Source organism: Nonomuraea marmarensis, from assembly GCF_043197025.1.
In the GTDB taxonomy this organism is placed as follows: domain Bacteria; phylum Actinomycetota; class Actinomycetes; order Streptosporangiales; family Streptosporangiaceae; genus Nonomuraea; species Nonomuraea marmarensis.
On sequence record NZ_JBICRM010000020.1, the window covers coordinates 1 to 55,691 of the forward strand.

At 70.9% G+C, this 55,691-nt stretch carries 54 protein-coding genes (1 of these 54 running past the window's edge); 25 read left to right on the forward strand and 29 right to left on the reverse strand.

Going from position 1 to position 55,691, the window contains the following annotated elements; genetic code table 11:
- Positions 1-123 precede the first annotated feature (123 nt).
- Both ACFLIM_RS29055 and ACFLIM_RS29060 read right to left on the reverse strand, forming a co-directional pair.
- The gene (locus ACFLIM_RS29055) at positions 124-546 is read right to left on the reverse strand and encodes an ATP-binding protein (RefSeq protein ID WP_393171099.1); all 423 of its coding nucleotides are present in this window, start codon (positions 544-546) and stop codon (positions 124-126) included.
- A gap of 95 nt (positions 547-641) precedes the next feature.
- A complete protein-coding gene (locus tag ACFLIM_RS29060; RefSeq protein WP_393170797.1) occupies positions 642-1,187 on the reverse strand; it encodes a TetR/AcrR family transcriptional regulator in 546 nt (181 codons plus the stop codon).
- 100 nt (positions 1,188-1,287) lie between these two features.
- On the opposite strand from ACFLIM_RS29060, the gene ACFLIM_RS29065 reads away from it, so the two are divergent.
- Positions 1,288-2,862 (forward strand): MDR family MFS transporter, encoded by a 1,575-nt coding sequence (locus tag ACFLIM_RS29065; protein ID WP_393170799.1) that lies wholly within the window; start codon positions 1,288-1,290, stop codon positions 2,860-2,862.
- Here the strand turns inward: ACFLIM_RS29065 and ACFLIM_RS29070 are convergent.
- A complete protein-coding gene (locus tag ACFLIM_RS29070) occupies positions 2,843-3,163 on the reverse strand; it encodes an STAS domain-containing protein (RefSeq protein WP_393170800.1) in 321 nt (106 codons plus the stop codon). The genes ACFLIM_RS29065 and ACFLIM_RS29070 overlap by 20 nt on opposite strands.
- Before the next feature lie 79 nt (positions 3,164-3,242).
- On the opposite strand from ACFLIM_RS29070, the gene ACFLIM_RS29075 reads away from it, so the two are divergent.
- Positions 3,243-4,172, forward strand: coding sequence for a GNAT family N-acetyltransferase (locus ACFLIM_RS29075; RefSeq protein ID WP_393170802.1), 930 nt, complete (start codon positions 3,243-3,245; stop codon positions 4,170-4,172).
- Between the two features lie 17 nt (positions 4,173-4,189).
- On the opposite strand, the gene ACFLIM_RS29080 is transcribed toward ACFLIM_RS29075, so the two are convergent.
- From ACFLIM_RS29080 to ACFLIM_RS29100, 5 genes are all read right to left on the reverse strand, one after another.
- Entirely contained in the window at positions 4,190-5,461 is a 1,272-nt protein-coding gene (locus ACFLIM_RS29080) for an AAA family ATPase (RefSeq protein WP_393170804.1), read from the reverse strand.
- Positions 5,458-6,885 (reverse strand): hypothetical protein, encoded by a 1,428-nt coding sequence (locus ACFLIM_RS29085; RefSeq protein WP_393170806.1) that lies wholly within the window; start codon positions 6,883-6,885, stop codon positions 5,458-5,460. The genes ACFLIM_RS29080 and ACFLIM_RS29085 overlap by 4 nt, the downstream gene beginning before the upstream one ends.
- A gap of 30 nt (positions 6,886-6,915) precedes the next feature.
- The gene (locus ACFLIM_RS29090) at positions 6,916-8,040 is read right to left on the reverse strand and encodes a hypothetical protein (RefSeq protein WP_393170808.1); all 1,125 of its coding nucleotides are present in this window, start codon (positions 8,038-8,040) and stop codon (positions 6,916-6,918) included.
- Positions 8,041-8,104: 64 nt separating this feature from the next.
- The gene (locus ACFLIM_RS29095) at positions 8,105-8,875 is read right to left on the reverse strand and encodes a hypothetical protein (protein WP_393170810.1); all 771 of its coding nucleotides are present in this window, start codon (positions 8,873-8,875) and stop codon (positions 8,105-8,107) included.
- A 66-nt stretch (positions 8,876-8,941) separates the two neighbouring features.
- Positions 8,942-9,649, reverse strand: a complete 708-nt coding sequence (locus ACFLIM_RS29100; RefSeq protein WP_393170811.1) for a class I SAM-dependent methyltransferase — start codon at positions 9,647-9,649, stop codon at positions 8,942-8,944.
- 157 nt (positions 9,650-9,806) lie between these two features.
- Between ACFLIM_RS29100 and ACFLIM_RS29105 the strand changes: the two genes are divergently transcribed.
- Both ACFLIM_RS29105 and ACFLIM_RS29110 read left to right on the forward strand, forming a co-directional pair.
- Positions 9,807-10,262 carry a hypothetical protein gene (locus ACFLIM_RS29105; protein WP_393171114.1) on the forward strand — a complete coding sequence of 152 codons (456 nt, stop codon included), beginning with the start codon at positions 9,807-9,809 and terminating at the stop codon, positions 10,260-10,262.
- Positions 10,259-10,855: a TetR/AcrR family transcriptional regulator gene (locus ACFLIM_RS29110; protein ID WP_393170813.1), complete on the forward strand. Its 597-nt coding sequence runs from the start codon at positions 10,259-10,261 to the stop codon at positions 10,853-10,855. Before ACFLIM_RS29105 ends, ACFLIM_RS29110 begins: the two co-directional genes overlap by 4 nt.
- Here the strand turns inward: ACFLIM_RS29110 and ACFLIM_RS29115 are convergent.
- The 3 genes from ACFLIM_RS29115 to ACFLIM_RS29125 are packed head-to-tail and all read right to left on the reverse strand — an operon-like array spanning position 10,821 to position 13,791.
- On the reverse strand, positions 10,821-11,771 hold the full coding sequence (locus ACFLIM_RS29115; protein ID WP_393170815.1) for a phosphotransferase family protein: 951 nt from the start codon (positions 11,769-11,771) through the stop codon (positions 10,821-10,823). The two genes, ACFLIM_RS29110 and ACFLIM_RS29115, sit on opposite strands and share 35 nt — an antisense overlap.
- Positions 11,768-12,967 carry an acyl-CoA dehydrogenase family protein gene (locus ACFLIM_RS29120; RefSeq protein ID WP_393170817.1) on the reverse strand — a complete coding sequence of 400 codons (1,200 nt, stop codon included), beginning with the start codon at positions 12,965-12,967 and terminating at the stop codon, positions 11,768-11,770. Before ACFLIM_RS29120 ends, ACFLIM_RS29115 begins: the two co-directional genes overlap by 4 nt.
- Positions 12,968-13,008: 41 nt before the next feature.
- Positions 13,009-13,791, reverse strand: a complete 783-nt coding sequence (locus ACFLIM_RS29125) for a CPBP family intramembrane glutamic endopeptidase (protein WP_393170819.1) — start codon at positions 13,789-13,791, stop codon at positions 13,009-13,011.
- 61 nt (positions 13,792-13,852) lie between these two features.
- Between ACFLIM_RS29125 and ACFLIM_RS29130 the strand changes: the two genes are divergently transcribed.
- The gene (locus tag ACFLIM_RS29130) at positions 13,853-14,233 is read left to right on the forward strand and encodes a DUF6285 domain-containing protein (protein WP_393170821.1); all 381 of its coding nucleotides are present in this window, start codon (positions 13,853-13,855) and stop codon (positions 14,231-14,233) included.
- Here ACFLIM_RS29130 and mctP read toward each other — a convergent pair.
- The 3 genes from mctP to ACFLIM_RS29145 form a co-directional block, all read right to left on the reverse strand.
- Positions 14,202-15,812, reverse strand: coding sequence for a monocarboxylate uptake permease MctP (gene mctP / locus ACFLIM_RS29135; RefSeq protein ID WP_393170823.1), 1,611 nt, complete (start codon positions 15,810-15,812; stop codon positions 14,202-14,204). The two genes, ACFLIM_RS29130 and mctP, sit on opposite strands and share 32 nt — an antisense overlap.
- Positions 15,809-16,018, reverse strand: coding sequence for a DUF3311 domain-containing protein (locus ACFLIM_RS29140; RefSeq protein ID WP_393170825.1), 210 nt, complete (start codon positions 16,016-16,018; stop codon positions 15,809-15,811). Before ACFLIM_RS29140 ends, mctP begins: the two co-directional genes overlap by 4 nt.
- A gap of 244 nt (positions 16,019-16,262) precedes the next feature.
- On the reverse strand, positions 16,263-16,811 hold the full coding sequence (locus ACFLIM_RS29145; RefSeq protein WP_393170827.1) for a VOC family protein: 549 nt from the start codon (positions 16,809-16,811) through the stop codon (positions 16,263-16,265).
- A 78-nt stretch (positions 16,812-16,889) separates the two neighbouring features.
- Between ACFLIM_RS29145 and ACFLIM_RS29150 the strand changes: the two genes are divergently transcribed.
- On the forward strand, positions 16,890-17,780 hold the full coding sequence (locus tag ACFLIM_RS29150; protein WP_393170829.1) for an SDR family oxidoreductase: 891 nt from the start codon (positions 16,890-16,892) through the stop codon (positions 17,778-17,780).
- Here the strand turns inward: ACFLIM_RS29150 and ACFLIM_RS29155 are convergent, their stop codons facing one another.
- The 7 genes from ACFLIM_RS29155 to ACFLIM_RS29185 form a co-directional block, all read right to left on the reverse strand.
- Positions 17,781-18,722: a helix-turn-helix transcriptional regulator gene (locus ACFLIM_RS29155; RefSeq protein ID WP_393170831.1), complete on the reverse strand. Its 942-nt coding sequence runs from the start codon at positions 18,720-18,722 to the stop codon at positions 17,781-17,783. It lies immediately after the preceding gene.
- Positions 18,704-20,281, reverse strand: coding sequence for a CocE/NonD family hydrolase (locus ACFLIM_RS29160; protein WP_393170833.1), 1,578 nt, complete (start codon positions 20,279-20,281; stop codon positions 18,704-18,706). The genes ACFLIM_RS29155 and ACFLIM_RS29160 overlap by 19 nt, the downstream gene beginning before the upstream one ends.
- A gap of 57 nt (positions 20,282-20,338) precedes the next feature.
- The gene (locus tag ACFLIM_RS29165) at positions 20,339-21,214 is read right to left on the reverse strand and encodes a DUF4394 domain-containing protein (protein WP_393170835.1); all 876 of its coding nucleotides are present in this window, start codon (positions 21,212-21,214) and stop codon (positions 20,339-20,341) included.
- A 103-nt stretch (positions 21,215-21,317) separates the two neighbouring features.
- On the reverse strand, positions 21,318-24,836 hold the full coding sequence (locus ACFLIM_RS29170) for a S8 family serine peptidase (protein ID WP_393170837.1): 3,519 nt from the start codon (positions 24,834-24,836) through the stop codon (positions 21,318-21,320).
- 119 nt (positions 24,837-24,955) lie between these two features.
- Positions 24,956-26,389: a glycosyltransferase family 39 protein gene (locus tag ACFLIM_RS29175; RefSeq protein WP_393170839.1), complete on the reverse strand. Its 1,434-nt coding sequence runs from the start codon at positions 26,387-26,389 to the stop codon at positions 24,956-24,958.
- 11 nt (positions 26,390-26,400) lie between these two features.
- Positions 26,401-27,063: a TetR/AcrR family transcriptional regulator gene (locus ACFLIM_RS29180; protein WP_393170841.1), complete on the reverse strand. Its 663-nt coding sequence runs from the start codon at positions 27,061-27,063 to the stop codon at positions 26,401-26,403.
- Positions 27,064-28,257 carry a cytochrome P450 gene (locus ACFLIM_RS29185; RefSeq protein WP_393170845.1) on the reverse strand — a complete coding sequence of 398 codons (1,194 nt, stop codon included), beginning with the start codon at positions 28,255-28,257 and terminating at the stop codon, positions 27,064-27,066.
- Between the two features lie 268 nt (positions 28,258-28,525).
- Between ACFLIM_RS29185 and ACFLIM_RS29190 the strand changes: the two genes are divergently transcribed.
- The 3 genes from ACFLIM_RS29190 (at position 28,526) to thyX (ending at position 32,820) form a co-directional block, all read left to right on the forward strand.
- On the forward strand, positions 28,526-30,652 hold the full coding sequence (locus ACFLIM_RS29190) for an anthranilate synthase component I (RefSeq protein ID WP_393170847.1): 2,127 nt from the start codon (positions 28,526-28,528) through the stop codon (positions 30,650-30,652).
- Positions 30,653-30,697: 45 nt separating this feature from the next.
- Positions 30,698-31,819: an amidohydrolase family protein gene (locus tag ACFLIM_RS29195; RefSeq protein WP_393170849.1), complete on the forward strand. Its 1,122-nt coding sequence runs from the start codon at positions 30,698-30,700 to the stop codon at positions 31,817-31,819.
- Positions 31,820-32,037: 218 nt separating this feature from the next.
- Entirely contained in the window at positions 32,038-32,820 is a 783-nt protein-coding gene (gene thyX / locus ACFLIM_RS29200; protein WP_393170851.1) for an FAD-dependent thymidylate synthase, read from the forward strand.
- On the opposite strand, the gene ACFLIM_RS29205 is transcribed toward thyX, so the two are convergent.
- Positions 32,817-33,125: a hypothetical protein gene (locus ACFLIM_RS29205; RefSeq protein WP_393170853.1), complete on the reverse strand. Its 309-nt coding sequence runs from the start codon at positions 33,123-33,125 to the stop codon at positions 32,817-32,819. The genes thyX and ACFLIM_RS29205 overlap by 4 nt on opposite strands.
- 3 nt (positions 33,126-33,128) lie before the next feature.
- Positions 33,129-34,208, reverse strand: coding sequence for a WD40/YVTN/BNR-like repeat-containing protein (locus ACFLIM_RS29210; protein ID WP_393170855.1), 1,080 nt, complete (start codon positions 34,206-34,208; stop codon positions 33,129-33,131).
- A gap of 152 nt (positions 34,209-34,360) precedes the next feature.
- On the opposite strand from ACFLIM_RS29210, the gene ACFLIM_RS29215 reads away from it, so the two are divergent.
- Positions 34,361-35,158, forward strand: a complete 798-nt coding sequence (locus ACFLIM_RS29215; RefSeq protein ID WP_393170857.1) for a helix-turn-helix domain-containing protein — start codon at positions 34,361-34,363, stop codon at positions 35,156-35,158.
- On the opposite strand, the gene ACFLIM_RS29220 is transcribed toward ACFLIM_RS29215, so the two are convergent.
- The 4 genes from ACFLIM_RS29220 to ACFLIM_RS29235 all read right to left on the reverse strand — a co-directional run bounded on the left by ACFLIM_RS29220 (position 35,155) and on the right by ACFLIM_RS29235 (position 40,647).
- On the reverse strand, positions 35,155-36,564 hold the full coding sequence (locus tag ACFLIM_RS29220; RefSeq protein WP_393170859.1) for a sialidase family protein: 1,410 nt from the start codon (positions 36,562-36,564) through the stop codon (positions 35,155-35,157). The two genes, ACFLIM_RS29215 and ACFLIM_RS29220, sit on opposite strands and share 4 nt — an antisense overlap.
- A gap of 106 nt (positions 36,565-36,670) precedes the next feature.
- A complete protein-coding gene (locus ACFLIM_RS29225; RefSeq protein ID WP_393170860.1) occupies positions 36,671-38,551 on the reverse strand; it encodes a sialidase family protein in 1,881 nt (626 codons plus the stop codon).
- 153 nt (positions 38,552-38,704) lie between these two features.
- On the reverse strand, positions 38,705-39,823 hold the full coding sequence (locus tag ACFLIM_RS29230) for a globin domain-containing protein (RefSeq protein WP_393170862.1): 1,119 nt from the start codon (positions 39,821-39,823) through the stop codon (positions 38,705-38,707).
- Positions 39,824-40,287: 464 nt separating this feature from the next.
- Positions 40,288-40,647 (reverse strand): winged helix-turn-helix transcriptional regulator, encoded by a 360-nt coding sequence (locus ACFLIM_RS29235; RefSeq protein WP_393170864.1) that lies wholly within the window; start codon positions 40,645-40,647, stop codon positions 40,288-40,290.
- Positions 40,648-40,712: 65 nt separating this feature from the next.
- Here ACFLIM_RS29235 and ACFLIM_RS29240 point away from each other — a divergent pair, with 65 nt between their 5' ends.
- From ACFLIM_RS29240 to ACFLIM_RS29260, 5 genes are all read left to right on the forward strand, one after another.
- Positions 40,713-41,402, forward strand: a complete 690-nt coding sequence (locus ACFLIM_RS29240) for a DsbA family oxidoreductase (RefSeq protein ID WP_393170866.1) — start codon at positions 40,713-40,715, stop codon at positions 41,400-41,402.
- A gap of 61 nt (positions 41,403-41,463) precedes the next feature.
- Positions 41,464-41,754, forward strand: a complete 291-nt coding sequence (locus ACFLIM_RS29245; protein WP_393170868.1) for a hypothetical protein — start codon at positions 41,464-41,466, stop codon at positions 41,752-41,754.
- A 229-nt stretch (positions 41,755-41,983) separates the two neighbouring features.
- Positions 41,984-42,667, forward strand: coding sequence for a gamma-glutamyl-gamma-aminobutyrate hydrolase family protein (locus tag ACFLIM_RS29250; protein ID WP_393170870.1), 684 nt, complete (start codon positions 41,984-41,986; stop codon positions 42,665-42,667).
- Between the two features lie 9 nt (positions 42,668-42,676).
- Positions 42,677-43,594 carry an alpha/beta hydrolase gene (locus ACFLIM_RS29255; RefSeq protein WP_393170872.1) on the forward strand — a complete coding sequence of 306 codons (918 nt, stop codon included), beginning with the start codon at positions 42,677-42,679 and terminating at the stop codon, positions 43,592-43,594.
- Entirely contained in the window at positions 43,591-44,370 is a 780-nt protein-coding gene (locus ACFLIM_RS29260; RefSeq protein WP_393170874.1) for an enoyl-CoA hydratase/isomerase family protein, read from the forward strand. The genes ACFLIM_RS29255 and ACFLIM_RS29260 overlap by 4 nt, the downstream gene beginning before the upstream one ends.
- 200 nt (positions 44,371-44,570) lie before the next feature.
- Here ACFLIM_RS29260 and ACFLIM_RS29265 read toward each other — a convergent pair whose 3' ends face one another.
- Entirely contained in the window at positions 44,571-45,752 is a 1,182-nt protein-coding gene (locus ACFLIM_RS29265; protein ID WP_393170877.1) for an acyl-CoA dehydrogenase family protein, read from the reverse strand.
- A complete protein-coding gene (locus tag ACFLIM_RS29270) occupies positions 45,752-46,369 on the reverse strand; it encodes a class I SAM-dependent methyltransferase (protein WP_393170878.1) in 618 nt (205 codons plus the stop codon). The genes ACFLIM_RS29265 and ACFLIM_RS29270 overlap by 1 nt, the downstream gene beginning before the upstream one ends.
- Positions 46,370-46,497: 128 nt before the next feature.
- Between ACFLIM_RS29270 and ACFLIM_RS29275 the strand changes: the two genes are divergently transcribed.
- From ACFLIM_RS29275 to ACFLIM_RS29320, 10 genes are all read left to right on the forward strand, one after another.
- Positions 46,498-48,090, forward strand: a complete 1,593-nt coding sequence (locus ACFLIM_RS29275; RefSeq protein ID WP_393170880.1) for a sensor histidine kinase — start codon at positions 46,498-46,500, stop codon at positions 48,088-48,090.
- Positions 48,087-48,773 (forward strand): response regulator, encoded by a 687-nt coding sequence (locus tag ACFLIM_RS29280; RefSeq protein WP_393170881.1) that lies wholly within the window; start codon positions 48,087-48,089, stop codon positions 48,771-48,773. The genes ACFLIM_RS29275 and ACFLIM_RS29280 overlap by 4 nt, the downstream gene beginning before the upstream one ends.
- A 127-nt stretch (positions 48,774-48,900) precedes the next feature.
- Positions 48,901-49,311 carry a hypothetical protein gene (locus ACFLIM_RS29285; RefSeq protein WP_393170882.1) on the forward strand — a complete coding sequence of 137 codons (411 nt, stop codon included), beginning with the start codon at positions 48,901-48,903 and terminating at the stop codon, positions 49,309-49,311.
- Between the two features lie 10 nt (positions 49,312-49,321).
- The gene (locus tag ACFLIM_RS29290) at positions 49,322-49,915 is read left to right on the forward strand and encodes a phosphoribosylanthranilate isomerase (protein ID WP_393170883.1); all 594 of its coding nucleotides are present in this window, start codon (positions 49,322-49,324) and stop codon (positions 49,913-49,915) included.
- 109 nt (positions 49,916-50,024) lie between these two features.
- Positions 50,025-50,606, forward strand: coding sequence for a CDP-alcohol phosphatidyltransferase family protein (locus tag ACFLIM_RS29295; RefSeq protein ID WP_393170884.1), 582 nt, complete (start codon positions 50,025-50,027; stop codon positions 50,604-50,606).
- A 4-nt stretch (positions 50,607-50,610) separates the two neighbouring features.
- The gene (locus ACFLIM_RS29300; protein ID WP_393170886.1) at positions 50,611-53,115 is read left to right on the forward strand and encodes a sugar phosphate nucleotidyltransferase; all 2,505 of its coding nucleotides are present in this window, start codon (positions 50,611-50,613) and stop codon (positions 53,113-53,115) included.
- A 271-nt stretch (positions 53,116-53,386) separates the two neighbouring features.
- Positions 53,387-53,899 carry an FHA domain-containing protein gene (locus ACFLIM_RS29305; RefSeq protein ID WP_393170887.1) on the forward strand — a complete coding sequence of 171 codons (513 nt, stop codon included), beginning with the start codon at positions 53,387-53,389 and terminating at the stop codon, positions 53,897-53,899.
- A gap of 67 nt (positions 53,900-53,966) precedes the next feature.
- Positions 53,967-54,620: a transcriptional regulator FtsR gene (ftsR, locus tag ACFLIM_RS29310; RefSeq protein WP_393170889.1), complete on the forward strand. Its 654-nt coding sequence runs from the start codon at positions 53,967-53,969 to the stop codon at positions 54,618-54,620.
- A 132-nt stretch (positions 54,621-54,752) separates the two neighbouring features.
- The gene (locus ACFLIM_RS29315; protein WP_090771501.1) at positions 54,753-55,223 is read left to right on the forward strand and encodes a bifunctional nuclease family protein; all 471 of its coding nucleotides are present in this window, start codon (positions 54,753-54,755) and stop codon (positions 55,221-55,223) included.
- 147 nt (positions 55,224-55,370) lie between these two features.
- Positions 55,371-55,691, forward strand: partial view of a MerR family transcriptional regulator gene (locus ACFLIM_RS29320; RefSeq protein WP_393170891.1) — the 5' portion only. It continues 300 nt past the right edge of the window; 321 of the gene's 621 nt are visible here — the first part of the coding sequence; its start codon is at positions 55,371-55,373; the stop codon falls past the right edge of the window.

Genomic DNA, 55,691 nt, shown 5'->3' on the forward strand with positions numbered 1-55,691 from the left:
CGGTCCTGCCAGCTCGTCGTCGATCTTCACGTACAGTGCAGTGAGAAGGGTCTCGAGGTTGTTCGTCACAAAACGATCATCGAGGCCCTTCCCCCTTTGCCGCAGAGCTTCGGACTTACTCGTCTAGGTGGTCAGGAGGTGCTGGCCCGCCGCGCCCGGCACGTAGCGCAGCCGCTTCTCCAGGCAGACCACCGCGCCGTGCGTGCGCCTGTTGATGAAACGTACCTCGTCGGCCAGCGCGCGCATGATCTGCAGCCCCCGGCCGTGATCGGCGCCCGGCTCCGGATCGACGATCTTGCGGGCGTCGAAGCCGCCCCCGGTGTCGACGACTTTGATGGTGCACGTGTGACCGTAGACCGTTGCGCTGACCCGGTAGTCGTCGCTCGGCGCCGCATGCTTGATCACGTTGGAGCACGCCTCGGTGAGTATCAACTCGATGTCGTCGCGGATCTGCGGCTCGACCCCGAGCGACCGCAGCGTGCCGTCCAGCAGCTGCCTGACCAGCGGCACGCTCGCCGCATCCCTGGGCAGCCGGAGGGCAATCATGGTCTCCACCGCGCCTCCTCCCCTGGACGCGTAAAATCCCCTGCCCTCGATCCAGGTGCGCCAATCGTCCCCTTTGGGGTAAAAAGTGCGGAAAGTTATGGTTCCAGTAGCCGCATGGCCACCTCCAGAGAGGCCTTGGTGATCTCCTCGTCCGAGAGCTCGCTCTCCTGCGTCAGCCACTTGCCCGCGTGCAGCGCGAACAGCGCCAGCGAGCGGCTGATGCGCTCGGCGGCGGTGGCCCCCGGCTCGTTCATCTCCGCCGTGAGCGCGAGCATGGTGTCGCGCATCTTGACGAGCTTCGGCTGTTCGCGCAGCGCCGTCTGGTTGCGCTCCAGGAACCTGGCCACCTCCAGATACCGGGGCCGCATGAGATTGTCCGCGTAGCGCCGCAGCAACTCGCGCCGCATCTCCGGGGTCTTCGGCTGGCTCCTGGCCCAGTCGAGGAGTTCCTCGACCTCGGCGGCACGGAGATCGACCAGGCTGGCTACGATGTCGTCCTTCGTCTTGAAATGGTAGTAAAGGGCGGCCTTCGTCACCCCGAGCTCCTCGGCGATCTCTCGCAGGGAGGTCGCTTCGTAGCCCTGCTCGGTGAAGAGCCTGAGCGCGATCTCCTGGATCCGGGTTCGTGTGTCTTCCCGCACCTTGCACCTATTTCGACTTGACGGCCGACAAGTAAGTATCTACCTTATTCTATGCTTGCCGGTCGGCAAGTAAGCAAGCGTAGAACAAGGGGGGTGTCTGGTGGCGGAGGCAGTCGGACGGCGCCGCGAGGTCATGGTCGTCCTGCCGGGACTGCTACTGGCCTTAGTCCTGGCCATGCTGGACAACATGATCGTGGGCACGGCCATGCCGCGCATCCTGATCGAGTTCGGCGGCCTGGCGCACATGTCGTGGGTCGTGACGGCGTACATACTGGGCACGACCGTCTCGACGCCGATCTGGGGCAAGATCGGCGACCTGTACGGCCGCAAGAGCATCTTCATCATCTCGATCGTCATCTTCATGATCGGCTCCGCGCTCTGCGGCATGGCCGGCTCCTCGATGCTCGGTGGCCCGGAGAACGGCATGGCCCAGCTGATCGCGTTCCGCGCGGTGCAGGGGCTGGGCGCCGGCGGCCTGCTGGTGAACGTCATGGCGATCATCGGCGACCTGGTGCCGCCGCGCGAGCGCGGCCAGTACCAGGGCATCATGGCCGGCGTCATGTCGCTGGCGATGATCGCGGGCCCGCTGGTGGGCGGCTTCATCACCGACAATCTCGACTGGCGCTGGGCCTTCTACGTGAACCTGCCGGTCGGCGCGGTGGCGCTGGTCCTGCTGGTGCTGAACCTGCACCTGCCGCGGCTGCGCCAGAAGGTACGCATCGACTGGCTGGGCGCGATCCTGCTGTCGGTCAGCATCACCGCCATGGTGCTCATCACCACCTGGGGCGGCAACGAGTACACGTGGGGCTCCTGGCAGATCCTGTCCCTGGCCGTACTGGCCGTGGTCACGCTGGTGGTGTTCGTCGCGGTGGAGCTCCGGGCGGCCGAGCCCATCATGCCGCTGCAGCTGTTCCGCAACCGCAACTTCACGCTGATCTCGGCCATCGGCTTCCTGCTCGGCTTCGCCATGTTCGGCGCGATCAACTTCCTGCCGGTCTTCCAGCAGATGGTGCAGGGCGCCACGGCCACCAACTCGGGCCTGCTGCTGCTGCCGATGATGGGCGCCGCGATGGTCGTGTCGCTGTTCGTGGGCCGGGCCATCACCAGCACCGGCAAGTACAAGATCTACCCGATCATCGGCGGCGTCGGCATGGCCGCGGGCATGTACCTGCTGTCCACGATGGGCGTCTCCACGCCGGCCTGGATGACCGGCGTGTACATCGCCGTACTCGGCCTGGGCATGGGCTTCCTCATGCAGACCACGATGCTGATCGCCCAGAACAGCGTCGAGCAGAAGGACCTCGGCGTGGCGAGCAGCGCGAGCACGTTCTTCAGGTCGATCGGCGGCTCGTTCGGCGTGTCGCTGTTCGGCGCGATCTTCAACAACCACTTCCTGTCGGAGCTGACCGCCAGGTTCGGCCCGAAGATGGGCGAAGAACTGGCCAAGGGCGGCACCAGGATGGATCCCTCGATGCTCGGGCAGATGCCGGCCCCGGTCCGCACGGGGCTGCTGGAGTCGCTGGCGACCTCGTTGTCCGGCGTCTTCTGGTGGGCCATCCTGTTCGCGATCGTCGTGCCGGTGCTGGCGGCGTTCATCAAGGAGATCCCGCTGCGCGGCGGGAGCCCGGTGGACGCCTCGAAGGAGGAGGCGGCCGTCACCCCGGCGGCAGGCTGAACAGCTGATCCAGCGCGGTCATCCTCAACAGGCCGCGCAAATAGGGCGTCAACGCGACCACGTGCACCACGGCGTTGGCGCCCTCGGCCTGTCGCTGGAGGCGTACGAGGGCGGCCAGACCCGAGGAGTCGATGAAGCTGACCGCGGACAGGTCGACGTCGAGCCTGCGGTAGCCGTCGGCGAAGGTCAGGGCCGCGAGCTGGGAGGCCGAGTCCTGGTCGAGGCCGCCGCTGAGCACGAGCGCGACGGTGGTCGCGTCGGGTGTGGTGACCTCGATGTGCAGCGGCGTCCTGTCGAGCACGGACTCAGCTTAGCGACCGGCTCGGAGCTCGGGAAAAATGGGAGGCGCTGAGGCGGGTTATTTATGGACAATCCTCCCTATGCACACCATCAGGCCACCGCGTGTGGAAGACGCCGCGGCCATGTACGAGCTCATCGCGGCCTATGAGACCGCGGTGATCGGGGCGCCGGACATGACTCTCGAGGACGTCGTCGACGAGCTGGTCGAGCCCGATTTCGACCTCGACAAGGACGGCTGGCTCGCGCATGACGCCGACGGCAGGCTCGACGCCACGTCCTGGGCGTGCCGCAACGGCGACAGCGACCTGGTGGACGTCGACGTGATCGTCCGTCCCGGCGTCGTGGGCCTGGCGGGGGAGTTGTGGCCCATCGTGCTCGAGCGCGCCCGCGAGCTGGGCGCCGAGCGCGGACACGACGGCGTCACCCTGCACCTCGGCGTCTACCGCGCCGACCAGGTCAAGCAGGCCATGGCCAAGGAGTGGGGCTTCGAGCCCGGCACCAGCTTCCACCGGATGCGCATCGACCACGACGGCCCGGTCGAGCCGCCCGCCCCGCCCGCCGGGCTCACGCTGCGCAGCGGCGAGAGCGAGGACGTGCGGCGCGAGGCGCATCTCGTGCACCAGAAGGGGTTCGCCGACCACTTCGGCTTCGTGGCGATCGACTACGACCGGTGGTACGAGCGCAGGCAGGCGCAGAGCATCACCGACTGGAGCCAGCTCACGCTCGCCGAGCTCGACGGCCGTCCGGCGGGGGTGGTGATCGGCAACAACCAGTTCCTCCCCGACCAGGACTGCGGGTACGTGGCCACGCTCGCGGTGCTGCCCGAGTTCCGGGGGAGGGGGCTCGGCCGGTTCCTGCTGCGCCACGCGTTCGCCGCCGACGCGGCCCGGGGGCGCCAGGGCACGATCCTGCACGTCGACTCCAACAACACGACGCCGGCGCTGGGGTTGTACGAGTCGGCGGGCATGCGCCCGGTCATGGCCATCGACGTCTGGCGCCGCCGCCTCTGACCCCGATCCCCGGGCGGCTACACGCGGTGGCGGGACAGGTGTTCCAGGACCGACTGGTTGGCCTCCCACCCGTCCGGGAACTTCACCGGCACCCCCAGCTGCACCGGCTCGGCCGACGGGTGCGCGTCGAGTAGGTCGGCGATGCCCGCCCGGGCCACCACCACGCACGCGTGCCGGTGCCGTGACGCCAGCACGCACAACCGTCCCGACTCCAGGTGGAAGGCCGTGGCGTCCCGGCGCCCCGACAGCGGGTGCAGCACGATCGTCACGTCGTACTCGCGGCCCTGCAGCCGGTTCGCGGTGTCCACCGTGATCTCCGCGGGCAAACCGGCCGAGCGGATGGCCGCCACCTGGTCCCGGTGGGCCGCCCCGACCGCGATGCGGTCCGCCGTCACCGGCCGCTCACCCTGCTCCGAGCTCGCCACCGCCCCCCGCTGGAGCAGCCGCGCCGCCAGCAGCGCCACCGCCCGCACGGCCTCCCCGTCGGTACGCACGGTGTGCCGGTTGGGCAGCTCCAGCAGCGCCCACCCCGACCTGGCCGCCTCCTCCAGCGCCCGGTCGTGCGCGGTCCCCATGCCGCCCGTCGTCAGCTCCAGCCGCCGCTCACCGGCGCCGGTGCCCGACCGGAACCCGGTGAACGGATAGAACGCCCGCGACACCACGGGCGCGGCCGACGCGGGCAGCCGCCACGACACCGGCAGCCGGTGCACGGGCAGGTCCGGGTTGTGCCGCAGCAGCACCGACACCGCGCTCTGCAACGGATCCCACGACAGCCCCGACCAGCGGTCCCCGTCCACGATCGAGAACGGGTCGAGCTGCCCGGGATCGCCCACGAACAACGCCCGCTCGAACAGCCCCGCGATCCGCAGCAGCTTGTCCGACCGCATCTGGTACGCCTCGTCCACGATCGCCCACGGCCACACCCGATCGCCGATCCACGCCCACTTGTCGGCGGTGGCGATGACGATGTCCGGGTCGCCCAGGTCCTGGATCCTGGTGCCGACCCGGACGCCGGGCAGCTCCAGCATGCGTAGCGGCGGCACGTACCCGCTCGCCGAGAGCCGTCCGACGGTCAGGTGCGGGTGCTTGCCGGAGATCCTGGCCACCAGGTCGTCGACCTGCTCGTTGGTCTGGGCGACGATCATCAGCGGCTCGCCGGTGGCCGCGATGTGCGCGGCGGCGCGTACCACCAGGGTGGACTTGCCCGCTCCCGGCGGCGAGTCGACCACGACGCCGCGGTGCCGGGGCAGATCGGCCAGCACGTTCCTGATGACCTGCTCAGGGGTCACGACCACTCCTCCTGGGCGTCCTCGTCGTCGGGCACGTACTCCTGCGGCGGCCCGCCGTGCGTCCACGGCGTGGCCTCGGCGTCGGGGAGGTTGGGCGAGCCCTGGAAGTCGTCGGTCAGCGAGGTGTAGCAGACCCGCTCGCCGGCCTCGGGCACGGCGCCGGGCGCCGCCGTCTTCCCCCTGCCCATGCCTTTGGTGATCTTCAGGGTGACGAGTCCTTCGCCGGCCGACACCAGCTCGGCGCCCTGGCCGCGGCGTTGCGGGGTGCCCAGAGACGTGCCGGGCGGGAGGCGTACCGGATCGTCGGTTTTGATCATCACCAGCGGGCGGAGCTTGCGGGAGCGGCCCTCGCCCTCGGTGTTGCCCGGGTCGGTCTCGACCACCTCGCCCGCGAACGCCTCGCCGGTCAGCCGGTATTCAGCCATGACCAGGGGGTCGTCGTAGGCGCGCTGGACGTCGTAGGCGGCCTGGGCGCGTTCCATGCGGGCCAGCTTGGCGGCGGCGGCGATCGCGCCGTCGCGCCTGGGCTGCGGTGGCGCGCCCTCCGCGAGGTGCGTCGCCATGCCGCTGAACGAGCCCCGGTCCTGCTCCCACCGCCCGGCCGCGCTCGCGCCCTCCGCCAGCCCGGACAGCAGGTCGATCGCCTGCCACATGAGCCGCCAGGTGGGTTCGAGCTGCGTGCGCAGCGCCTCGGTGATGCGCACGGGCTGCTCGCTCTCGATCGCCGGCGCGAGCACCTCCGCGTCGAACCCGGGATCGGTCGCGGGCCCGGCGGGCGGCCAGACGAGCGGGTCCTCGGCGTCGTCGCTCGGCCCGGTGGTGATCCAGCCGAGCAGCGCCGCCAGGTTGGCGTCCTCCAGCGCGCTCTGTCCGCTGGCCCAGTGCCTGCCCAGTTCCTCGGTCGCGGCCAGCATCAGCGATGAGCCCGGGTACGCCGCCCGTTCCCCGAAATAGGTCAGCCACCGCCCCAGCAGCGGCACCGACTCGGGCACCGGATAGGGCCCGTCGGTCCGGCGGAAGCGCGTCGAGCGGCCGAGCAGCCTGGTGAAGGCCACGCCCGCCTGGTTCGGCACGACGAGCTGCGGCGCGTCCAGCGCCCGCTCGTAGGGGTCGGCGTTCTTGCGCTCCACCGTCTCGGTGTCCGCGAGGAACCCCTCGATGTACGGCAGCAGCACCCCGGCCAGTTCGGCCGCCCAGGCGAAACGCAGGTCGCGGTTGCGCGGCTGGGTCACCACGAGCAGGCGCGGCCGTTCGCGATCGGTGCCGAGCATGGCGGCCAGCGGCGCGGCGGCCTCGCCCGACAACTTGAGCGGGATGAACACCATCGGCCGTACCGGCAGATGGCAGTGCCTGACGGTCGCGACGGGCTGTGCCATGCCCTCCTCCAGGGCACGCAGCCTCGCAAGGGAGGTCAGCAGGCTCATGTCGGGCGCCTCCGCGCGGGCGTGCTCACGTCAGGAGCCTCCCGCCGGCGAGAGGCACTCCCTGCGCAGGCGTTCGGCGTTGCGGAGCAGCCGGGCGATCTCCTCCTGCCCCTCGGCGGGGTCGCGGGCGCCGTCGGCCAGGCCGAGCGCCTCCGCCACGGAGGCCACCCCGCCCAGCTCGTCGCGCACCTGACGGCCCAGCAGGTCGGAGGCGCCCTCCTGGCGGGCCTCGTCGCGGCAGAAGAAGCACATGTCGCACGTGGACAGGCAGTCGGGTGCGTAGCGGGCGGTCGCCCCGCGCAGCGCGTCGGCCAGCTCGGCGACGGGCCTGGTGGGCCGCCCGTCCTCGCCCGGCCGCAGGTCGAACGTGACCTCCTCCGGCAGCCCGTCGAGCAGCCGGTCGAGCGCGGTCATCCGGGTCAGCTGGCGCCGCAGCACGGCGAGCTGCCTGCGCACGTCGACCAGGGTCGCGACCGGGCGGTTGGCGAAGTTCTCCGGGCAGACCAGGACCACGTCGTGCGACACCTTCAGCGGGTCGTGCCCCAGCTCCTCCAGCAGTCCGCGCAACGCCAGCACGTAGACGGCCGCCTGCCGCGCGGCCGCCGCCACCGCCGCCGGGTCGGCCTGGCCGTCGATCACCGCGAACGACTTGATCTCCACGATGTGGAACCGGCCGCCGAGCTGGAACGCCACCACGTCCGGCTCCAGATAGGCGGTGTGACCGGCGATCTCCAGGCTGAGCAGCGGGTGGTCGTACAGCGTGCCGACGTCCTGGCCGTCGCCCGCCGCGCGGTCGAACAGCGCGCGGGTGTGGGCGTGGCGCAGGTGGGCGCCGACGTTCTCCACGTCGTGGTAGGCCACCTCGGCGATCGGCAGGCGGAGCAGCTCGCGCAACATCCGCAGCAGCTCCGCGCACCCGTCGGCCTTGACCAGCGCCTCGAACACGTTGCCGCGCGTGATCGCGAACGGCGACTGCCCGAACGGCGCCGGGAACCCCAGATGCCGGGCGGCGGCGTCCTTGTCGATGCCCGCGCCGTCCATGAGCGCGCGGCGCGTGCAGCCGGGGTTGGCGGCCAGGGCCGCGATGGCGCGGGCGTCGTGCGCCTGCGGCGGCGTCGTGCCGCGCAACGCGTCGAGCCGGTGCTGCGTGCTCATGGCCTCCCCGCCGCTCCTCCAGACGACGGCGCTCCCTCGCGGTCACCTTCGCGCTTCAAGCCGCTCACTTGGCTGTCTCCTTCTTGATCGTGCTCAGCGTAGCGGCCCCGAACAGCCGGGCCACGTCACCGAGCTGCGCCGTCGCGCGTTCTGCCAGCTCGGCGCGATCCCGCGTGTCGCGCTCGGCGTGCACCCGTAGCTCGGCGCGGGCCGCCTCGGCCACCCGGCCGGGATCCGGCGGGCCGAGGGTGCCGTCGGTGGCGCCGGGGATGTTCCTGGCCATCCGGACGAGTAATCTGGCCGCCCGCCCGTCCCCGGTCTCGTGCTCGGCCACCGCGATGGCGCAGGTCAGGAAGTCGACGCGGGGGCTGAGCGGGCCGACCACGCGGCGCTCCAGCGGCCAGGTGCTGAGCGTGAGGAGGCCGCGGGCGGGAGAGAGGCGGTCGGTCAGCGCGGCGCACAGATAGTACGGCCGCCCGTAAGGTGACGACCGGAACGAGCGCTCCTCGTCTCTGCGCAGGCTGGTGAGCCGGCCGCTACGGATCGTACCGCCGAAAAAGGCGTCGCTGACGGCCACGATCAGCCTCGGCTGGGCGGCCGCCCCCAGCAGCCGCAGCCCCTGGTGCACCTGCTCCCGCACGGTGACCAGGCCCGTGGGCTCCGGCTCGGCCTGCGGCTGCTCGCCGCTCACGAGGGCGTCCCAGGCGTGCTCGGCGGATCGCAGCTCGGCGCGCAGGGTGCGGGCGGTGGCGCCGTCCTTGGTCCGCATGGCCGTGCGTACGCCGGCGCGCAGCTCGTCGATCCGCCGCTCGAGATCGTCCAGCCGGTCACTCATGGCGCGAGCGTACCAACAGTCCCAGCATTTTCCAGTAATTTCACGACATCGAAGCGATTGTGTGATCTACAACGTAAAGGCAGCCTCCTTTAGGCGGGCCTCGCCGCCACCCACATGCGGTCCTCCGTCAGGAACCGTTCCAGCCGCAGCCCTTCCGCGGCCAGTTCGGCGGACAGCTCGTCGTCGGTGCTTGGAGGAGAACGACTGGGTCCACACCTTGTCGTCGCCGTTGGAGTCGCCATAGGAGTAGCGCATGGTCGCGTGGTAGATGCCTGGCGACACCTCTTCCACGGCCGCCATCGTGATCGTGATGTCGCCGTCCTGCCTGCCCATGCCCGTCTGCCACCGGTCGTGGGCGTCGGCGGGCATCCACTGGATGAGCACCGCGCCCCCGGCCTTGACGTGCCGCGCGCAGGCCGCGAGCAGCTCGCGCCGGTCCGCGTCGTTCACGGTGTTCACGAGCTGGGAGGCCAGCATGACGGTGTCGAAACGCCGGTCGAGCCGCAGCTCCTGGACCCGGCCCAGCACGGTGTCCGCGCCGCGCACGCGGGCCAGCATCTCGGCGGACTCGTCCACGGCCACCACCTCGAAGCCGTGCTCGACGAGCGCGTGCGTCACCCGGCCGACGCCCGCGCCCAGCTCCAGGACGGCGCCGCCGGGTGGTGTCACCTGGGCGACGAGCTCGGGCTCGCCGCTGGGCGGGAGCAGGCTGTAGAAGTCGACAGGCGATCCGTCGGGGGTGATGGGCCCCGGGCCCGTGCCGGAGTTACGCATGATCCGAACCTATCCCCACGATCCAGGCGGCGCCGTACCACTGTGCACGGATCGCCAAAAGCCGTGCACGCAGCAACGACCCGCGCCCCGGGCGGCGCGGGCGCCATGCCCCAAAGGCATGAGCGTAACCGGCCGGGCAGGCGGGGACGAAGCCCGTGTGACCCGTGAGACTCGTCAGCTGATGGGAGCCGTCGCCGGCCTGGCCGCCCTCGCCCCCCTGTACTACCTGACCGAAGCGGCCGCCAGGGCCCTGCGTACGGGCAACGCCACGTTCGCCCCGTCGCCCGCGGGCCTGGGCTATCTGGCGGCCGTGGCCGTCCTCGTCACCCTCCTGACCGCCTGGCCCCCGGCGGCGTTCTCCTGCGGCCTGCCCCTGGCCGCGGCGGGCACCCTGTTCGCCCTTGACCTGGACGCCGCGCTCGGCGTGGCCGGCAACCTGCCCTGGTCGCGGGCGGGCGGCCTGCCATGGGAGCCGGCGGGCGCGCCGTGGGCCGAGATGGCCGAGCCCCCGGGCACCCTGGCGGGGATGACCGGCCTCTATACGCTCATAGGCGCGTTGCTGGTGCTCTCGTCGCTGCTGCCCGGCCGGTGGCGATCTATCCTTAGCGGGTGAGTGGACGGGATCCGGACCGGCGCAGAGCGCTGCTCGACGCCGCCGACCGGGTCATCCTGAGCGAGGGCCCCGAGGTGTCGATGGCGGCCATCGCCGCCGAGGCGGGCATCACCAAGCCCATCCTCTACCGCCACTTCGGCGACAAGAGCGGCCTCTACCAGGCCTTGGCCGACCGGCACGTGCGCACGGTCATCGCCCAGCTGCGGCCGAAGTTCGCCGAGTCGGGGGCGGACCTGCGGGGCAGGGCCAGGGCGGCCATCGGCGTCTACCTCGACCTGGTCTCGGCCAACCTCAACCTCTACCGGTTCCTGTTCCACCGGGCCAGCGCCGAGGACACCAGGATCCGCTCCCACATGACGTCGCTGGTGCGCAGCCTGGGCGAGGAGCTCGGCCGGACGCTGGCCGCCGAGCGCGTGGTGCCCGATCCGGTGCGGGCGCAGGTGCTCGGGCACGCGTTCGTCGGCATGGTGCAGACGACCGGCGACTGGTGGCTCGACCATCCTGAGGTGGACCGCGCGCAGGTGGTGGAGGGACTGGTGGACGTGATCGCCGCCGCGCTCAGCCCGCGGTATGCGAGAGGCGCGACATCCTGAGCAGGTCCCACTCGTTCTCGCACACCCGGCGCCCGATCGCGGCCAGCTCCACCGAGCGGGCGCCGCCGCGCAGGTGCCGCATGGTCTGCATGACGCAGATGATCCCCCACTTGAGCACCCCGAACGTCTCCCACCACCGGAGCGCCTCCCGGTCCACCGGCTGCCCGCCGGCCCGCTCGTAGGCGCCGATCAGGTCCTCGTACTCCCCGAACCCGCCCACCGGCAGCGGTGAGCCGAACCGCCACGCCTTCACGCACAACCACCCGAGGTCCTCGAGGGGATCGCCGAGGTGGGCCAGCTCCCAGTCGAGCACCGCCCTGATCCCCTCGGGCCCGACGATCAGGTTGCCGTTGCGGAAGTCGCCGTGCACCACCGTCCTGCGCGTGCTGCCCGGCCGGTCGGCGGCCAGCCGCCGCAGTGCCAGCTCGAACACCGGATGCGGCTCGCCGAGCTGGTCGAGCACGTCCCGCCACTGCCGCAGCGGATCCTGTTGCCCGTCCCGCGCGAGGCAGGACGGCGGCATGCGGTGGACGGCCGCCAGCGCCTGCCCGCACTGCGCGGCCAGCCTGGGCCGGGCCGCCCGGTAGGCGTCGTCCCGCAGGATCTTGCGCGGGATCGTCTCGCCGGAGACGCGGGTCATGAGGATGTACGACGCGCCGTCGGCCACGATCCGCGGCACCGGCACCCCGGCGTCGAACGCGGCCCGCATCAGCGCCGCCTCGGCCGCCAGGCTGCCACCGGCCTCCATGGCGGCGCCAGGGGAGTCGAGCCGCAGGACCAGCTCATGCCTCTCGAGGCCGGCGACGACATCGAGGGCCCAGGTCTCCCGCGACGCCCCGCCGGGCAGCCGGGCGCTGAAGGGAATCGAGGCCCCGGCCCCGAACACCTCGCCGACGACCGCCTGGACATCCGTCATCGCAGGCCGAACTCCCAGTTGCCGCCCGCCGCGTACGCGCCCAGGATCCGCCGCCCCACCGAGTCGATGTGCACCTCGTCGGGCCCGTCGTAGATCCGCCCGGCCCGCGCGTGCCGGTACATCCGGTCCAGCGGCGTGTCCGGGGTCAGCCCGGCGGCCCCGTACACCTGGATGGCCCGGTCGATCACGTTGTGCAGCATGCGCGCGCCCACCACCTTGATCGCGCCGATCTCCACCCGGGCCTGCGAGCCCGCGTCGACGGCCTCGGCGGCGTTGAGCGTGAGCAGCCTGGCGGCCTGGATCTCGGTGTAGGAGTCGAACACGTGCTGCCGCATGAGCTGCTTCTTCGCCAGCGGCTCCCCGAAGGCGGTCCTTTCGTGCATTCTCCGGCACATCAGGTCGAAGGCCCGCTGCGCCTGCCCCAGCCACCGCATGCAGTGGAAGATCCGCCCGGGTCCCAGCCGCTGCTGCGCGATGACGAACCCGTGCCCGCGCGTGCCCAGCAGGTTCGAGGCGGGCACGCGGACGTCCTCGTACCGGACCTCGCAGTGCGCCCCGTCGAGGCCCAGCACGGGCGTCTCGCGGACGATCCGGTAGCCGGGCGTGTCCGTCGGCACCAGGATCATGGAGAACGCCAGGTGCCGGAGCTCGGGGGCCGCGTCCTGCTCGGTCCTGCACATCACGGTGGTGTACGCCGCCCGCGACGCCCCCGTCGTGAACCACTTGTGCCCGTTGATCACCCATTCGTCCCCGTCGAGCACGGCGGCCGTCCTGATCTGGGTGGGATCGCTGCTGGACACCGTCGGCTCGGTCATCGCGAAGCTCGGCCAGATGTCACCCCGCACCAGCGGCTCCAGGTAGCGTTCCCGCTGCTCGGCCGAGGCGTGCTCGTGCAGCATCAGCGAGTCCTGCAACGTGAACGTGCCCAGCGCCAGCTGCCCGAATTCGCTACGCCCCTGCACCTCGTTCACGTACACGTAGTCGAGGAACGGCAGCCCGCCCCCGCCCAGCTCGCGCGGATGCCCGAGCGCCCACAACCCCTCCTTCTTCGCCTCGGCCCGCAGCTCGTCCAGCGCCGCCGCGGCCTCGGGCCCGCCCGCGTGCAGCACCGGCTCGGCGGGCTCCACCCGTTCGGTCATGAACGCGTGTACGGCATCGCGGATCGGTCGGACACTGTCGGGCACGGCGAAGCTCATATGAGGATCTCACCCCTGAAGACGTTGCCCGGTCAACGTCTTCACGGCAGCCAGCTGACCCGGCCGTGCAGGAAGGCGTACCCGACGAAGGCGACGGCGTCGATGAGCGTGTGCGCCACCACCAGCGGCATCGCCCGCCCCCACCGCTGGTACAGCCGCCCGAACACCAGCCCCATCACCACGTTCCCGGCGAACCCCCCGAACCCCTGATACAGGTGGTACGCCCCCCGCAACACCGACGACACCACGACGGCCCGCCACGGCCCCCACCCGGCCTGCCCCAGCCGATGCAGCAGGTACCCGGAGACGAGCACCTCCTCCAGCACCCCGTTCTGCGCCGCGGCGAGCAGCAGCACCGGCACCTGCCACCACGCCTGCGGCAGCGCCCCCGGAACGACCGTCAGGTTCACCCCGGCCGCCCAAACCGCGAGGTAGAACGCCAGCCCCGAGCCGCCGATCGCGGCCGCGAGCACCGCCCCGCGCGCCAGGTCACGCCCCGGCTGCCGGAAGTCGGCGCCCACCGTGCGCAGCGACTCGCCCGACCGCACCAGCAGGTATGCCACCAGCCCCACCGGCGCCACCGAGATCGCGATCTCGACGAGCTGCAACGTCAGGTCCAGCCAGGGCCGCCCGGGCGCCATCGACCCGACGAGCACGGCCTGCTGGCCCTTCAGCTCCCGCGGCGCCGTGAGCGCGCCGATCAGCCGGACGAACGCCACCAGGGCGCTGGCGCCGAGCGAGACCGACATCACGACGAGGACCTCGGCCCGGATGAGCTTCGGCCCGAGCATCGGGGCCGGTGCGGTGGGAGACTCTGTGCGCATGGCCGCAGGCTAGCCGCTAAGTGATCGGATGCGGATAAATGCGCGCATCAGGGGAGATGGGATGACACAGAGCCCGCACGACGTGCCCACGGCGGCCCAGCTCGTGGCCGCCGTACGCGACTTCCTCCAGACCGACGTGCTCCCGGCGGTTGAGGGCCGGGTGCGCTTCCACACCCGCGTGGCGATCAACGTGCTCGGCATGGTGGAGCGTGAGATCGAGCTCGGCCCGGCCCAGGGAGAGGAGCACGCGCGGCGGCTGGCCGAGCTGGGCGTGGCGGACGACGCCGAGCTGGCCGCCGCCATCCGCGAGGGCCGCATCGAGGACGGCCCCGCGCTCACGGCCGCCCTGGAGCGGGCCGTGCGCGCGAAGCTGGCGGTGGCCAACCCGGGCTACCTGGCCGGGGAGCCGATCAGTGGGAGCCGGCCAGGTCCAGGTCCTTGACGTCCGGGTCACCCGCGTCGGCGAAGTAGTCGCGGCGAGCGGTCGCGTCCTCGCCGTCGGCCACCTTGGCCGCCCGGAACAGCAGCGTGCCCAGCGCCGCCACCACCAGGTTGACGATCAGCGCCAGGAACCCGGCGTAGACCGTCATGGTCGTGTCGAAGCCCAGGTTCGCCAGGCCGAACGCCGAGCCGCCGAAGTGCTGCCTGCCGTTGGCCGGGTTCGGGATCAGGTACAACATCCACAGGCCCGCCGCCAGCCCGGCCGCCCAGCCCGCGATCAGGCCGCCCTTGTGGAACCAGCGCGTGTAGAGGCCCAGCGCCACCGACGGCAGCGTCTGCAGGATGATCACGCCGCCGATGAGCTGCAGGTCGATCGAGAACTGCGGGTCGAGCAGCAGGATGCACAACACCGCGCCCACCTTGACCACCAGCGACACCAGCTTGGAGACCGTGGCCTCCTGGGCGTCGGTGGCGTTCTTGTTCAGGTATTCGCGGTAGACGTTGCGGGTGAACAGGTTCGCCGCCGCGATCGACATGATCGCCGCCGGGACGAGCGCGCCGATGCCGATGGCGGCGTAGGCGACCCCCGCGAACCAGCTGGGGAACATCTGGTCGAACAACATCGGCACGATCGTGTTGGTGTCCGGCTTGCCGCTGGCGCCCACGACCGGCTTGGTGCCCGCCGCGATCGCCATGAAGCCGAGCAGCGCGATCAGGCCGAGCACGAAGCTGTAGGCGGGCAGCGCCGACATGTTCCGCTTGATGACGTTGCGGCTCTTCGAGGCCAGCACGCCGGTGATGCTGTGCGGGTAGAGGAACAACGCCAGCGCCGAACCGAACGCCAGCGTCACGTACTGCAACTGGTTGCCGGCGTTGAGGATGTAGCCGTCGCCCTTCGCTGGAGTGGCGTCGAACTTGGCCTTGGCCGCGTCGAAGATCGAGTCCCAGCCGCCCAGCTTGGCCGGGATGTAGATGACCGCCGCCAGGATCACGATGTAGATCAGCGCGTCCTTCACGAACGCGATCAGCGCGGGTGCGCGCAACCCCGACTGGTACGTGTACGCCGCCAGGATCGCGAACGCGATGATGATCGGCAGGTGCCCGCTGATGCCCATCGCCTTCAGCACCGCCTCGATGCCGACGAGCTGCAACGCGATGTACGGCATCGTCGCCACCAGCCCGGTGATCGCGATCACCAGCGCCAGCGTCGGCGACCCGAACCGGGCCCGCACGAAGTCGGCCGGCGTGACGAACCCGTGCACGTGCGACACCGACCACATCCGCGCCAGCACCAGGAACACCAGCGGATAGACCACCACCGTGTACGGCAGCGCGTAGAAGCCCAGCGCCCCCGAGCTGAACACCAGCGCGGGCACCGCCACGAAGGTGTAGGCGGTGTAGAGGTCGCCGCCGACCAGGAACCAGGTGACCCACGAGCCGAAGCTGCGCCCGCCGAGCCCCCACTCGTTGAGGCTGGCCAGGTCATTGGGCCGCCGCCACCGCGAGGCCACGAATCCCATGCCGCTGACCAGCAGGAACAGCACGATGAAGACGACCAGCTCGGTCGTGTGCCCGCTCATTTGGTCATCCTGTAGACGATCGTCGTGGTGGTGACGCCCACGATGATGAAGGCCAGCTGCAGCCAGTAGAACAGCGGGAAGCCCAGCAGGCGGGGCTCGTCGGCGTTGAACAGGAAAGTCAGCAGCGGCAGCACGATCGGCAGGACCAGCAGCCAGTTCCACGGGCTGCGGTCGGTGCGTGGCTGCCCGGGTTCCCCGGTAGTCATCGACCCTCCGATGCATGGATCAGGGGCCGGTTGTCACCGGCCCCTGACAGTTGGTCAATGGAGGGAGAGTAGCTTTACGGGGGTATTAAACCCAATGTCGGCAATGTTACGGTTTGGCCTATATGTCGGAGTAATTCTCGGCATATGAGACGCTCCCGCAGGTCCCACCGCCAGCACTTTAATTACGGGCAGGCCGCGATCGTGATCGTCGATCGCCGAATGGTCGGTTGCCCGCGCCGAACGGTCACGCGGTCCGGTCGGCCGCCGTCCTCGGCTCGTGCCTGACGTCGCCCGGCCGCCCGACCCGGCGCGTCCAGGCGGCGAACTCCACCAGCACCCCGTCGGGGTCCTTGAAGTAGATGGACCTGACGAACACGCCGTCGTGCATCTTCGGCGCCACCCCGAACTCGCTGTCGTCGTGGTTGAGCAGCACGCCCACGTCGATGCCCTTGGCGACGAGGCGGTCGCGGTATTCCTCGATCTTCTCCGGCGGCACGTCGAAGGCGATGTGGTTCATCGAGCCGACGGCCGACAGCAGCTCGCCGCGGTCCGGCAGGTTCTTCGGCGCCGAGACCCCCGGCACGCCGTCGGGCGCGTCGGGGAACCAGAAGAACGCCAGCGCGTTGCCGCCGCCGCAGTCGAAGAAGAAATGCTGACCCCAGCCCATGGGCAGCTCGATCGTCTTGATCAGCGGCATGCCCAGCACGCCGGAGTAGAAGTCGACGGTCTGCTTCATGTCCGAGCAGACCAGCGCGACGTGGTTGACCCCGCGGAGCTCGAATTCGCTGTTCATAGTAACTCCCTACTTATCACAGGGTTCCGGGGAAAAACATGACACAAGATGTCCTCTATCCGCGGCACGATCGGCGGCATGATTGCTTTGGTGGCGGGGGCGACCCGCGGAACGGGACGGGGTATCGCGGTGGCGCTGGGCGCGGCCGGCGCGACGGTCTACTGCACGGGCAGGAGCACCCGCGAGCGGCGCTCGGAGATCGACCGGCCGGAGACCATCGAGGAGACGGCCGAGCTGGTCACGGCGGCCGGGGGCACGGGCATCGCGGCCCAGGTCGACTTCCTGGACTCGGCGCAGGTCGAGGCGCTGGCCGAGCGGGTCCGGCGCGAGCGGGGGCGGCTCGACGTGCTGGTCAACGACGTGTGGGGCGCCGAGCACCTGTGGGAGTGGGACACGCCCGTCTGGAAACACGACATAGACAAGGGGCTCAGGCTGCTCAGGCTGGCGATCGACACCCACATCATCTCCAGCCGCCACCTGCTCCCGCTGCTGATCGAGCACGAGGGCGGGCTGGTCGTGGAGGTCACCGACGGCACCTGGGCGCACAACGAGACGCGCTACCGGGAGAACGTCTACTACGACCTGGCCAAGATGTCGGTGAACCGGCTCGCGTTCGCCTGGTCGAACGAGTTGCGCCCGTACGGCGGCACGGCGGTGGCGGTGACGCCGGGGTTCCTGCGCTCGGAGGCGATGCTGGACCACTTCGGCGTCACCGAGGACAACTGGCGGGAGGCGAAGGTGGACAGCGCCTGGATGGTCTCGGAGACCCCCGCCTACGTCGGCCGCGGGATCGCCGCCCTCGCCCAGGACCCGGACAGGCAGCGCTGGTCGGGCAAGTCGGTGGAGAGCGGTGAGCTGGCCGAGGCGTACGGGCTCACGGACCTGGACGGGACCCGCCCGCAGGTGTGGCCCTACATCCGCGAGGTCCGCGAGGCAGGCGGGGACACCGGCTGGGAGAAATACCGGTAACTACGCATAAAGGGCGGACATGCGGGCGGCGGCGTCGGCGACCATCGCCCGCAGCTCCGGCGGGTCGAGCACCTCCGCCTCCGGCCCGAACCGCAGCACCTGCGAGAACGCCACCGGCACCGACTCCACCGCCAGCCGCACAGTGCCGTCCGGCCGCAGCGAGGCCAGCGCGTCGTCGAGCGCCGCCGGGTCGGCGACGTGCCGCAACATCCGCAGCCCGCGCTCGCTGAGCCGCACCGTGATCACGTCCCTGAGCAGCGAACGCGTGAACTGCGCCGACTGCCCGGCCCAGAAGGCGGCCAGGTCGAAGTCCGGATCGCGGTCGAACGACTCCCCGAGCTCGGAGATCTCGCCGAACCGGTGCACCCGGAAGATCAGGAACCGCGTCCCGAGCCGCGCCGCCAGGTACCAGGCGCCCGCCTTGAGCACCAGCCCGTACGGCTCCAGCGTGCGCTGCCGGTCCTTGTAGACGGCCGAGACGCGGCGGTCGTTCCACACGGCCCTGGCCAGCGGCGCCAGCGCGGCCGGCGGCGGATCGTCACTGGCGAACCAGCCCGGCGCGTCCAGGTGGAACCGCTGCGCCGCGACCGAAGGCGCGTCCCGCAGGGCGGGGGAGAGCGCGGCGGCAGCCTTCAGCCGGGCGGTCGCCGCCACCTCCTCCAGCCCCATCTCGCGCAGCGCCGCCGGCACCCCCGACAGGAACAGCGCCTCGGCCTCGGCCCGGTCGAGCCCGGTCAGCCGCGTGCGGTAGCCGTCGAGCAGCCGGTAGCCGCCGCCCCGCCCCCGGTCGGCGTAGACGGGCACGCCCGCCTCCGACAGCGCCAGCACGTCGCGGTGCACCGTGCGCTCGGAGACCTCCAGCTCCCTGGCCAGCTCGGCCGCCGTCATCCCGCCCCGGCCCTGCAGCAGCAGGACCAGCGACATCAGCCGCGAGGCGCGCACAACGGCAACACCACGGCGGAGGGGCGGTCGGGGGAGTGGAACACCTCGACGTCGGCGGGCACCATCGCGCCGCCCGCGAGCAGGGGATCGCCGGTGCCGTGGTTGCGGGCGATCGTCGGGTACGCCCCGGCCGCCACGTGCACCCTGATCCGGTGGTCGCGCCGGAACCGGTGCCCGATCGGCCACAGATCCACCTCCACCCGGCGCACGTCGTCGGCGGAGGGCCCGAGCCGGCGGACCCCCTCGCACACGTTGAACGAGCGCCCGTCCGGCCGCACGTCGCACACGCGCACCACGACGTCCACGTACGGGGTGCTCGACCGCACGAACAGCTCGGCGCGTACCGGGCCGATCATCTCCACGTCCGACTCCAGCGCGGCCGAGCTGTAGACCAGCACGTCGCGGCGCTGCTCCAGCCGCCGCTGGTCACGCGGCCTGGAGTCGCCGAGCAGCACGGGACCGCCGATCACCGGCGTGGGATGGTCGGGGTGGTAGCGGAACCGGTCGGGCCCGGCCGCGCGCGGGCCCTCGACGCCGAGCCCGAACCTGTGCTGCAGGTGCCAGCGCTGCTCCCGCATCCCGGGCACCGGCCAGTCGGGGTAGTCGCGCCACTCCTCGGCGCCCGTCACGTACAGCCGGACGGGGTCGGGCCGCAGCCCGGAGAAGTCGCCCAGCAGGTGGGCGCGGAACCAGGCCGTCGCCTCCGCCAGCGCGGGCCGCCCGTGCCGGGTGTCCACGTGGTACCAGGGCCCGATCGTCAGGTACGGCCGCCGCCCCGCCGCCCGCATGGCCGCGTAGTCCTTGAGCTGCCACGGCAGGAACACGTCGTACCAGCCGCCGAGCATCGTGACCGCGGCCTGCACCTCGCCCACCTTCGGGGAGAAGTCGCGCTGCTCCCAGTACGGGACGGCCGGGTCGGCGTGGTGGGTGAGCAGGTCCTGGAAGAACGGCAGCGCATGACCGGCCGAGGCCAGGTCCAGCTCGGCCACGGGGCGGCCCGACAGGACCGCCCTGCGGGTGAGCCGGGGCGCGGTCAGCACCGAGGCGCCGCCGAAGCGGCGGGACATGCCGTCGGTGAGCGTGGTCCAGCTCAGCGCCGACTCCAGCGCGAACGCGCCGCCCACGTAGGCCGCGTCCCTGAACTGCGAGGCGGTGATCTGCGTGGCCATGGCCTTCAGTTCGGGCCCGGCGTAGGGCGCGATCGCCCACTGCGTGTAGCCGAGGTAGGACGGGCCGAACATCGCGAACGAGCCGCCGTACCAGGGTTGTCCGCGCAGCCAGGCGACGGTGGCCAGGCCGTCGTCGTGCTCGTCGCCGAGCGGGTCGAGCAGGCCGCCCGAGCCGTAGCCGCCGCGGCAGCTCTGGATCACGACGTGGAATCCCTGCCGGGCGAAGCCGCGGCCGTGGACCCAGCCGAGCAGGCCACGCCGGCCATAGGGGGAGCGGATGAGGATGACGGGGGCCCGCTTGCCTCCGGCCGGGGCGTAATGGTCGGCCAGCAGCGTCACGCCGTCGGGCATCGGCACTGGAAGATCACGCTGGAGCCGCACGCGTCTCATGTACTAACCAGTAACAGATGCCGCCCGGTGTGCGGTAGCCCGGGGGCACCCGTAGAGCTATCGGTCGAGCTGCACGGCGATGTCGCTGACCTGGCGGTTCGAGGGGAACGAACCCACCTGGACGGCGTTGCCGGTCAGCGCGTTGACCGTGTAGAAGCGGTATGCGCCGCCGGTCCTCAGGGTGGCGTACGCCGTGTTCGACACCGTGACGCCCCTGCGCAGCTTGCTGAAGACGTCGAACCCGGCATCCGTGGCGGCGTTCACGCCCAGCTTGCCGGCCGGGGCCAGGTTGCCCGCGTTGGCGGGGGACTGCACCGAGACCTGGTCGCCCATGGTGTCCACGTCGAACAGGGTCGTCGCGGTGGTCGCGTCGAGGTCGTTGTTGGTGTAGCCGGCGCCGGTCACACCGGTGGCGGTCGCCCCGGCCGTGGCGGGGGGCACGGGCGGGTTGGTGAGCGTGCCGTCGGTGGCGGTCATGCCCCTGGCCGGCGCGCCCATCGGGTCGTCGAGGTTGTGCCGCAGGTTCTGGCCGGCGTCACTGATGACGCGCAGCCGGTTGGCGGCCGGGTTGAAGTCGACGCCGAACGCCTTGCCGTTGAGCGCGACCGTCAACTGGGACACCTTCGAGGCCCTGGCCCGGTTGTCCAGCGTGTAGATGCCGCCCTTGTCGCCGACCGCGTACAGTTTGCCGTTCTGCACCCGGTAGTCGATGCCGACGACCTTCATGTCGCCTCTGAGGCCGCTGATCCGGCCGACCCGGTCGACCCTCCTCGGGTTGCCGGCGTCGAAGACGACCAGATCGCCCATGGTGGTCAGGCCCGTAACGCGCGGGCCGGCGTAGCGGTGCTGAGCCTGCGCGGGCGAGGCCAGGAACGTACCCGCGACCGCGCCCGCGCCGAGCACGACGACGGCGAGCGCCAGTTGCTTACGCATCAGATCTCCTTGTGTGGGTGTTGCTTTGCCCCTTTCTTCGCTGACTCGCCGTCTTCGGATGGGTAAGGGCACCCTTACTCGCGGTGCCCTTACCCGCCGGCTGCTACGGGATCGCCCGGTCGGGGCGCTCCGAGATGCGCACCCCGTTGACGATCGTCGAACCCTGCCGGGTGGCGAAGCGCACGTTGAGCTGCCCGTCGCTCACCTTCACCGTGTACTGCCTGGTCACGGCCGTGTACGTGCCCGCCTCCAGGGCCAGGTCGAGCGCCGGGATCGCGAGTTGCCCCTCGACGAGCACGTCGAAGACCCGCTTGCCCATCTGGGTGTTCTGCACCTCGGCGAAGTCCAGCTCGACCGTGTACGTCCCGGCCGGGACGTTATCGAACCGGTACTCCAGCATGCTCTCCCGGGCCGTCCTGAACAGGGCCTGGTCCGCGGTGCCCTTGATCGTCTTGGACGTGCTCTGCGTCCGGTTCTGGTTGGTCAGGTAGCCGTAACTTCCCGCGGCGTACTTCTTGTCCGGCGTCCAGGTGTCACCGGCGGAGTCGGTCAGGCTCCTGGTGCCCCCGACGTCGATGGCCACCTGGAGCTTGGGCACCACGACCGTCACCTTGATCTCGATGGTCGGCTGCCGGCCGCTGGCCGACTTGACGACCAGCTTGCCCTCCCGCAGCGTGCCGGGCGCGACGCCGGCGCTGGAGACCGTCGCCTTCAGCGTCACCGCCTGCCCCTTGGCCAGCTCGCCCGCCGCCGGGGTGACGGCGAACCAGGGCTCGCCGGTGACCGTGTACGCGGTGGCCGCGCCCAGGTTCGTCAGCTCCAGCGTCCTGGCGCGGGTGGACTCGGCCGGCATCACCACGGTCACCTCGGCGGCCGACGCGCTCACCCGTCCCGTGACCAGCGCCGTGTCGATCCTCGTCACCGTGGCCGGCCCGACCGTGACGGCCTGGGTGAACGTGCCGTAGTGCTCCTTGGACACCACCACCTCGTAGTCGCCCGCCAGCACCTGCCCGTAGAACGATCCATCCTCGCCGGTGGTGAACGTGGCCACGTCGCCGACCCGCACCGTCGCCCCGGCCAGCGGCTTGCCGTCGTTGACGTCGGTGACGGCGCCGGTCACCAGGCCGTGCCTGCTGGCCGTGAACGCCAGGCTCTGCCCGGTGGACAACACCGGCTCCTCGTAGGAGTACAGCAGCGCGTCGTCGCCGGCCGCGTTCTCGACGCCGATCGTGGCGCTGGCGCCCTGGTCGCGCTCGCTCTCGATGTCCTTGTACCGGAAGGCGATCGAGCCGTCCTCGCCCAGCAGCGCCGAGAACGACACCCGCTGGCTCGTCTCGTTGTAGAAGTTGACGTTGCGCCACTCGACCACGTACGTGCGGTGCGGCGCGGTGCCCGTCACCGCCGTGTACACCCCGGCCTGGGCGTCCACCGTGAGGTCGTCCCAGTACGGGTAGACCGCGTTGTTGGGCGTGCCCGTGGTCGGGAGCCGGCCGTTGCTGCCGGTGGTGACCCGGTCCGTGGCGAACGAGACGTACCCGTTCGTGCCGATCCACGCCTTGCCGTAACCCGTGCCGTAGAACGGGATCGGGAACGGCAGCGTCACCTGCTGGGCCTCGTCGTCGCCGGTCAGCGCCAGCTTCTCGGTGCCGGCCACGTACGCCTGCGCGCCGCTCCTGCAGGTGTAGCCGAAGTTGTCGCCGCGCAGCGGCAGCTCGATGTCCTTGACCAGGTCACCGCCCACCGTGACGGCCGACGTCGCGCCGCTGGAGCAGCTGGAGGCCGGCGTGACCCGCAGGTCGTAGGAGCCGTGCGGCAGCGTCAGGCTGTAGCGGCCGGCGGCGTCGGTCACCGCGCTCACCGGCGTGCCGGCCGCCTCGACCGACGCGCCAGGCTCCGGCGTGCCGGCCGTGGTCACCGTGCCGGCGACGACGGCGGCCGGCTGCCTGGTCATGGACACGTCCGCGGTGGAGGACTGCTCCGCCGTGATCGTCGCCGTCGCGGTGGCCTGCTCGTAGCCGAACTTCTCCGCGCTGACCTGGTAGTCGCCGGGCAGCAGGCGCGGGATGGCGTACGTGCCGTCAGCGCCGGTCGTCACGGTGCGGCTCAGCGGCCCCGACACGGTGATCGTCACCCCGGGCACGGGCGCCCCGCCCGCGGTGACCGTGCCTGCGAGGTCGCCGAGCCCCTCGTCGGGGGCGGCCTGAACGGCGGCGAAGGTGTCGAGCCGGCCCTCGCCCCAGACGTTGTTGTCGGTCGCGGTGCCGCCGCAACTCGTGTCGGCCACGTCCACCGCGGTCGTGTCGAGCAGCGGCCTGGTGGCCTCGACCTCGCCCTGCAGGCTCGGCGCGGCCGACCAGATCAGCGCCACGGTGGCCGCGACGTGCGGCGAGGCCATCGACGTGCCGGTGTAGCTGCTGTATGTGTTGCCGGGGGTCGAGGAGCGCACGTTGACGCCGGGGGCGGCGATGTTCGGCTTGATCTCGCCGTTCTCGCCCTCGCCCTTGCTCGACCGGTTGTACAGCGCGTTGTTGACGTCGAAGCCGCCCGCGCTGTAGGAGATCGTGTACTGGCCCGGCGAGCCGCTGGTGTCGCAGGCGGGCCCCTCGTTGCCGTTGGAGAACGCCGGGAAGATCCCGGCCGCGACCCACGCCTCGACCGTCTCCTTGTACCAGGGGTTGAACCCGGCGCCGCCCCACGAGTTGTTGACGATGTCCGGGGCCAGGTCGGTGCGCGGGTTCTGGCCATCCAGGTCGGTGGGCGCGAGGATCCACTGCCCGGCCGCCAGCAGGGATGCGTCGGTGCAGGTGTTGAGCTCGCAGCCCTTGGCGGCGATCCACTTCGCGCCCGGCGCGACGCCGATGCCGTTCGCGCCGACCATGGTGCCCATGGTGTGCGTGCCGTGCCCGTTGTTGTCGCAGGGGGCCGCGGTCGGGCAGATGTGCGCCGGGTCGAACCAGTTGTAGTCGTGGCTGAACGACCCGTCCTGGTTCCTGCCCCGGTAGCTGCCGACCAGCTCCGGATGGTCGAACTGGGCGCCGGTGTCGATGTGGGCGATCACGATGCCCTCGCCGCGGTCGCCCAGCTCGTCCCACACGCGCGGAGCGTTGACCCGATCGATGTTCCACTCGACGGCGACTTCTGATGTCGCCGAGTCCGCGACGATGACCTTGGCCTCCGCCTGGCCGGGCGCAGGCTTCGGCACCGAGACGGTGCGGACCGGCTCGATCCGGTCCACCTCGGGCAGCTTGGCGATCTCGGCGGCCAGCTTCTCGCCGGCGGTCACCCGTACCGCGTTGACGATCCAGTACGAGGTGTAGTCGGCCTGCTGCGAGTCGAGCAGCTTGCGCAGGCTCTCCTGCGCGGACTCGGCCCGCTCGGTCTTGGCCTCGTAGACCAGCTCGGCCTTCGCGTCCTTGGTGACGGCCCGGCGGGCGCCGCTCAGGTCTGCCGCCCCCTTCATCCGGACCCAGAAGGTGGCCTTGTCGTCCTGCGCGAGTTGCGCCTGGACGGTCGTGTCGATCTTGCCGGGGTCTGGGGCCGCCTGGGCGGCCTGCGGGACGAGTAAGCCCGCTAAGGTGACGAACCCGGCGAGGATCGCACGCCAACGGAGGGTGTTCGGCACGCGCTCTCCTTCGCGACAAGAGGTGATCTTTACGCCTCTGTGGAGAAGAGTGAAGAGATCTTGTCGGGAAAGCAAGAGCTGTCGTGAAACGTTACATGACGCGCAGAAATGTAATCTGGTCAGCTGAAATGTCGCGCGTCAGGCCACATGGCCGACCACGGTCGCGTCAGGCCTTTGCACAGGTAGACCGGCGTGTCCTGCTCCTCGTTGTCGAGGCCGACGCCGTTGTCGACGCGGGCTTTCTCCGCGCAGGTCTCGAACAGCCCTCGACCGCGCGGGCCGATGTCCACCAGGATCGCGGTGGTGGCGGTCTCGGGCGGGGGGCCGTACTCCCAGAGCTGGTTGTGGCCCGAGTAGACGCCCGGCACCCCCGCCCGGACCAGCGCGCCGTGCTCGCCGTAGTTGCCCGTCAGGACTGCCGTCCGCGCCTGCTCCTCGGGCGGGAGCGCGTCGCGGACTCCCTTGACCGCCGCGGCGAACTCGGGCCAGCCGACCGACTCGCGCGACACCTCGTTGACCGCCGCGATCGGGGTGGCGGCCAGCGCGGTCACCGGGATCAGCGGTAACGCGATCACCGCCGACCCGAGCCCGTTGAGCACCAGGAAGCCGCCCGCCGGCCGCACCCGCGCGCTCGCCGTCGCGCTCACGCAGCCCGCCGCGAACAGCAGCAGGATCAGCCCGGCCGCGTAGTCGAAGCGTCCGCCGCTGCTCAGCGTCAGCGCCGCCGCCACCGGGTACGCGATCGCCAGCGCCCGCACCCGCCGGTCCCGCCACAACCGCACGAACCCGAACGCCGCGAGCACCGACACCACCGGGCCGAACACGATCAGCTGCATCGGCACGAACAAGATGCGCATCTCGGCGCCCTTGTCCGCGCTGAGCGCCGCCGCCATCTCCAGCTGCGGCCAGCCGTTGGCCACCTGATAGAGAAGGTTCGGCACCGCGATCACCACCGCGACCAGCGCGCCGGCCCACAACCACGGGCCGGCCAGCACCCGCCGCGGCCCGGCGATCAGCAGCCCGGCCGCCAGTCCCACCACCAGCAGCGCGATGAGGTGCTTGTTGTAGGTGGCCAGCCCGATGACCATCCCCGCGGCGAGCCACCAGCGCGGCTGCTCGCGCAGCAACGCCTTCAGCACGAACAGGATGGCCGCCGCCCACAGCGGCAGGTCGAAGCTGGACGTCAGCATCGTGTGCCCGGCGATCAGCGAGTACGCGCCCGTCGCCGTGCCCAGCGCGACCAGCGTCTGCGCCGCCTTGCCGCCGTCCAGCTCCCGCGCGACCAGGGCCATGAGCACGACCAGGACGGCGGTGGCCAGCGCGGGGAACACCCTGATCCCGGTGACCGTGTCGCCGAACAGCGCGATCCCGGCCCTGGCCAGCATCGGCGTCAGCGGTGGCTGGTCCACGTAGCCCCAGGCGGGGTGCTCGGACAGAACGCGGAAGTAGAGCTCGTCGCGGTGATATCCATAACCTGGACTCAGCGCGAGCAGAACCCCGAACACCACGAACGCGATCAACGTGACCGACCGCCACGCTAAGGGCCGTTCCATGGACGCTAAAGTTAGATCCTTTGACGCCCCTTTGTCACTGCCGGGCGGTAACCGAGTTGCTTCATGATCCTCATGAAGTACGCCTTGATCTCGTCGGCGCTCTCGTCGTCGGGATGGGTGCCGAGATGGTTCAGCACCGCGCCGGTGAGGATGTCGTCTCCCAGCACGTCCACATCGACGTCCGTCGGCAGCTCCCCGAGATCCCGCGCCCGGGACAACATCTCCCGCACGTACGCCCGCCGCTGGCCGCCGTTGACCAGCCGGTACGTCCGGCCCAGCTCCGGATAGTCGTCGACCGTGCCGGTCAGCCTGCGCAGCAGCGTGCGATGGCGGGGAACCGCCAGGTGCGCCGCCCAGTCGCCGAACATGTGCTCGATGTCGCGCCAGCCGGTGAAGTCGGGATCGTGGTCGTGGTTGGCCAGCTCCAGGGCCCGCACCAGCAGCTCGGTCTTGCCGGCGAACCTGCGGTAGACCGTCGCCCTGGTCACGCCCGCCCGCCGGGCGACCTGCTCGATGCTGGTCTGGGCGGCGCCCAGCTCGATGAGCAGGTCGAGCGCGGCGGTCAGGATGGCGGTGTCCGCCTCCTGGCTGCGCGGCCGGCCGGGCGGGCGCGGGGTGCGCGTGGAGCCGGTCATGCCGGGCGGTCCCTGCCCGGCGGAGCGGATGGCGTCCATCTAGACCACGTCCCAGGTGACGGGGAGGCTGTGCACGCCGTAGATGAGCATGTCGGTGCGCAGCGGCACTTCGCCGGGCTCGACGGCCAGGCGCAGTGAGGGGAACCTGGCGAACAGCGCGGGGAAGCCCGCCTGCATCTCGACCCTGGCCAGCTGCTGCCCGATGCACTGGTGCACGCCGTGGCCGAAGCCCACGTGGCCGCCGCTGTGCCGGCGCAGGTCGAGCGTGTCGGGGTCGGGGAAACGGCCGGGATCGCGGTTGGCCGCCGGGATCGAGATGGTGACCGTCTGCCCGGCCCTGACCAGCTCGCCGCCCAGTTCGGCGTCCTCCAGCGCGGTGCGTACCAGGAAGGGGATGATGCTGAGGTAACGCAGCAGCTCCTCCACCACCTGCTCGGCCTTGTCCGGCTCGGAACGCAGCACGGCGAGCTGGTCCGGGTGGCGCAGCAACGCGAACGTGCCCAGGGCCAGCATGTTGGCGGTGGTGTCGAGCCCGGCGCCGAGCAGCATGAAGCCGATGTTGGCCAGCTCCTCGTCGGTCAGGTCGCTCCTGGTCAGGCCGCTGAGCAGGTCGTCGGTGGGCTTGGCCCGCTTGGCCAGCACCAGCTCCTTCATGTGCGCCTGCACCGCCAGGAAGGCGGAGATCTTCTGCTCCTGGGAGCTGTCCGGCCGCATGAGCGTGACGGCCTCGGCCTGGAAGCGTTCCCTGTCCTGGTCCGGCACGCCGAGCAGCTCGCAGATCACCACGGCCGGGACCGGCCCCGCGAACATCCGCACGAGGTCGGCCGGCGGGCCCTGCCGCTCCATGAGGTCGAGCTGCCGCTTGGTGATCTCCTCGATGCGCTCGGTGAGCAGGCGCATTCTGCGCACGGTGAACTCGCCGGTGAGCAGGTGGCGGTAGCGGGTGTGCACGGGCGGGTCGTTCGAGAGGAACATCCCGGGCGGCGCGGGCCGGGCCGGACCCTGGGCCGCCTGCGGGATGGGGATGTGCCGCAGCTCGGAGCGCGCGCTGAAGCGCCGGTCGGCCAGCACCTCGCGGACCAGGGCGTGGCTGGTCACCAGCCAGCCCTGATGGCCGTCGGGGTAGGCCAGGGGGGTGATGGGCCGCGTCTCGCGCAGTTTGGCCAGGTCCGCGGGCGGGTCGAACGGGGTGGGGCGCACGGTGGGCAGCGAGATCGCCTCGGCCTCGGTCATCTCGGGTCTCCTCTCGACCGATGACTACAGCAATACAGTACAGCTCTGTATTGAAATTCGTTCAGCGGGGGGTGAGGGCGGGTCGCGTTGCGCGATCATGATCGGGCGGTTAACCTGTCCCCATGCGAACTCACGCTCAGCTCCAGTGGTGGCGCCGCTTCTAGGCGGCGCGTGTTTCGCATTCCTCAACGGACGGCCGCCCCGGATGGCGGCCATTCTCGTGTCCGCCCCCGGGGCTCGGCATTTTTGACGTGGTAAGGGGCAGCTAGTGGAGACGAGCGGATATACCACCGCCGGGGGCATCGGTGTCGAGCGCGAGGCGCGCGAGGTGGACGAGGCGGCGCTCGAAGAGATCGTGACGGCCCTGGCGGAGCGGCGCGGCGGCGCCTTCTCCTCGGGCATGGACTACCCGGGCCGCTACAGCCGATGGGCGTTCGGCTACGTCGATCCGTGCCTGGAGCTGGTCGCCAAGGGGCGCACCATCTCGGCGACCGCGCTCAACGACCGCGGCCGGGTGGTGCTGCCCGCCGTCGCCTCCTGCCTGCTGGCCGCGGGCAAGCCGGTCGCCCAGCCCACCGCCGACCACGTGGAGGTGCACGTACCGGAGTCGGAGGACCTGCTGCCGGAGGAGATGCGCAGCCGCAGGCCCACCGTGTTCACCGCGATCCGCGAGGTCATCGCCGCCTTCAAGGGCGAGGACTCGCACCTGGGGCTCTACGGCGCGTTCGGCTACGACCTGGCCTTCCAGTTCGAGCCCATCAGGCAGGAGCTCGCCCGCCCCGACGACCAGCGCGACCTCGTGCTCCACCTGCCCGACCGGCTGGTCGTGATCGACCGGCAGCGCGAGACCAGCGTCGAATACCGCTACGAGTTCACCGTCGACGGCGCCACCACCCGCGGCCTGGACAGGACCGGCACGACCGCCCCGCCCGTCACTCCCGCCGAGCTGCCCGAGGACCCGGAGAAGGGCGAATACGCCAAGGTCGTCGCCGCCGCCAAGGAGAAGTTCAAGCGCGGTGACCTGTTCGAGGTCGTGCCCGGCCAGGTCTTCCACGCCACCTGCACCGACCCGTCGGCCTTCTACCGCGGCCTGCGCCACAGCAACCCGGCCCCCTACGAGTTCATCATCAGCCTCGGCCATGGCGAGCACCTGGTCGGCGCCTCGCCCGAGATGTACGTCAGGGTCAGCGGCGACCGCGTCGAGACCTGCCCCATCTCCGGCACCATCGCCCGCGGCAGCAACCCGGTCGAGGACGCCGAGGCCATCCGCACCCTCCTGTCGAGCGTCAAGGAGGAGTCGGAGCTGACCATGTGCACCGACGTCGACCGCAACGACAAGTCGCGCATCTGCGTCCCCGGCACGGTCAAGGTCATCGGCCGCCGCCAGATCGAGCTCTACTCCCGGCTGATCCACACCGTCGACCACATCGAGGGCCGGCTGCGCCCCGAGTTCGACGCCCTCGACGCCTTCCTCACCCACATGTGGGCCGTCACGGTCACCGGCGCGCCCAAGACGTGGGCCATGCAGTTCATCGAGGACCACGAGGCCACCACCCGCAGGTGGTACGGCGGCGCCATCGGCTTCATCGGCTTCGACGGCTCCATGAACACCGGCCTGACCCTGCGTACCGCGCAGATCAAGAACGGCGTCGCGGCCGTCAGGGCCGGGGCCACGCTGCTGTTCGACTCCGACCCCGAGTCGGAGGAGCGCGAGACCGAGCTCAAGGCCAGCGCCCTGCTCGGCGCCCTGGCCACGGTCAACCAGCCCGGCTCCGTGCCCGTCCCCGAGCCCAGGCCGCAGCCGGGCCAGGGCATGAAGGTGCTGCTCGTCGACCACGAGGACTCCTTCGTCAACACGCTGGCCGACTATTTCCGCCAGGAAGGCGCCGACGTGGTGACGCTGCGCCACGGCTTCCCCACGAACATGATCGACGACATCGGGCCCGACCTGGTGGTGCTCTCGCCCGGCCCCGGCTGGCCGACCGACTTCGGCATGTCGGCGCTGCTCGACCAGGTCTACGCCCGGGACCTGCCGGTGTTCGGCGTCTGCCTCGGGCTGCAGGCCATGGTCGAGCAGGCGGGCGGCACGCTGGAGCTGCTCGACTACCCCGAGCACGGCAAGCGCGGCCAGGTCTCGCGGCTGGGCAGCAGCGCGCTGCTCGACGGGCTGCCCGAGGAGTTCACCGCCGCCCGCTACCACTCGCTGCACGCCAAGCGGCCCGGCGTGGTCGGCTTCACCCCGACCGCGCTCACGCCCGACGGCAACGTCATGGCCATCGAGGACCTCGAACGGCGGCGCTTCGCCGTTCAGTTCCACCCCGAGTCGATCCTGACGCAGGAGGGCGGCGCGGGCGCGAAGGTCATCGCCAACGTGCTGCGCCTCGCTCGCAGGTAGGTAAAACGGCCGCCGGGGCGTGCGGAGCTCCCTTAGAGTCTCCGCATGCTCCCCGTAGACCTGCCCGACACGGTGCGTGACGCGCTGCTCGCCCCGCTCGTCGACCACCACTGTCACGGGGTGCGGCGAGACGACCTGACCAGAGCCGAGTTCGAGCTGCTCATCAACGCGGGCGGCAGCCCGGCGCCGCCCGGCACCACCCACTTCGACACGCCGTTCGGCGCGGCGCTGCGCCGCTGGTGCGCGCCCCTGCTCGACCTGGAGCCGCACGCGCCGCCCGCCGTCTACCTCGCCCGCCGGGCCGAGCTGGGCGCGGGCGAGGTCAACCGGCGGCTGCTGGCGGGGGCGGGGGTGGTGGCGTTCCTGGTCGACACCGCTCCGGACGAGACGGAGCTGCTGACGGCCGCCGAGATGGGCCGCCACGGCGGCGCGGCGGCCGACGAGCTGGTACGGATCGAGCGGATCGAACGCGACGTGGCCGAGACGGCCCAGGCGGCCGTGGACTACCTGGACAGCCTCGGCGAGGAGCTGGCCGCCAGGGCCGCCAGGGCCGTCGGGCTGAAGACCGTGATCGCCTGCCTGTGCGGGCTCGACTTCGACCCGTCCAGGCCGAGCAGGGGCTCGGTGATCGCGGCCGCCAACCGGCGCCTGGCCGAGCCCAAGGAACCGCCCTCGGACCCGATCCTGCTGCGCCACCTGCTGTGGAGCGCGATCGACGTGGCCAGGGAACGGGGGCTGCCCGTGCAGTTCCACACCGGCTTCGGCGGCTCGGGGCCCGGCCTGCACCGCACCGACCCGGCCAGGCTGAGCACGCTCGTCCGGGCGTTGCAGCCGGTCGGCGTGCCGGTGATCCTGCTGCACTGCTACCCGTTCCACCGCCAGGCCGCCTACCTGGCCAGCGTCTGCCCGCACGTCTACGTGGACGTCGGCGCGTCGGCCGGGGTCATGGACGAGCTGCTCGAGCTGGCGCCGTTCCACAAGCAGCTGTTCAGCTCCGGCTGCCGCGGCGTGGCCGAGACCGGCTACCTGGGCGCGCTCTCCCACCGGCGCGCGCTGGGCGCGGCGCTCGGGTCCAGGCTCGCCGCCGGGGAGTGGAGCGCCGCCGACGCGGCCAGGGTGGCCCACATGATCGGCTCCGGGAACGCCCGCCGGATATATCGCCTGTGAACTCGCCGGCGAGCCGGGACCTGATGGCCAGGTCACCGTTCCCGGGCGGGGCAGCGTGGAGTTCCAGGAGGCACTCTGGGGCGCCGGGCCGAGGCCCATACAGCCGCTGACCTGCCGTAGGCGCACGCCGTACGACTGCGAGGGGGCCGACTCGCGTCGAGCGGCGCGACCTGGTTTGCTTGGGCCATCACAACACCCAATCCGAGCGGGGGCTCCCCATGCGCACTGTCGAACCCGAGGTCTTCATCGTGGCCCGCCCACAGCTCGACTACGACGAGCTGGCCCGCTACCTGGGCGAGGTCGGCGGCGAGAGCTGGCTGGAACGGCTCGACCGCGGCGACCTCGACGCGCAAAACCTCGCCGAGTTCGCCGGCCGGCTCTGCTACCGCTCCTTCGAGCCGGGGCTCAACCCCAACGTGGTCAAGATCAGGGAGAACCAGGACGACTACCTGCGCAACATCCTGGCCAGCGCGCACGGCTCGGTCCTCGAGCACGTGAGCTTCAGCTTTGTGCTGCACAACGTGAGCAGAGTGCTCACCCATGAGCTTGTGCGACATCGCCCGGGTGTGGCGATCTCCCAGGAGTCGCTGCGGTTCGTCCGGCTGGACGAGCTGCCGTTCTGGTTCCCCGAGTGGGCGCAGGCCGACGAGGAGCTGATGAAGCGGGCCACCGCCGTGCTGGAGCAGCTCGAGCAGTTCCAGCGCTGGATGGCCGGCCACTTCGGGCTGGACGAGGAGGGTGTGAAGTTCTCGGAGAAGAAGCACCGCACCTCGTTCATGCGCAGGTTCGCACCCGAGGGGTTGGCGACCGGGCTGGTGTGGACCGCCAACGTGCGCACGCTGCGGCACACGATCGAGGCCCGCACCGCCGGCGGCGCGGAGGAGGAGATCCGGATGTTGTTCCAGCGCATCGGCGAGCTCATGCGCAAGGAGGCCCCCGCCCTCTTCGGCGACTACGTGGTCGAGGACGGGGCCTGGATCCCGGGCTGGCGCAAGGTCTAGGCGAGCGCCGGTAGCACGTAGACCTCGGCGCCCGGGGGCAGGGCGCAGTCGAGGCCGCCGAGGCCGCGGGCGTTCTCGCCGCACACGATCATGCTGATGTGGCGGCGGATGCGCCCGTAGTCGTCGCGCAGCCGCTCCTCCAGCAGCGGATGGGTGCGCCGGAGCATGTCGAGGGCCGAGCCCAGGGTGGGCGGGGAGTCGCGGTCGGCGCCGACGGCGAAGACCTTGACCTCCGTCCGCCCGCTCACCCACCGCCGCAGCGAGCTGGGCAGCACGAACACGACCATCGTCACGGGTTTCGACATCGACTAGAGCACCGCCGCGCGCACGGTGAGCACGTCGGGCAGGTGCCGGCCGACCAGCGACCAGGTCTCTCCGTCGTCGCGCGACCAGTGGACCTCCCCGTCGCGCGTGCCGAAGAACAACCCCGCCTCCGACGCCGTCATCGCGTCGCGCAGCACCGTCGCGTGCACACGCCCCTCGGGCAGCCCCTCGGAGAACGGCTGCCACGTCTGGCCCGCGTCGTCGCTGCGGAAGACCCGGTAGTGGTGATCGACCGGGGTGCGGTCGACGTCGGCGTGCAACGGCAGCACGTAGACCGTGTCGGGCCGCGACGGGTGCACCGCGATCGGGAACCCGAAGTCCGACGGCAGGCCGGCGCCGATGTCGCGCCAGCTCCCGCCGAAGTCGTCGCTGCGGTAGACGCCGAAGTGGTGCTGCAGGTAGAGCCGCTCGGGCCGGGACGGGTCCATGCCGACCTTGTGCACGCACTGCCCGTATTCGGGGTATTGCTGGCCCTCGGGCATGAACGGGGTGCGGATGTTCTGGTTGGCCGCCTCCCACGACAGGCCGCCGTCGGTCGTGCGGTAGAAGCCGCCGGTGGAGATCGCGACCCCCATGATCTCGGGGTCGGTGGGGTGGTTGACGATCGTGTGCAGGCACAGGCCGCCGCCGCCAGGCTGCCAGTGCTCCCGGTGCGGATGCTCCCACAGCCCTTCGACGAGCCGGTAGGTGACGCCGCGGTCCTCGGAGCGGAACAGCGCGCCCGGCTCGACGCCCGCCCACACCACGTCGGGCTCGGAGGGGGAGGGCACGAGCTGCCACACCCTCGTCAGGGTCGCCTCGGTCTTCTCGGGGAAGGCGATGGGTGGTTGCTCCGCCTCCCCCCATGTCTTGCCGAGGTCGTCCGAGTACATGACGGACGGACCGAAATGGCCGTATTCGATGCCGGCCAGCAGCCGGGGTGTGGTGCCGCGCGTGTCGATGGCCACCGAGGGCACCGCGACCGTGGAGAACTGGATCGGCTCGATCTCGAAGGGACCGCCGTCCGCCGAGCGGGCGAGGAACAGGCCCTTGCGGGTGCCGATCGCGAGCATTGCGTCACTCATTGCAGGCTCCCATGTTCGCTTGCGGCCCATCGTGCCACGCGGCACCGACAACTTCCGAGGACTGGGAGATTCGTCCCAGGAGGTCTGCCGCGGCCCCGCATTACCTGGCGGGTAATCGTGGCGCTTCCCTCCAAGCCGGTAGGTTGCCGGGTATGGGAGCGGTGGCCGTACGAGAAGAGTCTTTTGGTGAGTTGTTGCGGTCGTGGCGGCAGCGGCGGCGGGTGAGCCAATTGGACCTGGCCATCGAGGCCGACGTTTCGGCCCGCCACCTCAGCTTTCTGGAGACCGGGCGGGCCCGGCCGAGCCGCGAGATGGTGATGAAGCTGGCCGAGGAGCTGGAGGTGCCGCTGCGGCACCGCAACAGGCTGCTGGTCTCCGCCGGGTTCGCTCCGGTCTATCCCGAACGTGAGGTACGCGCCCCCGAGATGGAGGTCGTACGGCAGGCGCTCGACAAGATCCTGGCCGGGCACGAGCCGTACCCGGCGGTCGTCGTGGACGCGGCGTGGAATCTGGTGGCGGCCAACTCGGCGGCGGCCATGTTCATGGAAGGGGTGCCCGCCGAGCTGCTGAAGGATCCCATCAACGTGATGCGGCTGTCGCTGCACCCCGACGCGATGGGCGGCCGGCTGCTGAACCTGGCCGAGGTGCGGGCCCACCTGCTGCACCAGGTGCGCAGGCAGGCCGAGGTGTCCGGCGACGGGCGGCTGGCGGAGTTGCACGACGAGCTGGCGTCGTACCGGTATCCGGGGGTGGATCTGAACGTGGCGCACGTGCCGGGGCCGGCCGACATCCTGGTGTCGTTGCGGATCGCGGCCGGGGATCGGGTGTTGTCGATGTTCACGACGATCGCGACGTTCGGCACGCCGGTGGACGTGACGGTCTCCGAGCTGGCCATCGAGACGTTCTGGCCCAGCGACGAGGAGACCGCCGCGGCGTTCAGAAGGAGCTAGCGGGCGGTGGCCGGGAGGTCGGGGGCGGCCTCGCCGATCGCGACGGGCGCCTCGATGGCGATCGGGCCGAGCCCGCCGCCGGTGATCGGCAGGCCGCCCGTGACGGTGTAGGTGCGCATGTCGTACGCGCCCCCGGCGGGCGCCGCCGCGACCGTGAACGCCGCGTACGCGTTGCCGCCGGGCACGACCGAGGTGGAGATGTAGTCGCCCACCATGCGGCCCTGCGCGGTGTTCGCGAGCCAGTCCAGCGGCATCTCGCCGGATAACTCCTGGGGTTTGGACCAGCTCTGGCCGCCGTTGGCGGAGGAGGTGTAGCCGACCGTGAGCCGGCAGGTCGCGGCGGTGCAGGCGGCGTCGGGGTAGCGGTAGTAGGCGAGCGCGAGCCTGGCCGTGCCCCCCGAGCTGGTGCGGTCGACGCCGAGGCCGGGGATGAAGTGGTCCCCGCCGTCGGTGGTGACCCGCATGACATGGCCCCAGTCGGTCGCGGTGGCCGACCTGCTCAGCACGATGTCGTTGGCGGCGCAGCCGAGCTGGAAGCGGCAGTCGTGCCAGACGACGTACACGGTGCCGGCCGCGTCCGTCTCCGCCGACGGCAGTGGCGTGGCCCGCAGCCCGCCCGCGACCGGGTGCCGTTCCACCGTCGAGACCAGCACGCCGGCGCTCCAGCTCGCGCCGCCGTCGCGGGAGCGGAAGGCGCGGATCCGGTTGTCGTCGCTCAGGTACGGCACCACGACCATGCCGTCGGGCCGCACCACCGGCTGCCCGCCGAGCCCGGTGGCCGAGGTGCCGGTCACGGTCCAGGTCAGGCCGCCGTCGGACGAGCGGGCCATCTTGATCGCGTTGCCCGCGCCGTGGTCGTCGAACGCCGTGTGGCAGCGGCCGTAGAACGGGCTGGCCGGGGTGTTGTCGCAGACGATCCAGCTCTTGTCCAGGTCGCCCGCCTCCGCGACGGCGGTCGTGACCGGGTCGCCCCAGGTCAGGCCGCCGTCGGTGGAACGGCTCGTGAGGACCGCGGCCCCGACGATCCCGTCCGTGTCGGTGATCGCCAGGGACGAGATCAGCCAGACGCCGTGCCTGGCGTCGAACGCCACCGACGGGTTGCTGACCCGCTGGTACGGTCCGCCGCCGAACGTGGTGATCCCGGGCAGGCTGCCCTTCGTCCACGTGGCGCCGTTGTCGGGGGACGTCGCGACCGCGATGCCGGACGCCCCTGCGTCGAAGAACCTGCCCGCCTGCTGCGCGACCACGATGGTCGTGCCCGACTGGAACGTGTCGGGCCCGGCCTGCGTGCCGTGCTGGCTGGTGGCGTTGGCGTAGGGGTCGGCTCCGAGATCTGTCAGCGGCACGGCCGCCGATGCGGAGGCGGAGGTGAGGAGCAGCGTTGTGATGACGGCCGGTACGATCAAGAGCCCGCCGATTCCTCGGCGCCTGGCGGGGGATGTCACGGGCAACCTCCACATGGCGTGTCAAATTCCACAACGCACCCTTCAACCTCCGCTGTCAACCTCCTGATCAGAAGACGGACGTCTTCGCCGTGAAGATCTCCTGCTCGTTGGCCGGGTCGGCCTGCGGCAGGGACGCCGTGCAGCTCTTCGGCGGCACGCCGGGCACCCCCGTCCCCGGGCACGGGAACAGGGCGGCCGCGCGGGTGTCCGCCCAGGCCGGGTACGCGCTGGTGGCGGTGGCCGACACCTGGATGTAGTCGCCGTAGAACAGCCCGCCGAACTGGGTGGGCGGCGGCATGCTCGACGAGGTCACCCGCTGCGTCTGGAACCCGCCCCCGGAACGCGTGGACAGCGAGACGTCGGAGAAGCCGGTCCTGGCGTCGTCGCCGTACTGGCGGTCGTAGTAGGCGACCACGTACTTGCCCGCCGGCGTGTAGTCGGCGCCGTGCCAGAACTGGTCGGTGGTCCGCTGCCCCGGCCGGTCGGTGACGGACGGCAGGGTACGCACGTCGGCGGCGGTCCCGGCGAAACTGGCGCCCCCGTTCGTGGACTCGGAGACCACGATGTCGTTGTTGCAGCCGCCCTTCACCCCCTGGTACAGCGGGTTGCCCAGCGGCCCGGTGAACCCGGCGGGCACGCAGCCGGAGGACTCGCGGGAGTTGCGGCCGACGAACGACCCGTAGGCCACCGTCACCTGCGCCGGGTTCTTCGGGTTCACGTTGACGTAGGGGTAGTTGGCCGCCCGGAACACCGAGTTCGTGGTCGTGCCCTTCTCCGGCACGCACGCCCGGCCGGGGTCGGCCCCGCCCTGGTAGGTGGCGCAGTCGGGCAGTTCGAAGTAGTCGCCCACCTTGACCGGCGCGGAGTAGGTGGCGCCGCCGTCCGTGGACTTGGCCAGCAACATCTGCAGGTGGTTGTCGCCCGCGCCGGTCGGCGTCGTGTTGGAGTTCGCCCACACCACGTAGAGCGCGCCGTCCGGCCCGACCGAGGGGTGCGAGAACTGGTTGACGTTGCACGTGCCGCGCGGCGCCGGGATGCCGAAGGTGTTGGCGCACAGCGCCGAGTTCCCGCTGACCAGCACGGGAGCGCTGAACGTCTCGCCGTAGTCCGCCGAGTACGCCCCGAAGATGTACGCCGTCCCGTCGGCGTCGAACGTGGTCCACGTCACGTACACGCGGTCCCTGAACGGGCTGGCGGGATAGTGGTCGACGGCCATGAGCTGCTTGTCCAGCAGCACGTCACCGGCTCCCGCGAGGTCCTCGTGCTCGGCCACCGGCCGCCCGGCGAAGTTGAACGAGGCGCCGCCCGTCCCGGTGGAGCGGAAGACGTACATGGCGCTCGACTGGTCGGGGTCGCCGGTCACGGCGTTGCCGCGCTTGAAGGCCAGGCACGACAGGTACGCGTTGCCGCGGCTGTCCCAGTCCATCGACGGGTCGCCGCCGCCCTGCCAGTACTCGCGGGCGAACCCGCCGAACGCCGTGCCTCGGGTGAAGCCGTTCGGCACGGTCGCGTCGGCCCAGGTCGAGCCGCCGTCGCCCGAGTACGACACGCCGCAGGTGCCGTCGCCGCGCCGGTAGTCGTTGTAGGCGGACACGATCTGCTTGGCGTTGTTCGGGTTGGCCGCGATCCAGGTCTCGTTCTGGGCCTGCGAGCGCCCGTGCAGGTCGGGGTCGGTGAGGTTGGCGCAGTTCTGGTTGACCTTGACGTTGTCGCCGCGGCGGGCGTCGCAGTCCTGGGTGGCGGGCCGGGAACCGGTCAGCGCGCGCCGGGCCGCGCCTGACCGGTCGGCCAGCGCCTCGACGAGGGCGCCTGAGGCCAGGCGCTGTTGCCAGGGCTTGAGATCCTGGTAGCCGAAGCCCTGGGCGGTGGCCGAGGGCCCGGCTAACGACGTCGTCGCGAGCACGAGAGTGCCGGCGGCGACCAGAGTGAGGGCATGCCGGAGTCGCATCCTGCCTCCAAAGAGACGGTCGGAACCGAAGCCGGGTTCTCCCCGACAGCCGTTCCACCCCTTCGCAGGAAGGACCCGAGAACTGGACGGTAAGCCCGCCTTGCCCCGCCGCCAAGGCCCAGGCGTGACCTCATGCGGACATTTCGGTAAATGTCATCTCTCGCCCTGGACGATGTCCCGGTGAATGCGTGACAGGGGCACGCCGTCGATCTGCAGGCGGCGTACCGTCTCGTTGACCATGGAGGGCGGGCCGCACACGTACACGTCGTGCTCGGCCCAGGAGTGGAAGCGCTGCGTGACCTCGGGCAGACAGCCGCGCATCCCGTCGTACGACAGCTGGTCCGACACCACCGGCAGCACCCGCAACCAGGGGAACGACGACTCCATCCTGATCAGGTCGGGCAGGTCGTACAGCTCCTCGGCGGAGCGGGCGCCGTACAGCAGGTGGATGTTGGGGCGGCGGCCGGAGGCGACGATGAACTCGATGATCGCCTTCAGCGGTGCCAGGCCGGTGCCGCCCGCGACGCAGAGCACGTCGCGCAGGCTGCGCTCGCGCGGCGCCATCGTGCCCATCGGCGGCCCCAGCAGCAGCGTGTCGCCGATGCGGGTGTGCCTGGTCAGGGTGGTCGACACCCAGCCGCCGGGGACCGAGCGCACGTGCAGCCTGATCGTGTTGTCCGGGCGCGGCGCGTTCGCGATCGAGAACGTGCGCCAGACTCGCGGCCAGCGCGCGGTCTGCACGTTGATGTACTGCCCAGGCGTGTACGGCAGCCGCTGCGTCGGCCGCAACGTGAGCACCGCGATGTCGCGATGGCGTTGCTCGTGGTCGATGACCTCGGCCAGCCACCAGGCGGGGGAGACCCCGGAGTCGCACTCGGCCGACTCGATCATGAGATTGGCGGCGGCCGTGTACGCCGACACCCAGGCCGCCTCGATCTCGTGGTTCCAGACGTCGGCGGCGAAGCGGCGGATCGTGGCCAGCAACGCGTTGCCCACGGCGGTGTAGTGCTCGGCGAGCACCCCGTATTTACGGTGGTCCCGTCCCAGCTGGCCCAGGAACGCCGCCAGGCTGTCCGGGCTGTCCAGGCTCCACACGATCCGGGTCAACGCGCTGAACAGGCGGTCCCGCTGCACGTCCATGGCAGGCGGGAACATTCCTCGCAAGTACGGATTCTCAGCGAACAACCGGCCGTAGAAATAGGCCGTGGCCTGGTCGGCCATCGGCTCGACGACGGAGAAACTCTCCTTTACCAGGCGCGGATTCAACGACATGTATCCAACCCCACTTTTTTGACCGGAACATGACCGGAATGGCATTCCGGCCTTGTCGTTCACCTCCCTGACGGTTCCGGGTCGTGAGCGCACGGAGGGCCCCGGCTCATCCCATGCGCTCAAAATTGAGTCTTACACCACCGATGACCCGTCACAACCGTTTCCCCCCAATACGGTGCGAAGCAGAACTATCAGTGGTCGCGTCGTGATTCTCCGCGTTCGGCGTTCACCTCGTTTCGGACAGCAAATGCGAATATAAGTCATATTCGCTTTTATTGCGGCAGCTCTTCGGGAAGGTCGAAGCAGCGGAACACGCCCGGGTCGAGAAATCCCGCGATCTCGGTGATCCGCCCGTCGCGCAGGCTGAGCACGTTGACCGCGCCGAGCGGGCACGTCGGCCCGCTCCCAGGCGGCCACGAACGCGCCGGCCAGCTCGCGGCTGGGCCGCGGCCAGGACCTGGGGATCAACTCCGGAGGTCATGCTGCTCCTGGGCCGTCGCGATGTCCTTCGCCGAACGGGCGATCCACTCGACCAGGCCGCACAGGTGCGCCACGGCCTGCCGGCCGAGCGGTGTGAGGGAGTAGGTCACCTTCGGCGGCGTGGTGGGCTCGACGAACCGGTCGATCAGGCCGTCCCGGCCCAGCACCCGCAGGTTCTGCGAGAGCATCTTCTCGCTGATGCCGCCGATCCGGTCGCGCAACTGGTGGAAGCGGAGCGGGCCGTCCTTGAGCGCCACCAGCACGAGCACGCCCCACCGGCTGGTGATGTGGTCCAGCACCTCCCGCCCGGGGCAGTCGGAGTTGAAGAAGTCCTCTATGTCCATGCCAGGAGCTTACTTTAGGGTACGTACTTACGAAAGGTAAGCCGTAGCCCGTAGCGTTACGGGACATGAGCACATTGACCGTGGACATCTGGTCCGACCTCGTCTGCCCGTGGTGCTACGTCGGCAAGCGCCGGTTCGAGACGGCGCTGGCGGGCTTCTCGCGGCGCGCGGACGTACGGGTGCGGTGGCGCAGCTTCGAGCTGGACCCGGGCGGCGGCACCGAGCCCGTCCTCACCCTCCCCGAACGCAGCCACCGCGACCTGGGCGGCACCCGCGCCGAGACCGACCGCCGCATGGCGATGCTCACGGAGCTGGCCGCCAAGGAGGGCCTCACCTACCGCCTGGACCGGGCCCGGGCGGTGAACAGCTTCGACGCCCACCGCCTCATGCACTACGCCGACCACGAGGGCAGGGGCGAGGAGGTGCGCGAGCACCTCATGCGCGCCTACACCGCCGACGGGGCGATCCTGACGGACAGGGACACCCTGGTCGGCATCGCCGCGGACGGCGGTCTCGACCCGTCGCAGACGCGCGAGATGCTCGAGCGAGGGGACTTCGCCGACGCCGTCAGGGCCGACGAGCGGCGCGCCATGGAGCTGGGCGTGTCGGGCGTGCCCACGTTCGTCTTCGCCGAGCGTTACGCGGTCTCCGGGGCCCAGCCGGTGGAGGTCTTCGCCCAGCTGCTCGACCGCGCCTGGCGGGAGCTCGCCCCGTCCGCCGGCGACGGGGTGTGCGCGGTGGAGGGCTCCTGCTGAATCGGTTCCGTCCTGGCCCGACGCCGTTCCCGTCGGGGCGCGGCGGGCGTACCATCCGGCCATGGCAGCCCTGCATCCCAGGCGGGTGGCCTGGGAAGGCGCGCGGACGTTCGTCTACGCCGCGAACACGGACGCCTACTGGTGGCTCAGCGACACGGTCGGCCACTACCTCGGGATCATGTACCAGCTCCAGCTGTGCGAGACGCGGCTGCGTTTACAGGCCGAGGCGGACGCGCTGTACGCGGAGGCGGGGGCGTGGCGGGCCCGCCTGGACGACCTGCTCGACACCCACCCCGCCACCGCCTCGATCCTCACCCAGATGATCAACGAGACGACCTCCCGCCTCCCCTGAGGTGCCGGGTGCCGCGCGCTTCACCTGGCCCGATCCCCAGCGATCTTCGTTCCAGGGCGCGAAGCGGACGAAAGGCCGGAAGTCCGGTGCCGGGGGAGGCAAGTGGTAGGCGGGGATCTTTGGGAGGGGTGACATATCGGAAAGAGAGTGCGCCATGATGGGGCATGTGGCCGTCACCTCGACCGGGGCTGATGGCGGCACGAACTCCACCCTGCCCCCTGGAGATCGCATGACCCGACCGCTGATCGGTATCACCGCCTACTTCGAGGCCGCCCGCTGGAGTGACTGGGTGCGGGAGGCCGTACTGTCCCCGCCTTCCTACGCCAAGGCGGTCGGACGGGCAGGGGGCGCGCCCGTGGTGCTGCCGCCGCTCGGCCTGCACGCTATCGAGGACTACGTACGCGGCCTGCAGGGCGTCGTCCTGGCCGGCGGCGTGGAGCTGGCCGCCGCCAGCTACAACGGCGAGCAGGACGCCAGAGTGCCAGAGGCGCAGGCGCACCGCGACCGGTTCGAGCTGGCCCTGGCCAGGGCCGCGGTCAAGGCCGACGTGCCGATCCTGGCCATCGCCAGGGGCATGCACGTGCTCAACGTCGCTCAGGGCGGCACGCTGATCCCGTGGCTGCCCGAGGTGCTCGACAGCGACCGGCACGCCGAGCCCGGCGCGGCCCACACGATCCAGGTCAGCGTGACCAGCAAGCTCGGCAAGGCCGTCGGCGACCGGGTCGAGGTCACCGCCCCGCACCACCAGTCCGTACGCAGGCTCGGCAGCGGCCTGCTGGCCGTGGCCTGGGCCGAGGACCAGATCGTCGAGGGCATCGAGCTGCAGGGACACAGGTTCGGCGTCGGCGTGCAGTGGCACCCGGAGCGGGCCGACGACCGGCTCTTCGATGCGTTCATCGAGGCGGCCCGCTAGGCTGCGATCATGCCGCTGCACCCCCAGGCGCGGGACTACCTGGCCCGCTACGCGTCGGACGAGGACACCGACTTCGACTCGATCGACCTGGACGAGATCCGGGAGACGCGCGCACAGGACGACGCCGTCGCGATCCATCGCGGCCCGCTGACGAAGCTGCCCTTCGTCCGCGACGAGTTGGCCGAGGACGTGCCCATCCGCATCTACCGCGCCGACCCGGGCGACGGCCTGCTGCCGGTCGTGGTCTACTTCCACGGCGGCGGGTGGGTCTACGGAAGCGTCAAGCGCACCGATGCCCTCGGGCGGGACCTGGCGATCCGCACCGGGGCGGTGGTGGTGTCCGTCGGCTACCGGCTCGCTCCCGAGCATCCGTTCCCCGGCGCCGCCGACGACGCGTGGAGCGTCGTGCGCGACATCTTCGCCCGGCCCGCCTTCTATCAGAGCACCGGCAGCGTGGCGGTCGTCGGCGAGAGCGCAGGCGGCAACCTGGCCGCCGCGGCGGCCTGGCAGGCCCGCGACGCCGGGCTGCGGCTGGCGCACCAGGTGCTCGTCTACCCGGTGCTCGACGCGGCCATGGACACGCCCAGCTACCGGGAGTTCGCCAAGGGGTTCGGGCTGGAGGCCGCGGAGATGGCGTGGTTCGTCCGGCAGTACGCCGACGGCGTGGACCCGGCGGATCCCCGGCTGTCCCCGCTGCGGCTGCCCGACGTCTCGGGCCTGGCGCCCGCGACCGTCGTGACCGCCGGATGCGACGTGCTCAGAGACGAGGGCGAGCGCTACGCGCACCGCCTGGCGGAGGCGGGCGTGCCGGTGGAGGCACGCAGGTTCGACGGCGCCGTGCACGGCTTCTTCGGCCTGCCGGGCCTGTTCGACCAGGCCGTCGAAGCCCGCGACCACGTGGCGGAGCGGCTGCGGGAGTCGCTGTGACGTACGACAAGCTCAAGATCGACACCCCCGCCGAAGGCGTGCTGCGGATCACGATCAGCGAGCCGGCCAAGCTCAACGCCGTGGACACGACGGCCCACCGCGAGCTGGGCGAGGTCTGGCGCGACGCCGACCGCGACGGCAGCGTCCGGGCCGTCCTCGTCAGGGGCGAGGGCCAGGCGTTCTCGGCCGGCGGCGACCTGTCCATGATCGAGGAGATGACCCGCGACCACGCCACCAGGCTGCGCGTGTTCGCCGAGGCCCGAGACATCGTCTACAACGTGCTCAACTGCTCCAAGCCGATCGTCTCGGCCATCCAGGGCCCCGCCGTCGGCGCCGGGCTGGCCGTCGCGCTGCTGGCCGACATCTCCGTCGCGGGCCGCACCGCGAAGATCATCGACGGGCACACCAGGCTCGGCGTCGCGGCCGGCGACCACGCCGCGATCGTCTGGCCGCTGCTGTGCGGCCTGGCCAAGGCCAAATACCACCTGCTGCTGTGCGAGCCCGTCACCGGCGCGCAGGCCGAGCGGATGGGGCTGGTCAGCCTGTGCGTGGACGACGACCAGGTGCACGACAGGGCCATGGAGATCGCCGTCCGGCTCGCCGCGGGCGCCCAGGAGGCGATCAGGCTCACCAAATACTCGCTCAACAACTGGCTGCGCCTGGCGGGGCCGACGTTCGACGCCTCGCTGGCCATGGAGTTCCTCGGCTTCACCGGCCCCGACGTGGCCGAGGGCATCCAGGCCCTCAGGGAGAAGCGGCCGCCGTCGTTCCAGTGAGGGCGGGGTGTGCTTGCCCCGCCCTCGGGTAGTCGGCGGTGAGAGTCACATGATGTGGCCGGCCCAGGGCCGCCATCAGGGGTTTGTTCGCCGAGGTCGAGAACGCTGCTCCGGGGGACGAAGCAGAGGCCCCTCTGGCACGCCCGGCGGCCGGTCCACGCGGCAGCGGAGGGAGGAGACGATCATTCCCCCCGACGCGGTCAGAAGCTGCGTGGCAGCCCCAGCACCTGGGTCGCGAGGTAGTTGAGCAGGAGCTCCTCGGTCACAGGTGCGACCCGTCCGATCCTGGCGTCGGCCAGCAACCTGGCCACCGGATATTCCAGCGAGTACGCCATCCCGCCGTGCGTCTGGAACGCGGCGTCGGCCGCCTCCCACGCCGCCTGCGAGGCGGTGAGCTTGGCGATGTTGGCCTCCGTGCCGCACGGCAGGCGCCGGTCGAAGGACCAGGCGGCCTTGTAGATCATCAGGCGGGCCAGCTCGATCTTGGCCTTGACCTGTGCCAAGGGGAACGCGATCGCCTGGTTGGCGCCGATCGGGCGGCCGAACACCTCGCGTTCCTTCGCGTACCCGACGCCGACCCGCAGCGCCACCTCGGCCCCGCCCAGTGCGGAGGCGGCCAGCAGGATCCGCTCCGGGTTGAGGATGTCCCACAACACGGCCGCGCCCTGGTCCACCTCGCCGACCACGTTCGAGGCGGGCACCCGCAGGTCGTCGATGAACACCGTGTTCGACGGCGTGGTGTTCGCGCCCAGCTTGGGGATCGGCCGGTAGGAGAGCGTGCCGGCGGCGACGGCCTCGGGCACGTTCACCAGGAACACCGTCAGCCCGTGGGTGCGCGGGCGGGCCTGGGCGGCCGGGACGGTCCTGGTCACCAGCAACATCCAGGTGGCCCGCTGCACGCCGGTGATCCAGATCTTCTGCCCCTTGACGACGTAGTCCCCACCGTCACGCCTGGCCGACGTGCTGATCGCCAGCGAGTTGGACCCGGCGTCCGGCTCGGTCAGCGCGAAACACGTCTCCACCTCGCCCGTGGCCAGCCGGGGCAGCAGCTCGGCGCGCTGCTCGGCCGTGCCGTGCCTGGCCAGCGTGAGCGCGCCGAAGCCGGGCGTCAGCACGTACGTGAACGCCGAGCCGCCCGCCGCGCCCGAGGCCGCCAGGGTCTCCGTCGCGACCGCCAGCTCCAGCAGCCCCTGACCGCCCCCACCGTGCTCCTCGGGCACCGCCAGGCCCAGCCAGCCGCCCTTGGCCAGCTCCGCCCAGACCTCCTCGGGCCACCGCTTTTCGGTCTCGCACCGCTGCCAGTAGTCAAGGTCGTAACGGGAGCAGATGTCGCCGATGCCACGCTGCACGGCCAGGGCGCTCTCGGGAAGGGTGAAATCCATCACACCATCGTAGAATCACGTTCTGCCCAGGGGCGAGGTCTGCGTGCGTGGAACACGAAGGCCGGGGGAGCGTTGCGCCACACCGTACGTCCCTGCACCACTTCCTCGAACCGCTCGGCCAGCAGCGTGCGGAAGCGCCGGGCCGAGCTGAGCGGGACGGCGTGAATGTAGGAGAACGTCGTGAACGCCGCCCCCTGGCTCATCGCCGTCGTCACCGCCCGCAGGAGATCACACTGCAACTCGTGCGGGAACGCCGCCCACGGCAGCCCGCTCACCACCACGTCCGCCTGCCGCAACCCGCGCGCGCCGAGCAGCTCGCTGAGCAGCGCCGCGTCGGCGTTCGCCACGTCCACGGCGGGGAACCGCTCGGCCAGCAGCCGCGCCATCGGCTCGTTGACCTCCACGGCCAGGTGGTGGCCGCGCCCGTCCAGCCGCTGCTGGATCTCCGCGGTGAACGCGCCCGTGCCGGGGCCCAGCTCCACCACGGTCGGCTCGCCGCGTTCGGGGATCGGAGCACAGACGGCCGCGGCCAGCCGCCGCGAGCTGGGGGCGACCGCGCCGATCACGGTGGGAGCACGCAGGAACTGGCTGAGGAGCAAAGTGGTGTCATTGGGCATGTCTTGAATGTAGGGGGAAGATCGCCCCTATCGCTCCCTCCTTCGGGCGAACCTCCGGCCACTTGGAGGAGGCGGGGTCCTCCGCGCGGAGGATCAGGTTCATCAAGCTGTACGGATAGCGTATGTGCATGCGTTGGCGTGGTGTGCCGCTGGATGTCCTGTTCGCGGCTTCTGGCGTGGGCCTGGACCTGCTGACGACGGCGCACGCGGGCGACACCGAATACCTGCCCGCCGCGATGAACATCCCGATGGCGCTGCTGGTGGGCCTGCCCATGGGGCTCGTCCGGCGCTGGCCGGTGCCCGTCACCCTCTACCTGGCCGCCTTCCTCGCCCTCACCGACCAGCTCGGGTCCTTCACCTCCAACACCGCGCAGATCCTCGTCTGCGTGGCGCTCGCCGTGACCGGATACCGCTCGGGCTGGCGGGCCACGACCGCCGCCGTGGTCGTCACGATCGCCGCCACCGCGATCAACATCGCCGATCCCGGCATCCCAGTGACCAGGAACACCTGGATCTACTCGGTGCTGCTGCCGGTCTTCCCCGCCGTTGTCGGCGCGTACCTGCGCGGCTCGGCGGCGCGGCTGGACGAGCGCGACGTCACCCCGGACGCGCTGCTCGCGGCCGGCGGAGTGGCGATCACCGTGCTCGGCACCTGGACCTCCTGGCACGACAGCACCCAGCCCGTCTGGGTCGTCGGGCTGCTCGCCGTGCTGGGCGGCCTGGCGCTGGGCGTCGCCAGGCGGCTGCCCGGGCTGGTCTTCCTGCTGCAGGGCGTGCTGCTGGTCGCCGCCGACACCTATCTGGACGCGGCCGTCAACACCTGCGTGATCCTGACCCTCATCGCGATCGGGGTGTTCGCCATGCGCGTGGTCTCCTGGGCCTGGATCGCGGCCGCGTACCTCACCGGCTGCCTGCTGACCTCGATCGCCATCGTCGCGGCCGACACCGACGTCACCCCGTTCCGCGTCGGCGTGCTGATGACGCTGGTGGCCACGCCGATCGCGATCGGCCGCTACCTCGGCATGCGGCAGGCCGCCGCGGCCGCCGAGCGGGCGCGCTCGGAGGAGTCCGCGCGGGCGGCGCTGGCGCAGGTGCGGGCCGACCAGCTCGCCGAGCGTGAGCGCATCGCCCGCGACGTGCACGACATCGTGGCGCACCACGTCGGCGCCATGGTGCTGCGGGCCGGCGCCGCCCGTTACACCGCCCCCGACGGCCCCGTCGCCGACGCTCTCAACGACATCCGCGAGACCGGGCACCAGGTGCTGCAGGACCTGCGCGACCTGCTCGACCTGCTGCGCGACCCCGAGCGGCAGCCCGACCTGCTGGCCAACCCCGCCGACGTGGTACGCGAGGCCGCCGAACGCATGGCCGCCGCCGGCCTCGTGGTGGACCTCGACCTCGACCCGGCCACCGACCAGGCCCCGCTCATCGCCCGCGCCTCCGCCGCCCGCATCGTCCAGGAAGGACTCACCAACGTGCTCAAACACGCAGGCCCCGGCACCCGAGTCCGCGTCGCCGTCACCCCCATGGACGAGGGACTGTCGGTGGAGATCCGCAACGGCCGCCCGCCCACCGCCATCGAACGCCTGCCCTCCTCCGGCCGCGGCCTGGCCGGCATGCGCGAACGGGTCCGAGCGCTCGGCGGCACCCTCAGCGCGGGTCCCGACGGCGAGGGCGGCTGGCTGCTGGCCGCGAGCCTGCCTTCCAGGAACCCGGCGTGATCCGCGTCCTGGTCGCCGACGACCAGGCCCTCGTACGCGCGGGCGTGCGGATGTTGCTGCAGGCCACGGGCGATCTGGAGGTCGTGGGCGAGGCCGTGGACGGCGCCGAGGCGGTACGCCTGGCCGAGCGCCACCTGCCCGACGTGATCCTCATGGACCTGCGCATGCCCAGGGTGGACGGCCTCGAGGCGACCAAAAGGGTGCTCGCGGCCCGGCCGGGGGCCAGGGTCGTGGTGCTGACCACGTTCGCCGAGGACGCCAACGTCTACGCCGCCCTGCGCGCCGGGGCCGTCGGCTTCCTGGTCAAGGACGACGAACCGGAACGCATGGTGGACGCCGTACGCAGGGCGGCGGCGGGCGAGCAGCTCCTGGCGCCCTCGGTGCTGCGCAGGGTCGTGGAGCGTTTCCTGGCGGCCGAGGAGCAGGCCGCGGCACCCGCGGCGCCCGCCGGGCTGACCGAACGCGAACGGGAGGTCCTCGCCCTGGTCGGCACCGGCCTGTCCAACGCCGAGATCGCCGAGGAACTGCACGTGGGCGTCACCACGGTCAAGACGCACATCGCCGCCGCCATGGACAAACTGGGCCTGCGCAACCGCATCCAGGCCGCGGTCGTCGCCCACCGCACCGGCCTCGTGGACGCCTCGTTCCGCCCGGTCCGCCCGCCCCGCAACCCCGCCGGTTGAACCCGATGCCGGCCGGTCCGCCGCGCGGCGGACCGGCCGGTCATCCCGCAGGCTGACGACCGGCCGCGTCCCCCGCCACGAACATGTGGTCCTTCACCGTCTGTCGTCGAAAGGACCATTGATCATCATGCCGGAAACCATCGTCATGCCCCAGAAAACCGGCGGCCAGGTCTCGGCGGGGCTGCTCTACAGCCTGCGCATCGCCGTCGTCGCCCAGGCCGCCGCGCTGCTCGTCGCGGCCTCGTTCGCCGGACAGGCGGTGGAGTCGGACTCGCTGCTGGAGACCCACGTCATGGCCGGCATGGTCGTCCACCTGGTGGCGCTCGTGCAGATCGTCCTGGCCGTCCTCGTCTGGCGCCCCGGCCGCGGGGCCGGCTGGCCCGCGCTGGCCAGCGTCGGGCTGTTCGTCGTCGGGGCCGCCCAGCACTTCACCTGGTTGTGGCTCGGGGCGCACGTGCCCAACGGGGTGATCCTGTTCGGCCTCATCACCGCGGTGCTGATCTGGTCCTGGTCACCGGCAGCGGCCCGCCGCCGTTAGGGTCTGAAGTGTGTACGTGAAGATCTGCGGATTGAGCGAGCCCGAGCACGTGGCCACCGCCGTCGAGGCGGGCGCCGACGCCATCGGGTTCGTCATGACCCGGAGCCCCCGCAGAGTGACGCCCGAGCGGGCGGCGGAGCTGGCCGCGCTGGTGCCCGGCCACGTGCTCACCGTCGGGGTGTTCCGCGGCGAGCACCCTGACGCCGTGCGCGCGGCGGCGCTGACGTCGGGGGTGCGGGGCGTCCAGCTGCACGGCAGGCACCCGCACGGCGACTTCACCGCGCTCAAGGACCTCGGCCGCTGCCTGGTCAGGGCCGTCGACGCCGAGGCCGACCTGCGGTGCGGCGCCTACGACGAGGACCTGCTCATCGTGGACGCGCCGCACGCGGGCTCCGGGCAACCGTGGGACTGGGCGGCCGTGCGCGGCCGCCCGTCGGGCCGCTGGATGCTGGCGGGCGGCCTCACCCCGGCCAACGTGACCGAGGCCGTCGCGGCCGCCGAGCCGTGGGGAGTCGACGTGTCCAGCGGCGTGGAGACGTCGCCGGGGGTGAAGGACCCGGCCCTCATCAGGGCCTTCCTGGAAACGGTACGCCGAGGCGCCTGAGCCCGGTCGTTGGCCGGTGGGGGCGGCGTCGTGGCAGGTGAAACGGCTGGCACAGACCGGGGCCGAGGGGGGCCACTGTGTTGGAGTTCCACGCAGTAGGGTCTGCTGCGTGAGCGAAACTTCCGCGGAGGACCGGATCTGGACGGTTCCTAACCTGCTGAGCTTCCTGCGCCTCCTGGGCGTCCCCGTGTTCCTCTGGCTGGTTCTCGGGCCCAAGGCGGACGGGTGGGCGATCGGGGTCCTCGCGGTGGCCGGGTTCACCGACTGGCTCGACGGGAAGATCGCTCGGGCGTTCAACCAGACCAGCAGGCTCGGCCGGATCATCGATCCCGCGGCCGACAAGCTCTACGTGTTCGCCACCATCCTGGCGCTGCTGCTGCGCGACGTCATCCCGTGGTGGCTGGTCGCCGTCATCCTCGGACGCGAACTCTTCGTCGCGTGTTTCATCCCCGTACTCCGCAAACATGGATATAAGGCACTCCAGGTGCATTTCCTGGGCAAGGCGGCCATGTTCAATCTCATGTACGCCTTCCCTCTGCTCTTCCTTGCCTCCCACACTGGGTGGTATGCCGATATAGCACGAATTGTCGGGTGGGCGTTCGCTCTGTGGGGAACGGGCCTGTACTGGTGGGCAGGGGTGCTGTATGTGGTACAGGTGCGACAACTCGTAGCCGCGGCCAAAAAGGAGTGATCGGGTGAAGGCGGTCGTGATGGCAGGCGGGGAGGGCACTCGGCTGCGTCCCATGACCGCCAACTCGCCCAAGCCCCTGCTCCCGGTGGTCAACCGTCCGATCATGGAACACGTGCTGCGCCTGCTCAAGCGGCACGGCGTCACCGAGACGGTGGTCACGCTGCAGTTCCTGGCCGCCCTCGTGCGCAACTACTTCGGCGACGGCGACGAGCTTGGCATGAGCCTGCAGTACGCCACGGAAGACCTCCCGCTCGGCACCGCGGGCAGCGTCAAGAACGCCGCCGACCGCCTCAAGGACGACCGATTCCTGGTGATCTCCGGCGACGCCCTGACGGATATCGATTTGACCGACATGATCAGGTTTCATCGCGAAAATGCGGCCCTTGTGACTATTGGCCTGAAACGCGTGCCGAACCCGCTCGAGTTCGGGATCATCATCGTCGACGAGGAAGGCCGCGTACAACGCTTCCTGGAGAAGCCCACCTGGGGGCAGGTCTTCTCCGACACCGTCAACACCGGCATCTACGTCATGGAGCCCGAGGTCCTCGACGCCGTGGCCCCCGGCGAGCCCGTCGACTGGTCCTCGGACGTCTTCCCCGCCCTCCTCGACCGCGGCGCCGCCATCTACGGCTACGTGGCCGACGGCTACTGGGAGGACGTCGGCACCCACGACAGCTACCTCAAGGCCCAGGCCGACGCCCTGTCCGGCAAGGTCAACCTGGAGATCGGCGGCTTCGAGCTCTCACCCGGCGTCTGGGTCGCCGACTCGGCCTCGGTGGACCCCGACGCGGTGCTCAAGGGCCCGCTGCTCATCGGCGACTACGCCAAGGTCGAGGCGGGCGCCGAGCTGCGCGAATACACCGTGCTCGGCAACAACGCCGTCGTCCGCGAGGGCGCCTTCCTGCACCGGGCGATCGTCCACGACAACGTCTACCTCGGCCCCGGCGCCCACCTGCGCGGCTGCGTCATCGGCAAGAGCACCGACGTGATGGCCGGCGCCCGCATCGAGGAGAACGCCGTCATCGGCGACGAATGCGTCATCGAAGCCGAGGCGTACGTCTCCAGCGGCGTCAAGGTCTACCCGTTCAAGACCATCGAGGCCGGCGCGGTCGTCAACACCAGCGTCATCTGGGAGTCGCGCGGCCAGCGCAACCTGTTCGGCCCGCGGGGCGTCAGCGGCCTGGTCAACGTCGAGATCACCGCCGAGCTGTGCGTCCGCCTGGCCAGCGCGTACGCCACCACCATCAAAAAGGGCGAGTACGTCGTCACCTCCCGCGACTGCTCCCTGGCCGCCAGGGCGCTCAAGCGGGCCGTCATCGGCGCCCTGACCGCCAGCGCCATCAACGTGCTCGACCTGGAGGCCGCCCCGCTGCCGGTGACCCGCTTCCACACCGCCAGGGAGTCGGCGGCGGGCGGCATCGCATTGCGTACCACGCCGGGGGATCCGCAGAGCGTGGACATCGTCATCATGGACGACCGCGGCGCCGACCTCCCCCCGGCCGCCCAGCGCAAGCTCGAGCGGGTCTTCTCCCGCCAGGAGTTCCGCCGCGCCTTCCCCGGCGAGATCGCCGAGCTGGCCTACCCGGCCAGGGCCGTCGAGGACTACACCCAGGAACTGCTGCGCCACGTCGTGGTGAGCGACGTCAGGGACATGAAGGTCGTCGTGGACTGCGCGGGAGGCACCTCCTCGCTGGTGCTGCCCACGCTGCTCGGCCGCGTCGGCGTCGAGGTGCTCACCGTCAACGCCCGGCTCGACGACATCTCGCCCACCGAGACGCTCGCGGAGCGCCGCCGCGACCTGCAACGCCTGTCCGAGCTGGTCAGCTCGTCGCGGGCGGCGTTCGGCGTGCGGTTCGACCCGCTCGGGGAGCGCATCGCCCTGGTGGACGAGAAGGGCCAGCTCATCAACGAGGAACGCGCCCTGCTCGTCGTGCTCGACCTCGTGGCCGCCGAACGCAGGGGTGGCCAGGTCGCCCTCCCCGTCACCACGACCAGGGTCGCCGAGCAGGTCTGCCGCTTCCACGGCGTACAGGTGCAGTGGACCTCCACCGCGCTCGACGCCCTCACCTCGGCCGCCGCGGGCCCCGACATGATCTTCGCGGCGGACGGGCGCGGCGGCTTCGTCGTCCCGGAGTTCAGCCCCGCCATCGACGGGCTGGCCGCGTTCATGCGGCTGCTGGGCCTGGTCGCCCGCACCCGCCTGTCGCTCAGTCAGATCGACGCCAGGATCCCCGAGGTGAAGCTGCTCAAGCGCACCGTGCCCACGCCGTGGGCGGCCAAGGGCGCCGTCATGCGCTCGGTCATCGAGGCGGCCGAGGCCGAGCCCGAGGGCCACCGCGTCGACACCACCGACGGGGTGCGCGTGGCGCGCGAGGACGGGAGCTGGGTGCTGGTCCTGCCCGCGGCCGCCGAGCCCGTCACCGACCTGTGGGCCGAGGCCTCCGACGTGGACGGCGCCCAGGCCTTGATCGAACGCTGGGCCCGCATCGTGGAACAGGCCGCAAGCTGATCAACGGTCACGGAGTGTCACCGAAAAAGGCTTTGGTGATGATGTGCCCAGAGAGTGCCGCAAGATCGTAATGTAGAAACGCGCGGCGGCATGGACCACGGGGCGGGGGCGGCGGTAACTTTGTCTGCGTCCAAACCAAAGTCCAGCGCCCCGCCTTGACCTTTGCCGCTGATCAGCGTAAGTTGCGGCATTCGCAAACTTGAAAAAGCGAAGCGAGGCGCGCCCCAGAGCACCGTCGCCGCGTCTTCGCGGTAGGAGGCCGAGCCGATCGATGCCGAGCGTCTACTGCACGCAGTGCGGGCACGCCAACCCCGAGGATGCCCGTTTCTGTTCCCGCTGTGGGTCACCGCTGACCAGACCCGAGGTCTCCGGGGACACCACATCGACGATCTCCGTCGCGGGAATCGAGGCGTACGAGGCTGAGACAGGCGACATGCTCCTGGCCGAGCGGGCGCTCGTCGAGCAGCTGCCGCCCGGCGCGGCGTTGCTCACCGTGACCAGGGGGCCCAACCAGGGGAGTCGCTTCCGGCTCGACAAGGACCTGACCACGACCGGGCGCCACCCGGAGAGCGACATCTTCCTCGACGACATCACGGTCTCCCGCCGCCACGTCGAGTTCTACCGCCACCGCGGCGGCCAGTTCTCCGTGCGCGACGTGGGCAGCCTCAACGGCACCTATGTCAACAGGGAGCGGATCGAGGAGGTCCCCCTGCATTCCGGAGACGAGGTGCAGATCGGCAAGTTCCGCCTCGTCTTCCTGATGCGAGTCAACGCCGGCGCATGAGCGAGCGAAGCGAGCGACCGGTAGACACAGCCGCGTGTGCGCTCAGGTGGCCGGCGAAGGCGGCCGGATGAGCGCACAGGCGGCACGCTCGCATATGAGCATCGGGGAGGTGCTCGCGCTGCTCCAGGGCGAGTTCCCCGATGTGACGATCTCCAAGATCCGGTTCTTGGAGGGCGAGGGGCTGATCGAGCCCGAGCGCAGCCCCTCCGGCTACCGCAAGTTCACCCATCTGCACGTGGAGCAGTTGCGTTTCATCCTCACCGAGCAGCGTGACCATTATCTGCCGCTGCGGGTGATCAAGGACAGGATGGCGGAGAGCTTCGGCCGCCCGCGCGCCGTGCAGCAGAAGCAGGAGGTCAGGCTCAGCCGGGCCGAGCTGCTCGAGGCCGCGGGGATCGACGAGGAGACGCTCGACGAGCTAGAGGACTACGGCCTGCTCGCCGCGGTGGCCCGGCGCTACGACGAGGAGGCGCTCAACGTGGCGCGCAGCGTCGGCGCCCTGGCCCGCTTCGGCCTGCACGCCCGCCATCTGCGCGCGGTCAAGGCGGCGGCCGAACGCGAGTGCGGCCTGGTCGAGCAGACCGTCGCCCCCATACTCAAACGGCGCGCCCCCGGCGCCATCGGCGAGGCCGACGAGGTCGCCAGGGAGATTTCCACCCTCCTGCTCGACCTGCACGCATCCCTTGTGCGTACGGGCGTCCGGTCCGTCCTGGGGCGCTGAGACCGTAGCGAGCTGGGAGGGGAGGGCACATTCCAGGCCCGCTGGGTGTTACGTTGAAATGCAGAAGCCAGTCAGCAGAAGCGACGACCAAATAGCTGTGCCGGGTGACCGGTCAGGAATACGGAGCAGCCCGTGTTGCAGATGGAGGTCGTGGGCGTTCGTGTAGAAATGCCCACAAATCAGCCGATCGTCTTGCTCAAGGAGGCACACGGGGAGCGGTTCCTGCCGATATGGATTGGCATGACCGAGGCGACGGCCATCGCGCTGGCCCAGGCTGAGGAGCCGCCGCCGCGACCGCTCACCCACGACCTCTTCCGAGACGTGCTGAGCGCCCTGGGCGTCGGCCTGCGGGCGGTCAACATCGTCGCCCTGCGCGATGGCATCTTCTTCGCCGACCTGGTCTTCTCCAATGGGGTGGAGGTGAGCGCGCGGCCCTCCGACTCGATCGCGCTCGCCCTGCGCACCGGGGCGCGCATCTTCGCCAGCGAGGAGGTCGTCCAGGAGGCCGGGGTGATCATCCCGGACGACCAGGAGGACGAGGTGGAGAAGTTCAGGGAGTTCCTTGACACGATCACTCCCGAAGACTTCGGCAGGGCGGGGTAGGTATTTCGGTGCATTTACGCTTCACGACGCGCCGAGCCGGATCGTTGACTGGGCATGGTCACGGTCCTACGGTGCAAGTGAAACCCGTGGTCGCCCTTTACGAACCCCCAGATCAGGCCGCGGGATGAGAGAAAGCCGGAGGTCCGCGTGGCGGTCAGCAGCGGCGAGGGAAAGACGGCCGGCCAGGAAGATCCGGTGCGGCGTGAGAGCGCGCGGCAGCGTGCCGGGGAGCAGGGTCTGCTCTTCGACGAGCAGCCGGCGGCGCTGCCGGGCGACATCGGATACCGCGGGCCGACGGCCTGTGCGGCGGCCGGCATCACCTACAGGCAGCTCGACTACTGGGCGCGCACCGGCCTCGTGGAGCCCACGATAAGAGCCGCGCAGGGCTCGGGCTCCCAGCGGCTCTACAGCTTCCGCGACATCCTGGTGCTCAAAGTCGTCAAGCGGCTCCTCGACACCGGGGTGTCG

Bases quoted from the DNA above. Each gene is read 5' to 3' on its own strand.
- ACFLIM_RS29055 (WP_393171099.1), bottom strand. From the start codon at position 546: ATGATTGCCCTCCGGCTGCCCAGGGATGCGGCGAGCGTGCCGCTGGTC.
- ACFLIM_RS29075 (WP_393170802.1), top strand. From the start codon at position 3,243: ATGCACACCATCAGGCCACCGCGTGTGGAAGACGCCGCGGCCATGTAC.
- ACFLIM_RS29085 (WP_393170806.1), bottom strand. From the start codon at position 6,885: ATGAGCCTGCTGACCTCCCTTGCGAGGCTGCGTGCCCTGGAGGAGGGC.
- ACFLIM_RS29090 (WP_393170808.1), bottom strand. From the start codon at position 8,040: ATGAGCACGCAGCACCGGCTCGACGCGTTGCGCGGCACGACGCCGCCG.
- ACFLIM_RS29095 (WP_393170810.1), bottom strand. From the start codon at position 8,875: ATGAGTGACCGGCTGGACGATCTCGAGCGGCGGATCGACGAGCTGCGC.
- ACFLIM_RS29100 (WP_393170811.1), bottom strand. From the start codon at position 9,649: ATGCGTAACTCCGGCACGGGCCCGGGGCCCATCACCCCCGACGGATCG.
- ACFLIM_RS29115 (WP_393170815.1), bottom strand. From the start codon at position 11,771: ATGACGGATGTCCAGGCGGTCGTCGGCGAGGTGTTCGGGGCCGGGGCC.
- ACFLIM_RS29120 (WP_393170817.1), bottom strand. From the start codon at position 12,967: ATGAGCTTCGCCGTGCCCGACAGTGTCCGACCGATCCGCGATGCCGTA.
- ACFLIM_RS29125 (WP_393170819.1), bottom strand. From the start codon at position 13,791: ATGCGCACAGAGTCTCCCACCGCACCGGCCCCGATGCTCGGGCCGAAG.
- ACFLIM_RS29130 (WP_393170821.1), top strand. From the start codon at position 13,853: ATGACACAGAGCCCGCACGACGTGCCCACGGCGGCCCAGCTCGTGGCC.
- mctP (WP_393170823.1), bottom strand. From the start codon at position 15,812: ATGAGCGGGCACACGACCGAGCTGGTCGTCTTCATCGTGCTGTTCCTG.
- ACFLIM_RS29140 (WP_393170825.1), bottom strand. From the start codon at position 16,018: ATGACTACCGGGGAACCCGGGCAGCCACGCACCGACCGCAGCCCGTGG.
- ACFLIM_RS29145 (WP_393170827.1), bottom strand. From the start codon at position 16,811: ATGAACAGCGAATTCGAGCTCCGCGGGGTCAACCACGTCGCGCTGGTC.
- ACFLIM_RS29150 (WP_393170829.1), top strand. From the start codon at position 16,890: ATGATTGCTTTGGTGGCGGGGGCGACCCGCGGAACGGGACGGGGTATC.
- ACFLIM_RS29160 (WP_393170833.1), bottom strand. From the start codon at position 20,281: ATGAGACGCGTGCGGCTCCAGCGTGATCTTCCAGTGCCGATGCCCGAC.
- ACFLIM_RS29165 (WP_393170835.1), bottom strand. From the start codon at position 21,214: ATGCGTAAGCAACTGGCGCTCGCCGTCGTCGTGCTCGGCGCGGGCGCG.
- ACFLIM_RS29175 (WP_393170839.1), bottom strand. From the start codon at position 26,389: ATGGAACGGCCCTTAGCGTGGCGGTCGGTCACGTTGATCGCGTTCGTG.
- ACFLIM_RS29180 (WP_393170841.1), bottom strand. From the start codon at position 27,063: ATGGACGCCATCCGCTCCGCCGGGCAGGGACCGCCCGGCATGACCGGC.
- ACFLIM_RS29185 (WP_393170845.1), bottom strand. From the start codon at position 28,257: ATGACCGAGGCCGAGGCGATCTCGCTGCCCACCGTGCGCCCCACCCCG.
- ACFLIM_RS29195 (WP_393170849.1), top strand. From the start codon at position 30,698: ATGCTCCCCGTAGACCTGCCCGACACGGTGCGTGACGCGCTGCTCGCC.
- thyX (WP_393170851.1), top strand. From the start codon at position 32,038: ATGCGCACTGTCGAACCCGAGGTCTTCATCGTGGCCCGCCCACAGCTC.
- ACFLIM_RS29205 (WP_393170853.1), bottom strand. From the start codon at position 33,125: ATGTCGAAACCCGTGACGATGGTCGTGTTCGTGCTGCCCAGCTCGCTG.
- ACFLIM_RS29210 (WP_393170855.1), bottom strand. From the start codon at position 34,208: ATGAGTGACGCAATGCTCGCGATCGGCACCCGCAAGGGCCTGTTCCTC.
- ACFLIM_RS29215 (WP_393170857.1), top strand. From the start codon at position 34,361: ATGGGAGCGGTGGCCGTACGAGAAGAGTCTTTTGGTGAGTTGTTGCGG.
- ACFLIM_RS29225 (WP_393170860.1), bottom strand. From the start codon at position 38,551: ATGCGACTCCGGCATGCCCTCACTCTGGTCGCCGCCGGCACTCTCGTG.
- ACFLIM_RS29230 (WP_393170862.1), bottom strand. From the start codon at position 39,823: ATGTCGTTGAATCCGCGCCTGGTAAAGGAGAGTTTCTCCGTCGTCGAG.
- ACFLIM_RS29235 (WP_393170864.1), bottom strand. From the start codon at position 40,647: ATGGACATAGAGGACTTCTTCAACTCCGACTGCCCCGGGCGGGAGGTG.
- ACFLIM_RS29240 (WP_393170866.1), top strand. From the start codon at position 40,713: ATGAGCACATTGACCGTGGACATCTGGTCCGACCTCGTCTGCCCGTGG.
- ACFLIM_RS29245 (WP_393170868.1), top strand. From the start codon at position 41,464: ATGGCAGCCCTGCATCCCAGGCGGGTGGCCTGGGAAGGCGCGCGGACG.
- ACFLIM_RS29250 (WP_393170870.1), top strand. From the start codon at position 41,984: ATGACCCGACCGCTGATCGGTATCACCGCCTACTTCGAGGCCGCCCGC.
- ACFLIM_RS29255 (WP_393170872.1), top strand. From the start codon at position 42,677: ATGCCGCTGCACCCCCAGGCGCGGGACTACCTGGCCCGCTACGCGTCG.
- ACFLIM_RS29265 (WP_393170877.1), bottom strand. From the start codon at position 45,752: ATGGATTTCACCCTTCCCGAGAGCGCCCTGGCCGTGCAGCGTGGCATC.
- ACFLIM_RS29270 (WP_393170878.1), bottom strand. From the start codon at position 46,369: ATGCCCAATGACACCACTTTGCTCCTCAGCCAGTTCCTGCGTGCTCCC.
- ACFLIM_RS29275 (WP_393170880.1), top strand. From the start codon at position 46,498: ATGCGTTGGCGTGGTGTGCCGCTGGATGTCCTGTTCGCGGCTTCTGGC.
- ACFLIM_RS29285 (WP_393170882.1), top strand. From the start codon at position 48,901: ATGCCGGAAACCATCGTCATGCCCCAGAAAACCGGCGGCCAGGTCTCG.
- ACFLIM_RS29305 (WP_393170887.1), top strand. From the start codon at position 53,387: ATGCCGAGCGTCTACTGCACGCAGTGCGGGCACGCCAACCCCGAGGAT.
- ftsR (WP_393170889.1), top strand. From the start codon at position 53,967: ATGAGCGCACAGGCGGCACGCTCGCATATGAGCATCGGGGAGGTGCTC.